The 57,671-nt window shown below is 65.9% G+C and carries 42 protein-coding genes and 1 tRNA gene (1 of these 43 running past the window's edge); 29 read left to right on the forward strand and 14 right to left on the reverse strand.

Annotated features, from left to right (window positions below; all coding sequences use genetic code 11):
* Positions 1 to 651: 651 nt before the first annotated feature.
* The 13 genes from GWK18_RS01310 to GWK18_RS01370 all read left to right on the forward strand — a co-directional run bounded on the left by GWK18_RS01310 (position 652) and on the right by GWK18_RS01370 (position 24,247).
* On the forward strand, positions 652 to 909 hold the full coding sequence (locus GWK18_RS01310; RefSeq protein WP_123824766.1) for a type B 50S ribosomal protein L31: 258 nt from the start codon (positions 652 to 654) through the stop codon (positions 907 to 909).
* A gap of 167 nt (positions 910 to 1,076) precedes the next feature.
* Positions 1,077 to 2,954 (forward strand): hypothetical protein, encoded by a 1,878-nt coding sequence (locus GWK18_RS01315; RefSeq protein ID WP_123824765.1) that lies wholly within the window; start codon positions 1,077 to 1,079, stop codon positions 2,952 to 2,954.
* An 80-nt stretch (positions 2,955 to 3,034) separates the two neighbouring features.
* Positions 3,035 to 4,117, forward strand: a complete 1,083-nt coding sequence (locus tag GWK18_RS01320; RefSeq protein ID WP_233568704.1) for an LCP family protein — start codon at positions 3,035 to 3,037, stop codon at positions 4,115 to 4,117.
* A 55-nt stretch (positions 4,118 to 4,172) separates the two neighbouring features.
* Complete coding sequence (locus GWK18_RS01325) at positions 4,173 to 5,444, forward strand: glycosyltransferase family 4 protein (protein ID WP_123824764.1); 1,272 nt, start codon at positions 4,173 to 4,175, stop codon at positions 5,442 to 5,444.
* Positions 5,441 to 7,318 (forward strand): glycosyltransferase family 4 protein, encoded by a 1,878-nt coding sequence (locus GWK18_RS01330; protein WP_123824763.1) that lies wholly within the window; start codon positions 5,441 to 5,443, stop codon positions 7,316 to 7,318. The genes GWK18_RS01325 and GWK18_RS01330 overlap by 4 nt, the downstream gene beginning before the upstream one ends.
* Complete coding sequence (locus tag GWK18_RS01335) at positions 7,299 to 8,294, forward strand: ABC transporter permease (RefSeq protein WP_348535795.1); 996 nt, start codon at positions 7,299 to 7,301, stop codon at positions 8,292 to 8,294. The genes GWK18_RS01330 and GWK18_RS01335 overlap by 20 nt, the downstream gene beginning before the upstream one ends.
* Entirely contained in the window at positions 8,281 to 9,249 is a 969-nt protein-coding gene (locus GWK18_RS01340; protein ID WP_245192700.1) for an ABC transporter ATP-binding protein, read from the forward strand. The genes GWK18_RS01335 and GWK18_RS01340 overlap by 14 nt, the downstream gene beginning before the upstream one ends.
* The gene (locus tag GWK18_RS01345) at positions 9,246 to 11,225 is read left to right on the forward strand and encodes a glycosyltransferase (protein ID WP_348535796.1); all 1,980 of its coding nucleotides are present in this window, start codon (positions 9,246 to 9,248) and stop codon (positions 11,223 to 11,225) included. Before GWK18_RS01340 ends, GWK18_RS01345 begins: the two co-directional genes overlap by 4 nt.
* Positions 11,226 to 11,350: 125 nt before the next feature.
* Complete coding sequence (wecC, locus tag GWK18_RS01350; protein WP_123824762.1) at positions 11,351 to 12,613, forward strand: UDP-N-acetyl-D-mannosamine dehydrogenase; 1,263 nt, start codon at positions 11,351 to 11,353, stop codon at positions 12,611 to 12,613.
* A 94-nt stretch (positions 12,614 to 12,707) separates the two neighbouring features.
* The gene (locus GWK18_RS01355; RefSeq protein WP_166832693.1) at positions 12,708 to 14,960 is read left to right on the forward strand and encodes a glycosyltransferase; all 2,253 of its coding nucleotides are present in this window, start codon (positions 12,708 to 12,710) and stop codon (positions 14,958 to 14,960) included.
* Positions 14,961 to 14,967: 7 nt separating this feature from the next.
* Positions 14,968 to 20,424 carry a heparinase II/III family protein gene (locus GWK18_RS01360; protein ID WP_166832695.1) on the forward strand — a complete coding sequence of 1,819 codons (5,457 nt, stop codon included), beginning with the start codon at positions 14,968 to 14,970 and terminating at the stop codon, positions 20,422 to 20,424.
* Positions 20,424 to 21,314, forward strand: a complete 891-nt coding sequence (locus GWK18_RS01365) for a hypothetical protein (protein WP_166832697.1) — start codon at positions 20,424 to 20,426, stop codon at positions 21,312 to 21,314. The genes GWK18_RS01360 and GWK18_RS01365 overlap by 1 nt, the downstream gene beginning before the upstream one ends.
* Before the next feature lie 50 nt (positions 21,315 to 21,364).
* On the forward strand, positions 21,365 to 24,247 hold the full coding sequence (locus GWK18_RS01370; RefSeq protein WP_166832699.1) for a heparinase II/III family protein: 2,883 nt from the start codon (positions 21,365 to 21,367) through the stop codon (positions 24,245 to 24,247).
* A 78-nt stretch (positions 24,248 to 24,325) separates the two neighbouring features.
* Here the strand turns inward: GWK18_RS01370 and GWK18_RS01375 are convergent, their stop codons facing one another.
* The 4 genes from GWK18_RS01375 to GWK18_RS01390 form a co-directional block, all read right to left on the reverse strand.
* Positions 24,326 to 25,156, reverse strand: coding sequence for a hypothetical protein (locus tag GWK18_RS01375; RefSeq protein WP_166832701.1), 831 nt, complete (start codon positions 25,154 to 25,156; stop codon positions 24,326 to 24,328).
* 1 nt (position 25,157) lies between these two features.
* The gene (locus GWK18_RS01380) at positions 25,158 to 27,239 is read right to left on the reverse strand and encodes a hypothetical protein (protein WP_166832703.1); all 2,082 of its coding nucleotides are present in this window, start codon (positions 27,237 to 27,239) and stop codon (positions 25,158 to 25,160) included.
* Between the two features lie 9 nt (positions 27,240 to 27,248).
* On the reverse strand, positions 27,249 to 28,406 hold the full coding sequence (wecB, locus tag GWK18_RS01385; protein WP_123824755.1) for a UDP-N-acetylglucosamine 2-epimerase (non-hydrolyzing): 1,158 nt from the start codon (positions 28,404 to 28,406) through the stop codon (positions 27,249 to 27,251).
* Positions 28,407 to 28,505: 99 nt separating this feature from the next.
* Positions 28,506 to 29,192, reverse strand: a complete 687-nt coding sequence (locus GWK18_RS01390) for a response regulator transcription factor (protein WP_166832706.1) — start codon at positions 29,190 to 29,192, stop codon at positions 28,506 to 28,508.
* 184 nt (positions 29,193 to 29,376) lie between these two features.
* Between GWK18_RS01390 and GWK18_RS01395 the strand changes: the two genes are divergently transcribed.
* From GWK18_RS01395 to GWK18_RS01405, 3 genes are all read left to right on the forward strand, one after another.
* Positions 29,377 to 29,583 (forward strand): hypothetical protein, encoded by a 207-nt coding sequence (locus GWK18_RS01395; protein ID WP_166832708.1) that lies wholly within the window; start codon positions 29,377 to 29,379, stop codon positions 29,581 to 29,583.
* A gap of 106 nt (positions 29,584 to 29,689) precedes the next feature.
* Complete coding sequence (locus GWK18_RS13370) at positions 29,690 to 30,904, forward strand: histidine kinase (protein ID WP_166832710.1); 1,215 nt, start codon at positions 29,690 to 29,692, stop codon at positions 30,902 to 30,904.
* A gap of 109 nt (positions 30,905 to 31,013) precedes the next feature.
* Positions 31,014 to 31,685 (forward strand): hypothetical protein, encoded by a 672-nt coding sequence (locus GWK18_RS01405; RefSeq protein ID WP_166832712.1) that lies wholly within the window; start codon positions 31,014 to 31,016, stop codon positions 31,683 to 31,685.
* On the opposite strand, the gene GWK18_RS01410 is transcribed toward GWK18_RS01405, so the two are convergent.
* The 5 genes from GWK18_RS01410 to glgC all read right to left on the reverse strand — a co-directional run bounded on the left by GWK18_RS01410 (position 31,682) and on the right by glgC (position 39,810).
* A complete protein-coding gene (locus GWK18_RS01410; RefSeq protein ID WP_166832714.1) occupies positions 31,682 to 32,461 on the reverse strand; it encodes a hypothetical protein in 780 nt (259 codons plus the stop codon). The two genes, GWK18_RS01405 and GWK18_RS01410, sit on opposite strands and share 4 nt — an antisense overlap.
* Before the next feature lie 184 nt (positions 32,462 to 32,645).
* Entirely contained in the window at positions 32,646 to 34,298 is a 1,653-nt protein-coding gene (locus GWK18_RS01415; RefSeq protein ID WP_348535797.1) for an AarF/ABC1/UbiB kinase family protein, read from the reverse strand.
* Between the two features lie 84 nt (positions 34,299 to 34,382).
* On the reverse strand, positions 34,383 to 35,624 hold the full coding sequence (locus GWK18_RS01420) for a hypothetical protein (RefSeq protein ID WP_209280890.1): 1,242 nt from the start codon (positions 35,622 to 35,624) through the stop codon (positions 34,383 to 34,385).
* Positions 35,625 to 35,778: 154 nt separating this feature from the next.
* Positions 35,779 to 38,460: an aminopeptidase N gene (pepN, locus tag GWK18_RS01425; protein WP_166832717.1), complete on the reverse strand. Its 2,682-nt coding sequence runs from the start codon at positions 38,458 to 38,460 to the stop codon at positions 35,779 to 35,781.
* Between the two features lie 111 nt (positions 38,461 to 38,571).
* Positions 38,572 to 39,810, reverse strand: a complete 1,239-nt coding sequence (gene glgC / locus GWK18_RS01430) for a glucose-1-phosphate adenylyltransferase (RefSeq protein ID WP_123824747.1) — start codon at positions 39,808 to 39,810, stop codon at positions 38,572 to 38,574.
* A 216-nt stretch (positions 39,811 to 40,026) separates the two neighbouring features.
* On the opposite strand from glgC, the gene glgA reads away from it, so the two are divergent.
* Both glgA and GWK18_RS01440 read left to right on the forward strand, forming a co-directional pair.
* Positions 40,027 to 41,223, forward strand: coding sequence for a glycogen synthase (glgA, locus tag GWK18_RS01435; RefSeq protein ID WP_166832719.1), 1,197 nt, complete (start codon positions 40,027 to 40,029; stop codon positions 41,221 to 41,223).
* Positions 41,224 to 41,374: 151 nt separating this feature from the next.
* A tRNA-Leu gene (locus GWK18_RS01440) sits at positions 41,375 to 41,460 on the forward strand.
* Between the two features lie 141 nt (positions 41,461 to 41,601).
* Here the strand turns inward: GWK18_RS01440 and GWK18_RS01445 are convergent.
* A complete protein-coding gene (locus GWK18_RS01445; protein ID WP_166832721.1) occupies positions 41,602 to 42,708 on the reverse strand; it encodes a hypothetical protein in 1,107 nt (368 codons plus the stop codon).
* 114 nt (positions 42,709 to 42,822) lie between these two features.
* Between GWK18_RS01445 and GWK18_RS01450 the strand changes: the two genes are divergently transcribed.
* The gene (locus GWK18_RS01450) at positions 42,823 to 43,290 is read left to right on the forward strand and encodes a DUF3237 domain-containing protein (RefSeq protein WP_166832723.1); all 468 of its coding nucleotides are present in this window, start codon (positions 42,823 to 42,825) and stop codon (positions 43,288 to 43,290) included.
* Between the two features lie 49 nt (positions 43,291 to 43,339).
* Here the strand turns inward: GWK18_RS01450 and GWK18_RS01455 are convergent, their stop codons facing one another.
* Entirely contained in the window at positions 43,340 to 44,548 is a 1,209-nt protein-coding gene (locus GWK18_RS01455; protein WP_348535798.1) for an MFS transporter, read from the reverse strand.
* Between the two features lie 178 nt (positions 44,549 to 44,726).
* Here GWK18_RS01455 and arc point away from each other — a divergent pair, with 178 nt between their 5' ends.
* The 4 genes from arc to pafA are packed head-to-tail and all read left to right on the forward strand — an operon-like array spanning position 44,727 to position 49,803.
* Complete coding sequence (arc, locus tag GWK18_RS01460) at positions 44,727 to 46,487, forward strand: proteasome ATPase (protein ID WP_166832727.1); 1,761 nt, start codon at positions 44,727 to 44,729, stop codon at positions 46,485 to 46,487.
* Complete coding sequence (gene dop, locus GWK18_RS01465) at positions 46,484 to 48,130, forward strand: depupylase/deamidase Dop (RefSeq protein ID WP_123824741.1); 1,647 nt, start codon at positions 46,484 to 46,486, stop codon at positions 48,128 to 48,130. Before arc ends, dop begins: the two co-directional genes overlap by 4 nt.
* 2 nt (positions 48,131 to 48,132) lie before the next feature.
* On the forward strand, positions 48,133 to 48,345 hold the full coding sequence (locus tag GWK18_RS01470; RefSeq protein WP_123824740.1) for a ubiquitin-like protein Pup: 213 nt from the start codon (positions 48,133 to 48,135) through the stop codon (positions 48,343 to 48,345).
* Positions 48,346 to 48,348: 3 nt separating this feature from the next.
* Positions 48,349 to 49,803, forward strand: coding sequence for a Pup--protein ligase (gene pafA, locus GWK18_RS01475; RefSeq protein ID WP_166832729.1), 1,455 nt, complete (start codon positions 48,349 to 48,351; stop codon positions 49,801 to 49,803).
* A gap of 121 nt (positions 49,804 to 49,924) precedes the next feature.
* Here the strand turns inward: pafA and GWK18_RS01480 are convergent, their stop codons facing one another.
* A complete protein-coding gene (locus GWK18_RS01480) occupies positions 49,925 to 50,221 on the reverse strand; it encodes a hypothetical protein (protein ID WP_123824738.1) in 297 nt (98 codons plus the stop codon).
* A 206-nt stretch (positions 50,222 to 50,427) separates the two neighbouring features.
* Between GWK18_RS01480 and GWK18_RS01485 the strand changes: the two genes are divergently transcribed.
* Positions 50,428 to 51,741 (forward strand): M20/M25/M40 family metallo-hydrolase, encoded by a 1,314-nt coding sequence (locus GWK18_RS01485; RefSeq protein WP_166832731.1) that lies wholly within the window; start codon positions 50,428 to 50,430, stop codon positions 51,739 to 51,741.
* A 13-nt stretch (positions 51,742 to 51,754) separates the two neighbouring features.
* Here the strand turns inward: GWK18_RS01485 and GWK18_RS01490 are convergent, their stop codons facing one another.
* A complete protein-coding gene (locus tag GWK18_RS01490; protein WP_166832733.1) occupies positions 51,755 to 51,988 on the reverse strand; it encodes a DUF5703 family protein in 234 nt (77 codons plus the stop codon).
* A 51-nt stretch (positions 51,989 to 52,039) separates the two neighbouring features.
* Here GWK18_RS01490 and GWK18_RS01495 point away from each other — a divergent pair, with 51 nt between their 5' ends.
* Genes GWK18_RS01495 through mshC form a run of 3 tightly spaced genes read left to right on the forward strand, consistent with a single transcriptional unit; the run spans position 52,040 to position 54,711 of the window.
* Complete coding sequence (locus tag GWK18_RS01495) at positions 52,040 to 52,396, forward strand: hypothetical protein (protein ID WP_166832735.1); 357 nt, start codon at positions 52,040 to 52,042, stop codon at positions 52,394 to 52,396.
* 57 nt (positions 52,397 to 52,453) lie between these two features.
* Positions 52,454 to 53,308, forward strand: coding sequence for an undecaprenyl-diphosphate phosphatase (locus GWK18_RS01500; protein ID WP_123824734.1), 855 nt, complete (start codon positions 52,454 to 52,456; stop codon positions 53,306 to 53,308).
* Between the two features lie 59 nt (positions 53,309 to 53,367).
* Positions 53,368 to 54,711, forward strand: a complete 1,344-nt coding sequence (gene mshC / locus GWK18_RS01505) for a cysteine--1-D-myo-inosityl 2-amino-2-deoxy-alpha-D-glucopyranoside ligase (protein WP_166832737.1) — start codon at positions 53,368 to 53,370, stop codon at positions 54,709 to 54,711.
* A 93-nt stretch (positions 54,712 to 54,804) separates the two neighbouring features.
* On the opposite strand, the gene GWK18_RS01510 is transcribed toward mshC, so the two are convergent.
* Entirely contained in the window at positions 54,805 to 55,722 is a 918-nt protein-coding gene (locus tag GWK18_RS01510; protein WP_123824732.1) for a PAC2 family protein, read from the reverse strand.
* Between the two features lie 71 nt (positions 55,723 to 55,793).
* Between GWK18_RS01510 and GWK18_RS01515 the strand changes: the two genes are divergently transcribed.
* Positions 55,794 to 56,651 (forward strand): HAD family phosphatase, encoded by an 858-nt coding sequence (locus tag GWK18_RS01515; RefSeq protein ID WP_166832739.1) that lies wholly within the window; start codon positions 55,794 to 55,796, stop codon positions 56,649 to 56,651.
* Positions 56,648 to 57,671, forward strand: partial view of a site-2 protease family protein gene (locus GWK18_RS13375; RefSeq protein WP_123824730.1) — the 5' portion only. 182 nt of this gene lie beyond the right edge of the window; only the first 1,024 of its 1,206 coding nucleotides appear in the window; its start codon is at positions 56,648 to 56,650; its stop codon lies beyond the right edge, outside the window. The genes GWK18_RS01515 and GWK18_RS13375 overlap by 4 nt, the downstream gene beginning before the upstream one ends.

Genomic DNA, 57,671 nt, shown 5'->3' on the forward strand with positions numbered 1-57,671 from the left:
CCGGGGGGCCCCCCGGGGGGCGGCGGGGGGGGGGGCCGTGGGCGCCGGGCCCCCCCCCGGCCGGGGCGGCGGGGGGGGCCTGGTCCTCGGTTCCGGTTCCGTCCGGGGACGTGGGCCCCGGTTCCGATTGCTCGGTGGCTCCGGCCGCAGTGGTCCCCGCAGCCGGGGCCAGAAGGAGGGTCAGCACCATGGCGAGGGCTGACGTGGCCAGAGGGGCCTTTGGTCGGCGACGGTTCGAGGGCGGCGGGGCAGAGCGCATGGAGGTATGTCCTTCAAGGGGAGCGAGGGAACAGCGAACGCTCACCACGACGTCGGTGCAACGTCGTCGCTGGTCAGGCAAGGAGGAGCCGGGGGGAGCCGAACCAGCGCGCGGGTGAGACGCACCACTTCACTCTACGAAACCGGTGGTCGCCGTGGGTAACGTCACGGAAACTCGACGAGACGCGCCCGTCCGCAAACCGTCCTCCCGGGACATGGCGGAACGCCCTGCTGTACGATGGTGCGCTGGTGTCCCGCTCCTGCGCACTCGCCGATGCCCACTCGATGGGCATCGGATTCGAAGCTCCGCAGTGACCGACCCGGACACCCGCAACCCAGCGTCATCGTGCCTGGCAAAATCCAGTCACCCAAGAGCCAAGGATTCACACGCTCATGAAGAACGACATCCACCCGGATTACCACCCGGTCCTGTTCCGCGATCTCGCCTCCGGCAAGACCTTCCTGACCCGCTCGACCGCCACCTCGGAGAAGACCGAGACGTGGGAGGACGGCAACGAGTACCCCGTCATCGAGGTGGAAATCTCCTCCGAGTCGCACCCGTTCTACACCGGCAAGCAGCGGATCATGGACTCCGCCGGCCGCGTCGAGCGCTTCAACGCTCGCTTCAAGAACTTCGGCAAGTCCAACTGATCGCAGCCCGGGGCGCTTCAGCTCCGACCGGTCGGACGGCTCAATCCGTCCGGACCTGATCTCGACGGCGGTTGTCCCGTGTACGCACGGTGACGACCGCCGTCGTTCGTCCACCCAGCCTGACCGACAGGGGCGCCACCAGCAGCCCCACCGATACACTGAGCGCGATGCGCCCCCCACACCACGTTCCCTCCCGGCCCAGGTCTGTGCCCAAGACCGCGCTCGGCACGACGCTGGCCACACTGTTGATTCTGACCGGCTGTGGCCCCGACTCCACCGAGGATCCCCAGAGCCAGGGTTCGCCCTCCACGTCAGCTTCCTCCACCGCCGCGCCGAACCCCGAGTCCACCGACCCCTGGCCGTTAGAAGCCCCGCCGGAAGACCCACTGGGCTGGATCGCCGAGCAACGCAACCGCGGGGAAGGAGCAACCCCCACGGCTACCGCGCCCCGTTCCTCTTCCGGGGGCGTGACGGTCGAGGTCTCCGACAAGGACACGGGCGAGGACTACGAACAGGCCGGCGCTGGCCTGTCCCTCGAGTCCACCGAACTGGCCGACGAACGGATCAGCAAGGACAATCCCGATCTGGTCAGGATCCTGTCCTCCATGGATCAGCCCACCCTGCGATTCGGCGGGAATGCCGTCGACCGCCGGTTCTTCTTCACCGATGCGGGGGAGACGCCACCGGATGACTGGCCCTTGCGTCCGGACGAGGAGATCACCACGGTCACCCCGGAGGACCTGGAGCGTGTGGCGGGCCTCGCCGAAGTCACCGACGCCTCGGTGATCATCGGCGTCAACCTGGCCGACGAGGACCCCGAGCGCGCCGCCTCCGTGGCCGCGCACGCCGAGGAAGCCTTCGGCGACCGACTGACCGGGATCATGATCGGCAACGAGCCCAACGGCTACTACCTGGGTGCGGACAACGATCGCAACATCAAGGACGCCTCCTGGGACGAAGAGAAGTTCATCGGGGTGTGGGAGGACTACGTCAAGGCCATCAGGAAGGAAGTCCCTGACGCGAACATCGTCGGCCCCGGGACCTACGACATGGACTGGTGGCGCGCGGTGATCGGTGCCGAGGTCGACAACTCCACCCTGGCGGTTCACCAGTACCCGCTCTCCGAGTGCGACGGTCTGGGCGATCCTGTGTACCGGGCCAACAGCGCCCCCACTCTCCAGAACACCGTGTCCGCCGAAACCCGTCAGCGCGTGGACATCCTCCTGGGTCGAGCGGTCAGGCTGGCTGACGAGGCCGACATGAACACCTGGGTCATGGAGACCTCTGTCTCCGCGTGCGCCGGCAGCAACGACATCACGACCACCCAGGCCGCCGCCCTCTACAGCGCCGACTACGTGATGCGCGCCCAGGAATTGGGCGTGGACCGGATCGGCTTCCACTCCTCGGTGGAACCGTGCAACGGCGGCGCCCCCATGTCGGTGCTCTGCTCCTCCGGAACGCTACAGAAGCCGGGGGAGGCCTTCGTGCCCCGGACAAACGGCCTGGCTCTGGCACTGGTCGGCGGCCTCCCTGCGGGGCAGTTCCAGGAGACGCAGATCGCGGTCGGAAAGGGTAAGCCCACCGAGGGTTCGAAGGGCGAGGAGGTGACCGCTTACGCCATTGAGCAGGAGGACGGCACCACGTCCGTCGTCGTCGTGGATTTCCGTGATCCCGCCACGGCCGAGGAGCTGCCCGTGACCGTTAAGTTGCCCAAGGGCATCAGCGCGGCGAACGTGAGCACCCTGAGCGGCGACGACTGGACCGAGAACTACCCGGCCACCACCCTTTTCGACGGGGGCGAGCCGTCACATCCGGTCACATCCACGAATGCGCCCACAACGGTCGACGGCGACGGGGTGGCCATGGACGTCCGTGGTGCGGTGACCCCCGTGGAGCCCGGACGCCCTTCCGTTGACGGATACGGACTACCCCTGCTGCCCCCGCGATTGCAGCCGCAGGTCCCCGGGGTGGAACCTGGTGACACGGATGTGACGACGACGACCGCCCCCGGGTCCGTGTCCGTGATCACGGCCGAAGCCCTATGATGGGACAATCTTGCGCTGAGTAGTTCGTTGTCCGCCGAGCGGCCGACAACATGCCATTCCCGTGACCAAAGGACGTGCCAGTGGCCCGTGACATCCAAGACGACCTGTTCGGTGACGCCTCCGAGAATTCCTCCGGGGGATCGTCCGAGGCGGGGGACGGTGCACGTCCCAAGCGACGCGGTCGCAAGGTGCTCCTGGGTTTTCTGATCTTCTTCCTGGTCGTCCTGGTCGGCGTGGTCACCGCGGTCTTCCTGTACGTCAACAACCTCAGCCGCAGCTTCGATGACAATGTCACCGCCTTGCCCTCCGCTTCGGCTTTTCCCGAGGGTGACCGGCCGGCGGACTCGGACGGCACCACCATCCTCCTGCTCGGCTCCGACCAACGGCCCGAGGGCGGCGGTGAGCAAGGCCGTGCGGGTGAGCGCGCCGACTCCATCATGCTGTTGCACATCCCACCGGACGGCGGTGAGGTCTACGTCATGTCCATCATGCGTGACACCTGGGTGGACATTCCCGGGGTGGGTGAGTCCAAGATCAACTCCGCGTTCCAGAACGGCGGGATGCCGCTCATGGTCGAAACCGTCGAAGGGCTGTTCGGCACGCGCGTGGACGAAGTCATGTCGGTGGACTTCGAGGGCTTCGAGGGTCTGACCGACGCTCTGGGTGGCGTGACCGTGGACGTGCCGCAGACGTTCAGCACGGATGACGGCACCACCTTCACCCAGGGCCCCATGGATATGGACGGCGAGGAAGCGCTCAAGTTCGTGCGTGAGCGCCACGCCTTCACGGACAGCGACTACACGCGCGTGGAGAACCAGCGGGCCTACATCCGCGCGCTGCTGGACCGCTTCCTGGATTCCTCGACGTTGACCAACCCCAGCCGTATCCAGGACACCGTGGACGAGATCTCTCCGTACCTCACGGTTTCCGAAGGACTCGATTCCGGCTACATCCGCGGTCTGGTCCCGGAGATGGTCGGCACCAGCAGCTCCGACATCCACATGTTCACCGTCCACACCAACGGCGTCGGGACCTCGGACGACGGCCAGTCGGTCGTCCTGCCCGATTACGACGCCATGAAGGAGATCGGGGACGCCATGGACGACGGCACCCTGGACGAGTACTACGAACAGAACAAGGACAACGACGGGAGCGGCCTGTAAGGCTGCCGCGCGGTCCTCCGGGGCCGACGCGGGAGCCCCAGGACCATCTGCCCCCATGAACGTCCTCCTCCTCACCCACTCCTACTGGCCCGAGCATTCCCCTCCGCAGCGGCGCTGGCAGGCACTCACCCGCCATCTTCGGAATCGCGGGTGGGCACTCACCGTCGTCGCCCCCGTCGCGCATTACAGCTTCGGGCCCGATTACTCGCCGACGACGCGCGGCCGGGTGCTGCGTCGCCAGACTGGCCCGTTGGGTGAACGGATTCTCCGCGTTCCCTTCATCACGGGCCGTGACGACCGGCTCTCCAAACTCTTGGACCAGCTCTTCACCGCAGCGGGAAGCTGCGTGCGTGCCTTGACCTGCCCCAGGCCCGACGTCGTGGTGATCACCGCACCCTCGCTTCCCCTGATGGCAGCCGCCTGGGCCGCTGCCAAATTGCGCCGGGTACCGCTGGTCGTGGAAATGCGTGACGCCTGGCCGAACCTGGTCACGGATTCCGGGGTGGCGCTGGGCCTGGCCCAGTCGGTGATCAACTGGGCCGTGGAGTTCGTCCAGAATCACGCCGACCTGGTCGTGACCGTCACGGAGGGCTTTGCCGAAACCTTGCGGGAGCGTGGGGTCACGTCGGTTGCGACCGTGCGCAACGGCGTGATGCTCTCCCGTACCCCCGCTTTACCCCCCGTCCCGCTCCGGTCCCGCCTGGAGGTGCTCTACCTCGGCAACCACGGTGAGAGCCAGCGACTCGAACGACTCATCGACGCCGCCCGCCTGGTCGGAGAGGACATGCGACTGACCATGGTCGGTCAGGGGTCGCAGAAGGCGATCCTCAAGGCCTACGCACAATCGCGGGGAGTGGATGTGCGTTTCCTCGATCCCGTGTTTCGGGACGAGGTCTTCGCTCATTACGAGGCAGCAGACTCGCTGGTGATCTCGCTACGGGATGACTGGCGCTCCTTCGAGGCGACCATTCCGTCCAAGACGTACGAGGTCATGGCGGTCGGCCGCCACATCACAGGTGTGGTCAAGGGAGAGGCCGCCCGTATCCTCGAAGCGGCCGGCACGGGTCACATCGTCGGCGGGACAGCCGAGGAGATCGCCCAGCTCTGGCGTCGTCTGGCTGAGGACCGTGGGCTGTTGGCGGTTGATGACGCCGGCCGACGGTGGGTGAGTGCCCATGCCGATTACAAAGATCTGGCCGATCAGTACGACGACCTGTTGACCGACCTGCTCGGCGCCACGCCCGGCGACCACGATCTGCAGCCCGCCAACGAGGGCCGGAAGCCGAATGAGCAGAACCCCGACGAGCACCGCGAGTCCGCTTCATGACACTCTCCGCCGAGCCTGTCGGCAAGATCCACTGGGGCCGACACCTCCGCTTGGTCCTTTCGACCGCTTTGGAGCATGTCGGCACGGATCCCGTGGTCTTCGGTCTGCAGGTGTCCCGTCGGCTCCCGTCCTCCTTGTCCTACCGCCTGGCTCGGCCACTGGCCGCCGCGCACCCGTGGGCACCGGGAATGGGTGGCCTCGGTCTGCACATCAGAGGTCGTGACGACGAACTCGAGGAGCTCTTCGACCGGGCTGTGCGCGAACCCGCGGTGCTACGGCGCGACCACCAACGGCGTCGTCGGCTGGCAGAAGTCGCCCAGGCCGTGGACGCCGTGGACCACGCTTTCAGGCTCACCGCGGAACTTCCCGGGGGACTGCGCCGGTCGGCAGGAACGTTGGCGCGTCGGGACTGGTACCTGGGCGACATGGGGTCCGCGGTCGAGAATCTCCAACGTGGGTGGCTCTCCGGACGAGCCACTCGCGCCGAGAAACGACAACTTCTGCGCCTGGTGGACGAACGCGCGCAGTTCCACGGCACAGCCCCTGACCTCCGCAGTTTCCTGGGCTCGGACGAGAATCAGTTGGCCGGCACGTACCAGCCACAACCGCAGACCGTGCTGCACGTGCTGACCAATTCCGTCCCGCACACCTCCAGCGGGTACGCCCTACGATCCCACGCGTTGCTTTCCGCTCAAGCGCGCGCCGGATGGGACGTACATGCGATGACCCGCCCGGGTTACCCGGTACAGGTGGGTCGGATCCAGGCTCGCGACCAGGACGTGATCGACGGTGTCACGTACCACCGGATCAACCCCGGTCGGTTGCCGGAGACCGCCACCGGGCGGCTGGACCTGTTCGCTCGGGAGCTCATGGTCCGTTGCCTGCTCACGCGCCCGGCTGTCCTGCACACCACAACGCATTTCGTCAATGCCATGGTGGTCGGCGAGGTCGCACGGGTGCTCGGCATCCCGTGGGTCTATGAAGTCCGCGGGCAACTGGCCGACACCTGGGCCTCCCGGCGTCCGGCGGCCGCGGAGGCCTCCGAACGGTACCTGAGCTTCACCGGTCGTGAGGCGCAGGTGCTGCGCCAGGCGGACGACGTCGCCGCCCTGGGTGGTGCCATGGCCGAACGCATCGAGGAGATCACCCATGGCGCCGTGCGCGTCGGTGACGTCCGACTGGCGCCCAATGCCGTGGGTCCCGAATACGAGGCGGAGCCCGAGCCGGTGGCCGATGTGCGACGTCGCCTGAGCACCGACCGCTGGTCCGTTCCGGACGCGGGATTCCTGGTCGGAACAGTGACCAGCGTGGTCGACTACGAGGGACTGGATGACCTGATCCGCGCCACCGCGCGATGGCCCGAGGGCATCACAACGGTGATCGTGGGGGAGGGCACGGCCCGTCCGGGCCTCCAGGAACTGGCCCGTCAACTCGGCGTTGCCGACCGGGTGGTCTTCACCGGCCGAGTGACCAAGGCCGAAGCCAAGGACTGGCAGCGTGCCCTGGACGTGTTCGTCGTGCCTCGACGCGACCGAGCAGTCACCAGGGCCGTCACCCCGCTCAAGATCGTGGAAGCCGGAGCCAGCGCGATTCCCGTGGTCGCCTCCCGACTGCCGGCCATCCAGGAGACGGTCCGTCACGGTGTCACGGGGCTGCTGGTGCCCCCGGAGAACCCGGCCGAGCTGGCCGACGCGGTCCTGCAATTGTGGGCGGATCGGGGGCTGGCGCATAGACTCGGTCGGGCTGGTCGGGATGCGGTGCTCCGCGATCGGACCTGGTCGGCCGTGGCTGCGGGCACCATCGGACGGTACGACCAACTGACATCGGCAGCATCTCGCGAACGAGGAGGACACCGTGAGCACCCAACAGGATGACGCTTCCTCCGCGTACGCCGGTGAGACGCGACGTTCCCGGCCCACCAAGGCCAAGACCAAGTTCACCGCTCCGGACGCACCGCCCTGGGAGGGCCTGACCCAGGCGGTCGCCCACAGCTCCAACCAGCGGGTCAGTTTTGACACCTCCCGCCTCGTGGCCGTCGGTGCCCGCCCGCCCCTGCTCGAGTACCTGGTGAGCCTGTGGGGATCACGCCACTTCGTGCTCTACGACGCGCGAGTGCGACTGGCCGTGAGCCAGGACCACACCCTGCTGGGGAAGATGTGGCTGGTCCTCAACCCGATTCTGTTCGGCTTGACGTTCTACCTCATCTTCGGCCTGCTGCTGCAGACCAGCCGCGGGATCGAGAACTTCACCGGCTATGTGGTCATCGGCTTCATGATGTTCTTCTACACGACACGCTCGTTCGTGACGGGAGCTCGTTCGATCGCCACGGGACAGAGCCTGATCCGGGGATTCTCCTTCCCGCGGGCAGCACTTCCCCTGGCCATCACGGTGCGTCAGGCCCTGAGCCAGGTGTACGTCCTGATTGCCATGGTGCTTCTGGTCCTGGCGATTCCGCCGAGCGAACCCGTGGGCCTGCACTGGTTGTTGATCATTCCCATCTTCATTCTTCAATCAGTGTTCAACTGGGGCTTGGGAATGCTTTTCGCTCCGTTGGTCCACAAGATTCCCGACGTCGGAAACATCCTCTCGGTGGTCACCCGGCTGTGGATGTACGGTTCCGGGCTGTTCTACGACCCTTCACGGTTCACGAACAACCCGACCATCCTGGCCCTGTTCCACCTCAACCCGCTGTACCAAATTCTCCAGATGACCCGCGACATCCTGCTGTACGACGTCGTTCCGTCTCTCGGCCAGTGGGCACTGCTGGTGGTGTGGGGCGGAGGCGTCTGGCTGATCGGGCTGATCGTGTTTTGGACCAACGAAGAAAGCTATGCCAATGAGCGCCGCTGAACCGCTCCCGCTCGACCCTCTGCAGGGGACGGGCGAGGTGCCCGACGTCACCGAGACGGCGGCGCTGCCCGTCGTCGCGGAGAACGGCACGCAGCAGATGCCGGCGATCACCGACGTCCGACCGGCCGTGGTCATCGACGACGTCACCATGGTCTACACGGTCACCAGCACGGGTTCCGACGCGGAGGACCAGGTCAGTGGGCCCCGTAGGGTGCTCCGCAAGGCCTTGGGTCGACCGCCCATCGTGAACAACCAGGCACTCACGGACGTGCGCCTGCTGATCGAACAGGGCGAGTTCGTCGGCTTCATCGGCAGGAACGGTTCGGGCAAGTCGACGCTGATGAACATCGTCGCCGGGCAGATGAACGCAACCCGCGGCCGCGTGTGGGCCGTGGACCGCCCGGCCAAGCTCGGCGTCAACGTGGCCCTGGTCCCGGCACTGTCCGGTGACCGCAACATCCGCCTGGGCTGCCTGGCCCAGGGCATGAATCCGCGGCAGGTGGACGAGGTCTTCGACGACTTGGTGGAGATCGCGGCCCTGGGCAAGGCTCTGCACTGGCCGATGAAGGCCTACTCCTCCGGCATGGCGGCCCGTCTGCGTTTCGCCGTGGCCACCGCCACCAACCCGCACGTGCTGATCCTGGACGAAGCGCTCAGCACGGGTGACGCCCAGTTCCAAGCCCGGGGCCAGGCGCGAATGCACGAGATCCGTGAGAACGCCGGCTGCGTCCTCTTCGTCTCCCACTCGATGAGCGAAATCCGCCAACTCTGCACCCGGGTCGTCTGGCTCGACGACGGCGAGGTGGTCATGGACGGCGACACCGACGAAGTCGTGGACCGCTACGACGAGTACATGAAGATGCTGGCCGCCGGGAACCTGCTGAGCGCCCGCTCCTACCGCGACGAACGCGCCGCCGAGTACCAGCCGCTGACCTGGGTGGGGGCGCACCGGTGACCCTGGAACCGGTCGATTCCTCATCCTCCCCGAACACGCCGGGCAGACCCGCTGCCGGGCTCGGCGGCAAGGCCCAGGGGCTGACTCAGGGCGCTCGCACCGCCATGTGGCACCTGCGCGAAGGCGGCGTGCAACAGTTACGCAAGCACTTGCGCCGTCGTCGTCTTCCGAACACCACGGCCCAGGCCACCGCCTCCGGCGGCACCGGGCTCAGCTTCCCGGAGGCACCGCTTCCGGAAGCGTGGCGGCGACCCTATGAGGACGTCGTCGTGGCCACCATCCTGGACGGGTTCTCCGCGCAGGCCTTCGGGTACGAATGGCAGCAGGTGCCGTTGACCCGCACGGGCTGGCGCACTCAGCTGGAGGAAACCCAACCGGACCTACTGTTTGTGGAGTCGGCCTGGCACGGCAACAACGACCAGTGGCAGTACCAGCTCACCGGCGCCAGTGGGGTCAAGGAACCGTTCAAGGAACTGGTGGCCGAGTTCCGGCGCCGTGGAATCCCCACGGTGTTCTGGAACAAGGAAGATCCGCCGCACTACGAGGACTTCCTGGAATGTGCCAGTCTCTTCGACCACGTGTTCACCTCCGACGTCAACCTGATCCCCGCCTACCGGGAGGCCCTTGGCCACGACCGGGTGGCCGTACTCCCGTTCGCCGCGCAGCCGGCCATCCACTCACCGGCCCGCCCGGCGCACGGGTTCCACGAGCGGGACGTTGCCTTCGGCGGCATGTACTTCGCCCACAAGTACCCTGAACGCCGCGAGCAGATGGACCTGCTGCTGGGTGGGGCCGACGACGTCTCCTTCCGCATGAACCGCGGGCTGGAGATCTTCTCCCGCTACCTCGGCGACGACGAGAGGTACCAGTTCCCCCCGCCCCTGGACCGTCGGGTCGTGGGTTCCCTGAACTACCGCCAGATGCTGACGGCCTATCAGGCGTACAAGGTGTTCCTGAACGTGAACTCCGTGGTGGATTCGCCGTCGATGTGCGCGCGTCGGATCTTCGAGATCATCTCCCGCGGGACTCCCGTGGTGTCCACCCCCTCCGCAGCCGTGGGGGAGTACTTCCCCCAGGAGGAACTCCCCGTGGTGACCGACCGGTCCTCCGCGGCAGACGTCATCCGGACCCTCGTCCGCAGTCCCGAGTTGGCCGCGCGGACCGTTCGGCTGGGGCAGAGGCGGATCTGGGCGCACCACACCTACACGCATCGCGCCGCCGAGGTGCTGAGCGCGGCGCTGGGAACCCGACCCGACGGCAAGCCCTGGCTGCCGTCCGACCCCACGGTTTCCGCGGTCCTGTGCACCAACCGTCCCAAGAACCTCCCTGTTGCGCTGCAGACCATCGGCGCGCAGATCGGCGTTGATCTTGAACTCGTGGTGGTCTGCCACGGATTCGGTGCGGACACCGGCGCCGGCGAGCAGTCGCTGACGGACATGGCCACGGCCTACGGGATCGAGAAGCTCAGGATCGTCGACGCCCCGGAAGACTGGACGCTGGGGGAGTGCTTCAACGCGGGAGTGGCCGCCGCCACCGGCGAGGTCATAACGAAGATGGACGACGACGACTGGTACGGACCGAACTACCTCCGCGACCAGTTGGCCATGCTCCGGGTCACGGGTGCAGACGTCGTGGGCAAACAGGCGAGCTTCATGTACGTCGAGTCTTACAACGTGACGTTGCTGCGATTTGCCGAGCGGGAGCACCGGTGGACGGATTTCGTCCTGGGACCCACGCTGATGGCCCGCCGCGAAGTCTTCGAACAACACCCGTTCGAATCCAGAACGACGGGCGAGGACAGCGCTTTCCTGGACTCCGTGGCCAATTCCGGGCTCCGGATCTATGCAACCGATCGATTCAATTTCCGCCAGTTCCGCGGAGGGCACGGTCACACCTGGAATGTTACGGACCAACACGTCGTCTCAACCGGGGTGGTCGTTTCCATGGGGGATTGGCAGGAGCACGTGAGATTATGACGACAAAGCGTTCTGCATTCATTGCTATTGCTTTCTGCCTTCAATAGCTTCCCCGGCAACCCGCCCGTGATCTCGGCCGCCGGTCAAGATCAGTCATGAACGTCTACCCCTAAGGAAAACCTTCCATGGCGCAGAATCTCCAGACAGTCGTTTTCGTCGGCCTCGGTTACATCGGCCTTCCCACGGCCGTGACCCTGGCCAACAGTGGCGTGCAGGTCCGCGGCGTCGACGTGAATCAATCCGTCGTGGACCGTGTGTCTCGCGGTGAGGTCACCATCGTGGAGCCGGGTTTGGAGGAGGAACTCAAGAAGGCCGTCGATTCCGGGAGCCTCACCGCGCACACGGACATGCAGTCGGGGGACGCCTACGTGATCGCGGTTCCCACTCCGTTCAAGGAGAACTACGAGGGCGACACCTCCTTCATCGAGGCCGCAGCCGCCAACATCGCTCCGTTGCTGCAGGGCGATGAACTCGTGATCCTGGAGTCGACCTCGCCTCCGCTGACCACCCGGAAGCTCGCCGAGGTGCTCACCAGCGCCCGCCCCGATCTCACGGTCGATCCGGAGGAAGCGGCGCAGGGCGACAAGAAGCTCATCCACCTGGCCTACTGCCCGGAGCGCATCCTTCCGGGGCGCGCGATGGAGGAACTGATCACCAACGACCGCATCATCGGCGGCATGACCCCGGAAGCCGCCAAGCGCGGACGGGCGGTGTACGAGACGTTCTGCAAGGGCGAGCTCCTGGAGACCGACGACGTCACGGCCGAGATGGCCAAACTCACGGAGAACTCCTTCCGCGATGTCAACATCGCCTTCGCCAACGAGCTCTCCCTGATTTCGGACAAGCTCGGGATCGACGTCTGGGAGCTCATAGAGCTAGCCAACCACCACCCCCGGGTGAACATCCTGCAGCCGGGCCCCGGCGTGGGTGGCCACTGCATCGCCGTCGACCCGTGGTTCATCGTCTCCTCCGACCGCGAGAACTCGAACCTCATCCGGACCGCCCGTGAAGTCAACGACGGCAAGCCCCACTGGGTGATCAACAAAGTCAGGGACGCTGTGTCCCACAAGGCTTCGCCCGTGGTCGCGGCCCTCGGACTCGCGTTCAAGGCCAACATCGACGACCTGCGCGAGTCTCCGGCACTGGACATCACCAAGGAGCTTGCCGGCTCCACGCCCGATGCCACCGTGCTCGCCGTCGAGCCCAATGTCCAGGCCCTCCCGAAGGCACTCGAGGGACTGGCCAACGTCGAGTTCGCGGAATACCGCGACGCAATCGAACGCGCCGACGTCGTGCTGTTGCTCGTGGACCACGACGAGTTCAAGGATCTTCCCGCGACGGCCCTGGCAGGCAAGGCCGTCGTCGACACGAAGGGCCTCTGGCGCTGAGCCCGTGGGGTGCGGGCACCAAGCCCGCACCCCACCGCCTTTCTTTGCCCCTCCGTACCACCCCCTCCCCGCCGGTTAGGACAAGGACCCCACCATGGCACCCCCCATGTACGACGACGCACGACGTCGACTCTGGCACCTGCGTCGGACCACGGCTCAGTGGTTGACCCCCTCCGGACTCGAGGTGCAGGCTACTTCCGCCCCCGACGCCGACGCGAGCCTGGCGGCCGAGACGCTCGCCGAACGGGTGGCCGCAGAGCTCGAGGCCGACCGTGAACGGGAGGCCGAACGCGCGGCTAGTGTGCGGGCACAAGCCCTCGGACGTTCCGCGGAGGCCCGTGACGGTGGAAACTCTGCCGAGGCGGTCGACCATCTCCGTCGGTTGCTGTTGGATCAGCCGCACGATTCGACGGCCTGGCAACTGTACGCACTCCGGCTCATGGAGTCGCGCAACTACGGGGCAGCCTTCGAAGCCCTCAAGAACGCGTTGGCGGAGGACCCGGCCAACCTGGACGCCCTGGAGTTGTTGGTCGACGCCGGCACCGGCGACAAGGAACGTATGCCGGCCGTTCTCGAGGCGTATGACGCACTGGTGGCAGCACTTGAGCAGCGTCCGGACCAGCACCGGCGTTCACTGGACTTCGTCATCCCGTCGTCATTGGACGCGGCCTTGCCGATCCTTGCCGAAAGCCCCGACCGCATCACCCGCGCCGTCGTGGAACAGGCCCTTGAGCCGGAGGCCGCCTGGGACTATCCCAAGCCCGCGTGGTTGTCGGAGGACGAGTACGTCCTTGCCAAGCTGCTGTTCAGTCTGCAACGAGGGCGGCGGACCCGGGCCATCGAACTCATGCACCAGTTGCCGGACCGGGCCGTGTCCCGTTGGTCCCTACGTCTGGCGATCCGTCGTGATCTGAGGGACAACCGGTTGCCAGGTGCCCGGCGGTTGCTGGCGGAGTACCGTCGTCTGGAGCCGGAGGACGGTTGGGCACGGCAGCACGACGAACGGTTGCGGAAGAACTCGACCCCGTCCAACTATCAGCTGGCCAAGCAAGGTTTTCCGTTCCCGCATCGTCGGGACCGCAGTGCATACGACGCGGTGGGGGATCGGATCTTCTACCTGCTGCACAACTCCTTGCCGTATCACTCCGCCGGCTACAGCACCCGAACGCACGGTCTCCTGACCGGACTGCGGGACCAGGGCTGGGACGTTCGCGGCGTGACCCGACTCGGGTATCCGTACGACATGCCGAAGATGGCCGAACTCGGTCCCATCCCGGAGACCGACGTGGTGGACGGTGTCCCGTACCACCGGCTCAGCACCACCGAGGGGATCGAGAGGAAGAGCCCCATCACCTCCTACGTGGAGCGCTATTCCCGTGCTCTGGAGCGGACGGCTCGCTCCGAGCGCCCCGCGATCCTGCACGCGGCCTCCAACCACTGGAACGGACTGGCCGCCGTGGCCACCGCCAATCGCCTGGGGATTCCGTCCATTTACGAAGTGCGCGGGCTCTGGGAAGTCACCCGAGGATCACGCGATCCCGAGTGGGCACAGGGTGGCATGTACAAGTTCATGGCCCGTATGGAGGCCGACGCCGCAGCCGAGGCCACCCACGTCCTGGCCATCACCCAGGCGCTCAAGGACGAACTCATCACCCGCGGGGTGGACGGCGACAAGATCACGGTGGTGCCCAACGCCGTCAACGGAGACCGGTTCCAGCCTCAGGACCGCGACTCCGGTCTGGAGGCTGAGCTGGGTCTGCAGGGCAAGACAGTGATCGGCTACGTGGGATCGGTTCTGGACTACGAGGGACTCGGTCTGCTGATCGACGCCGCGGAGATCCTGGGCCGAAACCGCGACGACTTCGCCGTGCTGATCGTGGGCGACGGTGCGGAGTTGGAGAAGTTCCAGGCGATCGTGCAGGAGCGAGGGCTCGAGGCACTGGTGCGCTTCACCGGCCGGGTACCGCACGAGGACGTCGAACGGTACTACTCACTGGTGGACATCGCCCCGTTCCCGCGACTTCCTCTACCGGTCTGCGAGATGGTCTCGCCACTCAAGCCCTTCGAGGCCCTGGCCATGCAAAAGGCGGTGGTTGCCTCAGATGTGGCCGCACTGGCCGAAATCGTCACCCCCGATCTCAACGGTCTGCTACACCGCAAGGGCGACACCGACGACCTGGTGCGGGTACTGGAGCAGCTGCTGAATGACCCGCAGCAACGCCAGGATCTCGCCGAACGCGGCCGCACCTGGGTGGTTGAAAACCGCCAATGGTCCGGCGTGGCAGGCATCGTGTCCGATATCTACGATCAGCTCGGGGGTCGACGCGCGTCGACCCCTGCGGGATAGGTTCTCCATGACAGACACCGACAGCGGCACGATCCAGGATCTGCTACAGCGCTACGACGTCAACGAGGACGTCTGCACGCGGCAGTGCGTGGGAGCCGGGTTCGAACGCCGGGACAACAACGACGATCGGGCTGCCAAGGTCATGTCCGGCTCCTTGCAGCTGGCCCCGCACGCTGTGTGGAAGACCGATGGCTACGACGACTGGTCGGCCGACCCCTTCGGCTCACACAACTGGCAGTTCCAGTTCCACGCTCTGCGCTGGCTCTCACCCGTACGCCATTCCGCGACAGACGGTTCGGAGGAGGCCCGCCAGTTCTGGCTTGCCACGGTGCGGTCCTGGATCGAGCACAACCATCCCGATGCGCCGGCCTCCCAGTTCTCTTGGGTGGACATGGCAGACGGCCTGCGGGCCCAGGAACTGGTGTTTGGCTGGCCGCTGGCCAAGACCGACGAGGAACGGGGCGTGCTCCTCGGTGCGCTCGAGACCCACGGCGAATGGCTGGCCGACGAGGAGCACCAGTCCCGCGCCAATCACGCCCTGCACCAGAACATTGGACTGTTCGTGCTCTCGAGCTTTCTGCGACATGACAAGTGGCGCGACCTGAGCATCGGTCGATCGGCCCGTCTCTTCGAGGTGTCTTTCGACGAGAACGGTGCCAACGACGAAGGCTCGATCGACTACCACCGGATGAACATCTCGTGGTGGCAGAAGACGTGGGACCGTGTCGCCCAGGAAGGGGGAAGGGTTCCTGAGTCCGTTGCCGCCCAACTCGCTCAGGCCGCTACGTTCCTGGCGCACGCCACGAGACCCGATGGAACGATGGTGCCGATCGGGGACACTCACCTCCGTGAGGTCACGGATATGGGGTTCCCGGAACTCGAATACGTGGCCAGCCAGGGAACTGCAGGCATGCCACCGGCCGCTACTGCCGTTGCCGCCTCAAATGGCTACGTCATGGGACGCTCGGGCTGGGGTGAGCAGGACGGATCCTTCGCAGAACACAGTCACTACAGCCTTCGGTTCGGCAGGGCCTATTCGGCCCACCACCACGAGGACAGGGGCGGTCTGACCTTCTTCGCCAACGGCTTCGACTGGATCACCGATCCCGGGTCGTACATGTACGAGCCCAAGGACCCGTTCCGCCGGTATCTCCGTTCCCGGGCAGGCCACAACCTCGTCGTGATCGACGGCAAGGACTACGACCGCGAAGGGCACGTGACCCTGCAATCGGTGGACTTCACGGACACCGTGCACGACATGACCGTGGTGGACTCGAACTACGACGGCGTGCAACTTACCCGCCGGATCGTCTATCTGCCGCCTCTGGACCTCATGGTGGTCACGGATGTCTTCGACAGCACTGACGAGGTGGTGGCCAGACAGCTCTGGCACACGGACTCAGGGGTCAAACCACGCTATCGAGACCAAGCGTTGGAACTGCAGACCGCTGACGGCCGCCGGTTCACGGTCAACTGGCTGGCCGGTGGTGCCCGTCCCAAGGTGTCCTATGCGGAGGACGGCCGACCCGAGAATTGGGTCTCGCGCCGCTGGGGCAAGAAGAACAAGGCCGCAGGCTTCCACGTGGAGCAGAAGGCCCGCCGGGGCTTCTTCACCACGGTGCTCGGTGAGTCGACCCAGGATCCTTGGTCGGTGGTTTCGAGCCGGGTGAAGGCCGATACCGCCTGGCTCAGGGTCCAGCGGGCCGGTCAGATCTGGGGCATCACCATCGACCAGGACGGTGTGACCGTCGAACAGGACCCTGTCTACAAGGGGGTTGAAGTGCCCGAAATCAAATCCGACTTCGAGGCGGCGGTGCTACGGACACGGCTGGACGCACTCGAGCAGAGACTCGCGCTCGTGAGCGCCCGTCAGGCCGAGGCCACCGCTGTCGAGAACAGGGGTGTCGAAGACGTCGAGCAGAAACTGGCGTCGACCTCCAAGAAGGTCAAGCAACTGGCCAAGGTCCACCAGGACGATCTGGAACGTGAACTCAAGCTGGTCGCCGCCATCCTGCCGCTGTTGCCGCCCGATGTCCCACGTCGCACGATCCTCGGGGGAGCAGACTTCGCCCAGTACCTGCCGTACATCCAGGATCCGCTGTACGTCTACGAGCAGTGGCGCCACAAGACCGACGCGATCCCGCTGACGCTCACCCAGCGACGTCGCCTGGCCAAGGACCTCTACTCACGCGGTTACTGGCTCCGCAGCCTGGAAGTGCTCAACAGCGTTCTCACGGTGGCGGGCAGCGACAAGGACCGCCGGACCATCGAGATCCGAGCCTCGGAAATCGCCATGATGCGCGGTGAGATCACTCTGAGCTGTGAGCCCCCGGAATCTTTCGAGCCTGTGGCCGGTCGTGTGCTGCACGTCGTCGGAAAGGCCATTCCGGAGACTCAAACCGGCTACACCCTACGCACGCACTACCTTGCCCAAGCGCAGGTGCAGAAGGGTTACGACGTCCACGCCTTCCGGCAGGCCGGGGGTGTCCCCGAGGCCGTCGAAGAACCCGAAGTGCTTCTGGACGGGGTGACCTATCACCTACCCGAAGGGCAACCGCGCGGAACCCTGCCGTGGGACGAATGGTTGGAACTGAACGTCCGAGAATTGGCCGAGTTGGTGGCGCGCGTGCGCCCAAGCGTGCTGCACTGCCATTCGGATTTCGTGAACCACATGATCGCCCACCCGGTGGCCCAGGCCTTCGGACTCCCTGTGGTCTACGAGAGCCGCGGGTTCTGGGAAGAATCGTGGCTCTCCCGCATCGAGACCAAGTCGGGCCGCGACCTGACTCGCGACTACGACCGCTACGGTCTGCCCGAGGCCTACACGCTGCGCCGCGCGCGGGAGGATGCTGCTCGGGCGCTTTCGGACCGGGTGACCACGCTCGCCGAGGTCATGAAGGACCACATCGTCGAGCGCGGTGAGGAAGCCGCCAAAGTCTCCGTGACCCCCAACGGCGTCCAGCCGGACGAGTTCCCGGTTATCGAACCGGACCTGACACTCAAGGCCGAACTGGGGATTCCGCCGGAGGCCCCGGTGATCGGGTACATCACGTCCGTCGTCGAGTACGAGGGCATTGACACGCTGCTCACTGCATTCCGAACCGTCCTACAAAAACAACCGGAGACATGGTTACTGCTCGTCGGAGACGGACCGGTGCGGTCTTCACTGGAGCACCTGGCCAAGAACCTGGGCGTCGCGGATCGTGTGATCTTCACGGGACGGGTCCCGCACGAGAGCGTTCTCGACTACTACAGCTTGATCGACCTCTTCGTGGTGCCACGCAAGGACCGGACCGTGTGCCGCCTGGTCACACCCCTCAAACCCTTCGAAGCCTTTTCCACGGGCCGGGCCGTTGTGGTCTCCGACGTCGATGCCCTACGGGAAATCGCCGACCAGAGCGGAGCTGCCGCAACTTTCACTGCAGGTGACCCGGCCGACCTGGCGCAGGTGCTCAACGAACTGCTGAATGATCCTGAAAGGCGCCTGGCCATGTCGGTCAAGGGGGCGGAGTGGGTACGCCAAGCACGGTCCTGGGCGGCCATTGCAGACCTCTACGACGCTCCGTACGAGAACGTCGGGTTTCTGCCGTTCAGGCCCGCCGATGATCCACTCTCCGAGCCATATGATGCGCTTGCGCTGCGCAATGATCTGCGCAATCTCAGCCGTCATGAGGCACTTCGGTATCTCACCGTCCATACGGGCCAGCCGCAGTACGACCCCGTCCGGACCGCCGACGAGATCATTGCGGACGGCTGGTCCAATCACGGATTCCCGGCCATTGCCATCCCGGAAGACTTCGACTGGCTCCAGGTCGAGGAACTTGACCGGACGTTGCAGATGTACCTGCACAGCTGGGAGTTCCTCACACCAGTCCTTGAAGCCTGGGAAGAGACTGGCAGCGCACACTATCTCGAGTGGGCGGTTCAACGGGCTTTGCAATGGGCAACGTACTTCCCGGTCATCGATCCATCCACCATGGCGTGGTACGACATGGCCTTGGCGTACCGATCCGTGGTTTTGCAGGGGCTGATCCGCGCCGTGGCAGGGTCCTCTGCGGTCTCCGATTCCGACTTCAACACATTGGTGGAGTCGACACTGCGTCAGCGCGATGCCCATTGGCGTCCCGATTCCTTCAACCCCCGGAACAATCACGGGTACTACTCGGCCGTCAGCCAGGTGGTCCTGTCCCGGGCATTTCCGCAACTTCCGGGAATGAAAGCCCTCAAGGCTCAGGGCGATTCCCGACTTCGCATCATGACGGCCACACAGTTCCTGTCCGACGGCGGCCACGCCGAGCATTCCCCGGAGTACCACCGGATGCTCTTGAACTCCTTCGAGGGCGCCATAAGCCTCGGTGCCGTACAGGATCCCGAGGTTGCGAGCCGCATTGGGAAGGCCGCCGACGCTCTCGGCTGGATGATCCTGCCGCAAGGCCAGTTGCTTCAGTTGGGGGACTCTGCCCAAGGCCGTCTGGACGCCACCGACACGTCCTCGTCGGCAACAACGGACTGGGTCCTGTCCAAGGGTGCCCGCGGTGTCGCCCCGACCGACGACGCCTTGGTCCTCCCGGAGACGGGCTATGCGATCGTGCGTCGGCTCAATGCCGATGAGCAGGAGGGGAGAAATGCGAGCTACCTGGCTGTCACGGCGGGATTCCACTCCCGGACGCATAAGCACTGTGACGATCAAAGCCTGGTGTGGTTCGAAGACGGCCAGGAAATTCTGGTGGACGGGGGCCGATACCGCTATGGCGATCTGCTGCCGCAGGACTCGCCCTTGCGCAGCAACGGCTTCTATTACTCAGATCCCATTCGCCAGTACATGGAATCCTGCGCTGCCCATTCAACCGTGAGTGTCGACTCGAGGCTCCATGACCGCCGTCGTGCGCCGTACGGATCCGGGCTGGTCTCCTTCGATCGTCTTGACGACGGCGGATACCGGATCGTGACTGCGGTGCCCCACGACGGATGGGAATCTGAACGAACCGTCACGTACCATCCGGGCCGTCGGCTCGTCATCGAGGACCACGTCGTGACACAGGACGATGAGCGCCACACGCTGCATTCCTGGTTCTTGCTCGACGGCGGCCTCGAGATCACGGACGAGCAGGGGATGCAAGGCGAGGACGCGCAAGGGAAGGCTCTCGGAATCAGGTCCATGAAGTGGGGTGGACCATTGCACCTCAAGCGCATATCTGGTCTTGACGAAGAACTCACCGTCCGCACCAACCGCATAGGCGACACCTGGGAAGAGGTGGAAGGGGTCCGATCCCGCGAGGACCGAAGAACTGAACCGGCATGGTCCGTCCGTTGGACGGGTGAGTTCCAAGGGGAGGCACGTACTCGCACCGAGTTCGTCTTCGAAAGCGAGGAAGGCCACCAGAATCCTGCGCAAGTTTCATACGACCAGAACCCTTCCTTGACGGACGACACGCGGCCCGACCTTGGAAGCAGTGACGTCTGATGGTTGCCCTGGACCCGCACCACGAACCCGATGTGATCTACGGCAGCCTGGAGGAATTCCTTGCCCGGGATGATCGACAGTCCAGGGTGATCCGAATCAACCTGCAGCCCGTTCCGCTCGACTTCCGCTACATCGCACGCGGTAGCGAGAACCTCACGGTGTTCTTCACTGCGGCGGTACCCAAGGATTCTTTGGCACCAAGGTTCACCGGGTTCGGTATCAGTCGAACCTTGAACACGAACGGCCTGCACTTCTCCGACCCGTCGACGGCGTTGGCGCCGGAAGTCTTTCTTGCCTGGTACACGGGAAGCGTGCGACAACCGTTGGCCGAGGTGCTGCCCCGCATCATCGCCCACTACCAAAGCGCCGCACCGCGTGCCCGCACGGTCTTGTACGGCGGGTCCGCACGGGCCTTCGCGAACCTGGTCAACGGACACCGTCTCCCCGGAAGCATCGCGGTTGTTTCCAACCCGCAGACCGATCTGCGGAACTACAACACCGGATTGGTCCGCCGCTGGTTGAAAATCTGCTGGAAAACCTCAGGTGTGGACATCCCAGCGGACCTGGCGCGCGTCCAGCCCTGCACCGACCTCGTGTCCCTCTATGCGCAAGGGTCGCCCAACCGAGTGGTGTACATGCAGAACGCCGGCGACGCCGACCACGTTGCACCGCACTTCGTACCTTTCATCGAAGCCACCCGCGAGAATCCAGATGTGCGATTCATGCTGGGCGACTGGGGAGATGGCCACAAGGCCCCACCCAAGGAACTCATCGTGCACACTCTGGACATGGCCTTGACCGAGTCCTGGGACTCACCGGCCTGGAGCGAAGCCGGATTTCGGACCGCGCATGAGTATCGTCGTCCGTTCCAGGACCTTGAGCGCGGATAACCGACCCCGCCACCGGTCAATGACCGGGCGGGCAATGAAAGGTGTGACAGTTGGCATTGGACATCGCTGCGATTTCGCAGCAGATCACGGCTCCGGCCAGGAAGAACCAATTCTCCAGTGCCCTGCTGCGTGGCGAACTGACTCTCAGGCCCCACCCGACCTGGTCAATGCCGAAGCACCTGACATGGACCGAAGACCCGTTCAACGACAAGAACTGGATCCATCAGTTGCACATGCTGCGCTGGATGGCGCCCCTTGCCCAAGCGGGACGGGCCGGCGACGTCCCCGCTGCCGAGCTGTGGCTCCGCCATGCGACCGACTGGGCACGGAACAATCCGCCTGGAAGGTCCAAATGCATAGCGGCTTGGGCCAACATGGTCGACGGGATCCGCGCCACGCATCTCGTCCTCGGCGTGCCCATGATCAGTGAGCTGTTTCCGGACTCCCTCCCCGTTCTGGAGAAGACGATCACCGAACACGGAGCCTGGATCGCCGACCCCAGGCATCTGGGCCATTCCAATCATGCCCTGCACCAACACGAAGGTCTGCTCCTGTGCGGCATCGCCCTGGGCCGACACGACTGGACAGAGTTGGCGGTCGAGCGGATCGGGCAACTCTTACGAGAACAATGGGATGCAGAAGGCATCAACGCAGAAGGTGCCATCGCATACCACCGCAACAACTACATCTGGTGGCAGCGGCTGCTCGCTCGGCTGGAGTTGGCCGGGCTGGATTACCCGGCGGGTGCCGAATCCCTGGAGGCCACGCCAGTGGCCCTTGCACATGCGACACGTCCCGACGGCTTGTTCGTCCCGATCGGGGACACCGATGGTGGTTCGGCCGACGGTGTGGACCACCCAGCATGTCGCTATGTGACATCTCAGGGCAGCGAGGGAGAACCACCCCAGGAATTGTTCAAGCTCTACCGCGACGGGTATGCCTTCGGCCGCAGTGGGTGGGGGGAGTTTGAACGGGACATGGCAGAGGAGACGTTCTTCTCGATGCCGTTCGGACGCTTCAAGGTCCATGGCCACCCGGACGGCGGATCCCTGACATTCGCCGCCGGGGGAGTCAACTGGATCACGGATCCAGGGAAGTACTCCTACACGCACGAGGACCCGATCCGGAAGTACGTCATCGCGCACTCCAGTCACAGCCTGGTGTATCTCCCGGACGAGCACCGTGACCGGAACGCAGACGTGGCGCTCCTGGCCCATCAAGAGGCCGACAGCCACTGGGACATCACGGTCGCTGACCAGGGCTACGCAGACGTAGACCTGACGCGCAGAGTCTTGTTCTCCACCAGTGGGGAGTACCTCGTTGTGGTGGACACTGTGCGCGCTGATCGTGACGTCGTCGCAGTTCAGCGCTGGCAACTGGGTGCGGGCGTGGAGGCCGAGTCCACAAAGAATGTCGTGGCGTTGAGCAGCGGGGAGAAATCCGCCGCGCTCTATGCCTCTGGGACCAAGGCCGACACGTCCATCATTCGCAACACGGCACCGTGGCTACCGGAAGGTCGTATTGCAACCGCCTGGAAGCAGAGTGTGCCCGCGCCAGTTGTCGAGATGACCAAGCACGGAAAGTCCTTCCGATTCGTCACCGTCCTTTCAGCGGGTCAGAAGACGGCACCGAAGTTCTCTACTGTCAAAGGTCTACCGGCGGGAGTCCTCGGGCTGACCGTGGACAACGGATTCTCCGCGGAAACCATGGTGATTCGTGACCGCGACGTCCGTGTTCTCTCGGGCGCGGCCTCGACGGAGGACGCCGCGGCTGCGCTGGATCTAGCCCCTGCTCCAGCTTCTGCCGTTCCGGGCCGTCCCGCGTCAGCCGGACACGCCACTGGCCCCGCACGCCAGCTCACTCGTGAGGAACACGCCAGCGTGCTCGAGAGACTCGCACGGGCACGTGCGGACGCGGCCCACCTCGACTCCGCTGAGCGACAGGCCTTCGCAGACGAACTCGAATCCGAACTCCGGCCCGAGCTACCGGGCGGTGACTTCGACCTCGGCCTTGAAGCTTGCCTGAGTGATCTTCGGCAGGCCAGGAGCGGGCGGTCTGCCGCGATGGTTGCGAATCGGGCCCCGTTGATCAACTGGGCTCAGGACGAGACGTGGCGCCCCACCTACTACGACCTTCCGATCAAGACTCACCTCGGGGGTTGGAATCACACCACAACTTTGAATCAGGCCGGTCTCCACACCGTGGAATTCGGACCGCTGGTCCTTCCGGCACTTGTGGAACCGTACCCGGGGAACACATTGACGGTCCTTTTCCACGGAGCCATAAACCGAACCAAGTCCAGATTGCCACTCTTTCAAAGAGTTGCCCTCCAACGGAGCCTGGCCATGGGCCCGATTCTTGGTTTCAGCGACGCAACGCTCGATCTCGACGCTCAAATGCGACTCGGCTGGTATCTGGGGGCCGGATTCTGGGACCTCACGACCGCGATGGTTGACGTGATCCGTGGGGCCGCCGCGATGTGGGGAACGGAGCACGTAGTCCTTCAGGGCAATTCCGGTGGGGGGTTCGCTGCTATGCAAGTGGCCGCTCAGATGCCCGAAGCGCACGCGGTCGTCTTCAACCCACAAACTGACATTCGACGCTACTCTGCTGCGCATGCGCGGCGGGCCTTTGAAGCAGCCTTCGGAGACCGGTCAGACCCAACGCGTGACGACGAGCTCGCGCGCGTGAGCGTGGCCCACCGGTGCCGGACGACCGGCACGTTGGGACAGTCCCTGACCTACGTGAGCAACTCCGGAGACCGAATCCACGTGGCCAACCATGAACTCCCACTCCTTGAGGCCCTGGAAGACATGGGCGTTGGCACGACAGTCAACCGGGTGGACTTGTACCTAGGAGACGGACACAAGCCCGTCGACAACGACAAGTACGCAGAGATCATGACCTCCGTGTATCAGCAACTCACGTCTTGAAAGGTTGGTCCTGTCAGTTCGCCTGGAGCCCTTCGAATTCAGATCTCCGGAATCACTTACGGGGCCACGTCGTCGGATTCACCCGTTCAGCAATTCGAGGGTCTTCTCCCGCGACAAGGGATTGTGACCGGACTCCTCATCAAAATACGTGTGCAATGTCGAGTTGCCGGCCACCAACGGGCTTTTCTTCAGGAACTCCACCCAAATGGGCATTTGAATGTCCCGGTCGTACTGGCTCGCCACGTTCACCCAATAGTCGATCTGGAGCGGAACACGCCCGCGGGACAAATGGCGCAGGACATTCGTCCGATAGGGCCACCTTTTCCGTACGTCAGCGGCCAGATGCCCCGGAAACCACCGCGTCAGGACATCACGGACCTGGTGGGGGTACCACCGCGTCCAGTCGAACTGGGCGTTGTTCACGATTGCTCGGGCTCGGACGTCGTAGGCCAGGCAAGCCAAAGCGCCAAATCCACCGGCCGAAGACCCGAAGTAGGTCCGCTGCTCCGGCTGCGGGGCGCCGAGGGACTTGGCCAGCAAGAGGATGACCTTGGTGGTCAGGTGCGCAGGCCACACAGGGGGACCGGCCTGCAACCAGTTGAGCGAGATGGCTTCCGGTCCCACCGTACCGGGGTCACACACGAAGATCTGGCTGGCCTGGATGTCCGGCCACCAGGAAGAACGCTGGAAGATCGGCCGACCCTCGGAACGTTCCAGGTCGACCGCACCGTTGTGCAGGATCACGAGTCGAGGACTGTCCCGGCGCACGACGAGCAGGGGAAGTATTGACTCGGGTAAGGCGACATCCACCCTGACAGGCTCGTCCAAGGGGAAAGACTCGGCCGTCAGCGCTGCAACGTCGTCGAGCGCGACGGTTAGCGCGGATTCAACGGCCTTCAACCAGTTCATGTCAACCCATTTTATCGGTGGTTGGCATGGGAACCGTACCGAGCCCCTCGTCGTCCCTCAGCGAGTCGACATCGGGCAGGCAAGGTGCCGTGCCTGTGGGTGTTCCACCGCCGATACCTCCAGGGTCGAAGCGCAGGTGGGACAGTTGGATCCGGGTAGCGTTCTGCCAAGACAGCCTGTCCCGAGCTTTGTGAACCGTTATGCACAACCGGATCCGTTGGCCGCATCGAACATCGTGTACCGCGATGGGAATTCGCCCGACGCGGTACGCCCCGGGGAGGGTCAGCACCACGCGGTCATCGACCGTCACGCTGTAGGAGAAGGAGCGGTCCTTGCCGTCCCCGGACCAGGTCTTGTGCATGTCGAAGAAGAGGTCCCCGTTCTCCGTGCAAACATGCACGGTGCGGTGCACCTGGGTTCCGGCAATGAAGTTTTCCAAGGGGACGTACGCGGACCAGGATTTCATGTCCTCCGGCACCGCCACGGCATGCTCTCGCCCGGAGGGGTCACGGACGATCAACGGGTGATCCATGGGCCACGGCTCCTCCGTGACTGCCGCGCTGGGGACCACCGACGCCGCAGGACGGGCCGGTCCAGGGTGCTCGGTTGCCAAACTGCCGGCGGACAAGCGGGTGTCCCGCGCCACTTCGTAGAGGTTCCTGGTGTCACTCATGCCGAAGAAGTTCAGCACGGGGACAGTGGAATTGATCAGTTCCCCGAACGCGTACGACTCCGCGCGTTGCCGTCGGCTGAACGCCAACAAAGGCTCCAAGATTGCACGTGCACCGATCGGCACGTGCGTGTCGAACGCCAGATCGATTTCGTTGTAGACCTCGCTGGCCCAGCGACCGTTGCGGTATTCCCAGTGCGTCAGGTCGCTGGGAAGATACCCGTGCAGGTCAGAGGAGAGGAGATAGGTCTCCAAGGACCGGTCGAAGTGATCTGCAAGGCTCTCCTTCGGAATCTGGACGCCGGTCGCTGTCGCGCGTTTGACCAACCTCGACCTGACCGCGGCCACAACATCCGTGTCTTCGGGAGCAGCCCATTTGTGCTGCGCTATCTCGAAGGCATTGCCGCGCACGACCAGCAGGTCCGGTTCCGAAAAGTTGGTCAGGTAGTGCGGCAAGAGCCAGCGGCCGTGCACGCCGAGGCTGTTACGGTCGCAGGCCAGAGATTCTTCCGGAGTCAGCGGACGAACACTCTTGTCGGCACGGTAGATGACCCGATGATCCAATCCCAGTAGATCCACCAAGGGCCGGACCAATCGGACATCACCGTTGAGGGCATGGTCCTCGCCGTCATCTGCCGCAGGACTACCCCCGTAGGTGAAGCAGGGGATCGCCGACATCCAGGGCAGGGACAGCGCAAGGACACACCGGGAATCGGCACCTCCACTCAGCGCAAAGCGCAGGGGCGTCACCCCTCGCGCCACGAGTTCCATCTGACGTTGCCACAGCTGCTGCACCCGTACCAGGCGGTCTTCCTCGGAGCGGGCAATCCATGGGTTCGGTCGGAAGGGCCAATGGCGCTCAACCTGGCCGGACAGGACCTCGATCCGGTGGTTGGGAGGTAATGCTTTTCCACCCGTGAATGGGGAAAGATCCCAGGTGTGCGAGGCCTTTACCACTCCGGATGGTTTCAGACCGAAAGTGGATGCCAGGAGATGAGCATGAGAAGCTGCTCCGCCGCCTCCCGCCATGTAGTACACGGAACGGGACCCAACTGCATCGTGATAGATCCATAGTCCGGTCCGACTCACCACCAGGATCAGATGGCGGCCCGCCATCAGGTCCAAGCACTCGAGGAACGCCGATTCCGAATCGTTCAAGGCGTCGGCCAAACGAGCGGCTGCGTCTTTTGTGCGGCTCAGGTTCTCGTCGGTGTCCTCACCGAGGTAATACGCTCGCCCGTGGACCAGCACGATGGTGCCGTCCTCAGCTTCGGCTCGCTGAAGCGGGCGTCTGGAGTCGTAGTGCAGCTCGAACCCACGGCTCAAGGGCAGTCTTCGAAAGCTGGGCGGCAGGTTTTTCGCCAGACCGGACGGCGCCAGACAGAACCCGTACGCGTAGGTCTTCGGATGCACGACTACCCCTTATCCACTGACCCCCGGGTTGAAGTCCTCCAACCGGTCGCCCAGGTCGAACATCTTCTCGATGGCTGCAATGGTACGCGCCGCCGCTTTGCCGTCGCCGTAGGGATTCACCGCATTGGCCATGGCGTCGTAGATCGCATGGTTGTGCAGGAGCGTGTCGACCTCCTCGACGATCCGCTCCTCGTCCGTTCCGATGAGCTTGACCGTTCCGGCGGTCACGGCCTCCGGACGTTCCGTGTTCTCGCGCATGACCAATACGGGCTTCCCCAGCGACGGCGCCTCCTCCTGCACCCCACCGGAGTCCGTGAGGACCACGTCGGCCACGGACAGCATGCGGGTGAACTCGCCGTAGGCCAGGGGTTCGGTGACGTGAACGTTGGGCTTGCCTTCAATGGCGGGAAGCACGGCTTCGCGAACGACCGGGTTCCGGTGGGCCGGCAGGACGATGGTCAGGTCCGGTTCGGCGTCGGCGATCCGCGCCAACGCCCGCCCCACGCCGCGCATGGCCTCTCCTTGGTTCTCACGACGGTGCGTGGTCACCAGGAGCGTCTTGCCCGACCGCTGGGCGATCTCCTCGAGCTGCGGATCGGTGAAAGGCAACGCTTTTGCCACCGTGTGATGCAGGGCGTCGATCACGGTGTTGCCCGTGACCACGACGTCGTCGCCGTTGATCGACTCCGCCTGGAGGTTTCGCTTGGAGATGTCCGTGGGCGCCAGGTGCAGGCTGGTGATCTGCGAGGTGATCCTCCGGTTGGCTTCCTCGGGGAACGGGGAGAACAGATCGAAGGACCTCAACCCGGCCTCGGCGTGAATGACCGGGATACCCCGGTAGAAGGCGGCGATCGCGCCGGCCGTCGACGTCGTCGTGTCACCCTGAACGATCACCGCATCTGGTGCCGATTCCTCGAAGATCGCGTCGAGTCCTTCGACGGTCCGGGTGAGCACACCGTTGAGCGTCTGCCGTGGCTGGATGATGTTGAGGTCGTGATCGGGCGTGATGTCGAAGATCTCGTTGACCTGATCCAGCATTTCGCGGTGCTGCCCTGTCACGGTCACCACGCAATCGAACGAACTCGACTCCTGCAGGGCCTTCACGATCGGGGCCATTTTGATGGCTTCCGGTCGAGTTCCGTAGATGGGCATGATCGTCAAGGTCATGGAGATCTCTTTCCTCCGCTGAATTCAGCAAATCGGTCGAGAGACGGGGCTGTCATGGAGCACAAGCAACCCTACATGCCGCAGACTGCCGCGGGTTCGTCACAATTCGACCATGCCGGCCCTGTGGGCAGAAATAACCAACTGCAACCGGTCACGGACGCCAAACTTGTTGACCAGATGCGTTACGTGTAATTTCACGGACTTTTCCGTGATGCCCAAAGTTTCCGCGATCTCCTTGTTCCGGCAACCTGTGGCCAACTGCCGCAGGACTTCCGCCTCCCGTGCAGTCAGGGTGACGGCGGGCGGCAGTTCGTCGCGTTTGTCGGAGTCCCTCAGGTGCCCCACAACGGCGTCCAACGCGGTGGGGGAGAGCTCCGTACGACCGGAAACAGCACGTCGTACCGTCGTGAGAATTCGCTCCGGGGGATCGGACTTGAGGACGTACCCCAGGGCGCCGGCGCGCAGAGCCGGCACGACGGCGTCGGCGGTCGTGAACGTGGTGATCATGACCACCCGGGTCCTGGGCAACACCCGCAGAAGTTCCGCCGTGGCCTCCACACCGTCCACACGGGGCATCTGGATGTCCATCAGGACGATGTCCGGGCGGAGGCTCTCGGCCATCTGCACCGCTCCGCGTCCATCCGAAGCGGTTCCCACGACCTCCATGTCATCGGCACTACCGACGTAGACCGACAGCGTTTCCCTGACCACCGCCTCGTCATCGGCGATCAGGACCCGGTACTGAGTCCTGGATGCCCGGGTCTGCCGCTCCAGATGTGCGTCCATGTTCACGCCCTCACCGACGGGTTTCGAGATATTTGCCTGCCCGTGACACAAACGCAGGTCAAGCGGGTGTTTTTGGCCGTCACCAGAATATCCTTAGGGCGTGCGCACAGGATGCTGACCAGTAGGAACAGTCCCTGCGAGACCCGCACGCGAGTCAAGTCTCCCACTCGAGCAGGAGTTACCGATGTCCATTCTCACCCGTTCCCGAAAGGCCGCAGCCGCGGCCGCAGTTGCTGGATCCTTGTTCATCAGCGGCGGCCTGGCCACCGCTGCCATCGCACCGTCCATCGGTGCCACCCCGTCCCCTACAACCTCCTCGTCCGTGGTGGAGGCCGAGCCGGGGGTCTTTGTGAGCCTCCTGTGCCAGGCTTTCGGCCGCTGCAGCAGGTGACGTGAGGACAGTATCTGCCTCAACGGGTCCGTTGGCCGTAATTCATCGCCGTTGGCCTGAATTACGCGTCACGGACCCGTTGCCGGTCCCAGGCTTCCTACGCATCGTGGCCAGTGTTCTGGTCGGGATCCTCGGCCTCTTCGACCTGATGCGGTTGACCAGCGATCTGCAGTTCTTTTCCATGACCGGCGGCACCCCGTGGCTCGAACTGCTCGCAATCGTGGCAGGGTCCTACATTCCCCTGATCGCCACGCTCATCGGCCCACGGTTGGGGACGGCAACCATGACGTTCGCCTATGCCATGGCGCTGGTCACACAATCAACCTTCACGGTGATTGTCCCGGGCGTGGCCTGTACCCTGATTCTTTGCATGTGGCTCCGGTGGGGCGTCGGCACCACTGTCGTTGCCACTCAGTGGCTGGCTGCACTGGGTCTGGGAATGTTCGTCCGGGACCCGAACACGTGGGCCGAGGCCCTTGCTTTGTCGGTTTTAGTCGGCTTCGCGGCTCTCCTGGGTTTCACCATCCGCTTCTTCAGGTGCCGGACCCTCCTGTCCGCGCGCACCATCGCCCGCTTGGAGCATGAGGCCGCCATGGTCCGCACGGCCGAGCGCCAGGACCTTGCCCGCGAGCTTCACGACCTCGTGGCCCATGACGTGACGGCCACGGCCCTGCGTGCCAACGCCGGACTGCTCTCCGAGGACCCTGAACTCCAGCGCACGGCCCTGCGAGACATCGCCACCGGTGCCAGCGGAACCATCGCGGACCTGCGGCGCCTGGTGAGCATCCTGCGGGAAGAACCCGTGGGCATCTCCGCCACACGGGTTTCCGCGAACGACGACGGCGCCCAAGGCCCACGCTCCGGTGGCCTGGCCCCACCCACTCCCAACATGTCCTCCGTGCTCACCAGCAGTGTCCAATCCCTCAAGGACTCCGGCTTCGAAGACATCGAGGTGCGGGAGGGCACGGGGTGGGAGCGCGTCGCGACCTCCGTGCGCTCCGCATGTCAGCGAGTGGTCCAGGAAGCGTGCGCGAACATCATCCGGCACGGATCCACGTCCGGGCCGGTGCGGATCCGCGTGGAGATCACGGGGGAATCCGGAACGGATGCCCGAGCGGAAGTCGAAGTGTCCAATGCCCTCGCCCGCACCCGTCGTCGTGAGAAGACCACACCGGATGCCGTGCTGAGCACCGGAGGATTCGGGCTTCTCGGCCTCCGTGAACGTGTGTCGGTCTTCGGCGGGGAGCTGATGAGTGGTCCGATAGACGGACGGTGGATCGTCCGGGCACGTCTGCCTCTTCAGGTGATCGACCTCCGATGATCGCAGGGGCAGGCACCTGCGCCGTCATACTGAGGTCACCTTGCGACCGTGCGCCGGACCGCCACGAGACCGCACAACCATCGATCCGTACAAGCCCAATGGTCACCTCATGAAGCTCAGTCAGTCCGTCGGTTACTCAACGATCCAGCTCAAGATCCAGGATGCCACCGGCCACAATATGATGGTCAACCGGGACGTGTTGCGTCGTACGTACAGCTCCCTCAAGGCTCTCGTGGGTCACTTCTACGAGTCCTCGGTCTCCGCCGACGGTGCGCGTCCTCCCTTTGCGATCTCGTTCATCGAGTCCCAGAACGGCTCCGTCGTGTTCACGATCGAACCTCCCGACCTGCGCCGCGCGCGACACATATTGCCGACACTGGGACTGCTCTCCAGGTTCCCCGCCAGGCCGGCGAAAGCCGCATGGCCCGTGGCTGCCGGAACGGCCCTGCGCGACGCGGTACTCCTGGCCCACGCGGCATCGTTTGTGATCGAGAGCAAGTCGCCCCGCAGTGTTCCCACGTCCACGCCCGGACTGAGCGATCTGTTGAGTTCGCTTGGGCCGCAGCGTCTTCGCTTGCCCAATGCAGTTGCCGAAGCCTTGGGCGACCCCTACATCCAACAGGTACTGCGGGAGTTGTTCGTGGCCGTGCGAGAGGAGGGCGTGGCGTCGATCGTCATCGGCCTGGAGCCCAACGCACCCGAACGCAGGGTCGAATTCGTGGTGCCGGCCGCCGACGACGTGATCCGGTTCGTCGAGGGCGGCCCCCTGACATCGGCCTAGTTCGGCCGCCCCATCCCCGCAATGCCCGTGCCGAAGGCCTGGCGCCGCGTGGTGCGAGTCAGCATCTCCCGCAGGGGGACGTCGTCCATCTCGATCATGGCATCGATGCTGTGGAAGTCTGCGGCCGCCAGAATGTGATGGAACCCTTCAGGCAGATCCACGACGGTCTCCATTCGCCTCGCTGGGTCCGACGGGTCATTCACGAGCACGAGTGAGCGCAACCCGGGGTCATACAACGTGGCCAGCAAGGCCCTATGGATCGCGGCTGCCTCCGGCGTCCCGTCGAACAAGTTCGAGATGAACCCGGGGACCCGGACGGTACGGCGGTCGTCGATCACCATGGTGGAAAAGCCGTCCGCATCGGGCTCCGAACTGATGCGGACCTTGGTTGCCACCAGGATCAACGGGAGGATCTGCACGGTCACGGACACCAATTCAGCACCCCACCGGACCCACCGGGCCATCTGGTCGCGTTTGGCTGCAGGCACGGGTGCGATCGCCCGGGTCAACGGGGGGCGGGGGTCCATGAGGTCCATGTCGATCATGTAGGTGCCCGGGGTCGTCGAACGGTAACTGATCCGGAGTTCGGGCAGATGGTCTTCGAGTCCGTCCTCCTTGGCAAGACGGACCAAACTGCGGTTCATCAACCCCAGCATTCCGTGGCGGGTCCTTTCCAGGACGGCGTCCTCCGGGGTGACGGGCCCGTCGGCCCCTTCAAACCGCACCTCGGCGTCGACACGGGCGAGCAGGGCTTCACCGCGCCGTAGTTGACTCATACGGCTCTCCTCGTCGGCCGGCGGGCAGTGCACGGCCGAGTCGCTTGAATAACGGACTGCGTGCCGTTGGGGCGGCAGGCAGCTACGCAGTGAGTTTACGGTCGTCACGGGAGAGATGTATTCATTAGACTGCAAATAATCGGTGTGTGACCCGCTCGAGATTGGCTTGCCGGGGCCTGTCGGCTCAGCTGGTTCGACGACGACGCGCACGCAGTCCTGCGACCAGTCGACGGGTGCGCGGAGCCGCCGTCGAAACCGCGAGGTAGCCGGAGAGCACCCCGACGGTGCCGGTTCCACCGACGAGCAGGGGAATGCGGAGCCCGCTGAATCGGTCCGGGTCGGAGGCGACCACGTGGGACATCCCGTTGACGGTGGCAGCGATCACGGCACCCGCAATGAGTTGATGTCCGATCTTCTCGGTCTGGTCGAGCAGCGGCTGCAGTTCGTCACCGCGCAGGTGGACGTCGAACCCTCCGTGTTCGAGCACCGTGAGCACTCGGCGCATCACGTCCGGCGCCTCGGCCCCCATCTGGACCGCGTCCTGTATCAAGTCACGGACACGGCCCATCAAGGCGTCCGGGGACAGGCGCTTGAGCACGAACCGTTGGGCGTACGGCTGCATGACCGCAACGAGGTCGAAATCAGGGTCCAGGCCTGTCCCGATGGCTTCGGCCGTCAGAACCATGCGCAGGAAAAGTGCGGATTGCCGGGGGAGCCGGAGGCGGTGGCGGCGCAGGGTGGCCACCAGGTCCGTCATGAGGGCACCGATCCGTACTTCCTGGAGCGGCCGGTTGGCGTATCGCCGCAGCATCGCTTCGATGTCCCGCTCGAGCTTGGCGCGGTCCAGTTGTTCCCCGGAAGTCTCCGTCAGGGCCAACAAGCCGCTTGCAGCCCGGCGGACATTGCCCTGGACCACACCCATCATCAGGGTGACCAGTGAGTCACGGAACTCCTCGGACAGCGTTCCCACCATGCCGAAGTCGATCATGGCGATCGAACCGTCCGGTTGGACGAACAGGTTGCCCGGGTGCGGATCGGCGTGGAAGAACCCGTCCTCGAAGATCATCTTGCACAACGCGTCCGTGGCGGTGACGGCCACCTCGTGGCGGTCGAGTCCGGCGTCGTCGAGCGCTGCGATGTCGCTGATCTTGAGCCCGGTCATGCGCTCGGTGGTCAGGATGCGCGTGGACGTCGCCTCCCAGAACACCTCCGGGACGATCACGGAGGGGTGGGCACCGAAGATCTCCCGCATGCGCTCCGTGTTGCGGGCCTCCGTGAGGTAGTCCATCTCGTCACGCATGGAGGCCGCGAACTCGTCGACCAGCCCGATGAGGTCCTGGTACTGGACTCCCGGCCAGTACCTGGTGAGCAGGACGGCGAGCTCACGCAGGATCTCCAGATCCCGGTTCACCTCGTCGACGATGTTCGGCCGCCGGATCTTGACCACGACCTCGGCGCCGCGGAAGGTCGCCAGGTGCGCCTGACCGATCGAACCCGTCGCCAACGGCACCGGATCGATGTGCTGCAGGATCTCCTCGGCCGCTGATTCGGGTTCCTCGCCCAGCATCTCGCGAATCACGTCCGGCGGGATGGGAGGGGAGGAGTCCTGCAGGAGCGCCAGTTCTGCGGCGTACGCCGGCGGGAGCAGGTCGGGACGGGTGGAGGCCAACTGCCCCAACTTGACGAACGTCGGGCCGAGTTCCTCCAGAGCCAACCGCAGGTGCTCCGGCTGAGGCTGGATCTTCTGAGGATCGATCAGACGAACCTTGCCCAGGTACGAACGCCACTCGGGCTTGAGCCCACCCAGCGCGAACCCGAAGCCGTGCTTCGAGAGCACTTCGAGGATCTGAAGAAGTCGTTCTCGCCTGGAGATCATCCGTCTCTGTCAGTCATCCGTGTCAGCCCTGTCTGTCGGTCGGGGTCAGGAATCGTCGCGCTCGGCGGGGATCTCCGCCGGAGTGGAGGTGGTGTTCCCCGGTGTGGAGACCTTGGTCGTGGGGGACTTGAGGGGCCCGAACAAAGAGCGCAGGTACGCCGCCATCCCGCCCGTGGCGGCGGCCACGATCAGCGCCAGGGCGGACACCAGCGGCTCACGCCCCAGGAAAAGCACGGCCGCCAGCACCAACAGCACGGTGGCTGCCAGAAGCACCCACACCGTTGCCCGGCTGCGTCGGGTCCAGGTCGCGTCCGATGCCGCCCACGCACTTGACCCGGCCGTGGACGTCGACCCCGTGTGGGTGTTGCCGGTCGACCGGGCGGGGGCCACGGGATGCCCGGAGGCAGCCATGCCCTTGCGCCACTTCCGGGAGTTCTTCCCGCGCTCGGCGTCGGTCGGCACGTAGGCATTGGGAATCTCGTAGTCATCCGCTTCGGGCACCAACTCGTCGCCCACCCGCGGCAGCTCTTCGAACCAGGTCGCGTCGATCGCCTCGGGGCGAGCCGCCTGAACGGTCAGCGACACCTCGTAAGCCGATCCGCGGATGGTGCCCCAGGCCGCTGTCAGCAGGTTGTGTTCGAAGGCATGGCGGATGACCGGAATGAACTGTTCCGAGAGCTGAGTGGAGAAGCGCCCGACCACCTGACGTTCGTGCAGCACCTCCACGATGTCCACGTGTTCACCGTGGGCGGTCCGGACCTGGTTGACCTCAAGGGTCAGGAACAGGCGGGCTTCTCCCGACTTGGGCAGAATCGCGTGGAGGTAGGCGGCGTGGTCCTGTTCGTCGAGCACCTTGATCGAAGGGCCCTGGGGGAGCACGGTCGAGCGCTGCGGGGGTGAGTTGACGGGAAACAGCAGGTCCGGAGGGGACAGCTGGACACGGGCCGACGCATCGACTTCCGGAGTACCGTCCGCATCCACCAGCGAGGCCTTGATGATCACGGGCGCCGTCGCGGCGTAACCGGATGCCACCACCCGAGTCACGGCCGGCCAGTACCGGGCGGCGTCGTCCTTGGCGAGGTGCCCCACCTGGTTGTCGTCCACCCGCACGGAAATGGTTTGCGGGTCGAACGGATTGTCGGGTTCGGGGACCAGGGTTGCGGTTCCGGCAAAAGTCTCCACCATCCCGTACGGCAACGAACCGAACACGCGCAGGATCTCCGCGTCGTAGAAGTTCTCCGTCACGATCTCCAGAGAACCGCGGTCGTTCAGGGCATAGGTGGTCATGGTCTCCCTTAGGCCTGAGAGATGGGGAAGCGTGGCCCGCTGGCCAGCCACGGGACGTTGGTGTCCGGACGAGTCTGGACGCAGAACAGTCTTTCACGGATTACATGCATTTCCGCGGATTGTGGCCGCGGTGGGCCGGGTGGGCGACGGCCCGTTACGCGGGCCTTGCGCGCGCCTGGATGGTGAGTCGACGTCGGCGTTCGTCCGCTTGCTCTCGGACCACACGCAGGAGCGCTGCTGGTGCGTCCGAGTGGGTGGTGAGCCATTCCTCCGTGGCTTGCAGAACGGCATCGTTCTCGACGCCCGCGGCAGGGTCCGGTGCGGTCCGGGGATACAGGCCCGCGACCACTCGGGTGGCCATGCCGATCGACCGACTCGCCCACTGCTCCTGGATGACTTCGAAGTACCGAGCGCGGAAGGGAGCCAGAAGGTCGTCGTCGCCCAGCTGGAATCCCGCCGCGGTGGCGCTGAGCAGGTCGTTGGTGAGGTCCGGGCCCAGGACACGGTCCCATGCCTCCTGTTTGGCTTCGGCCGTGGGCCTGGCCGCTTCCGCGCGGGCCCGCCCGATCTGCGCGGGCCTGGAACTGTCGCGATCCGCCTCCGAGCGGATCCAGGTGTCATCGGCGTGGCCCGAGGCCACCAGCCCCGTGAGCAGACGCCAACGGAGTGTGGGCCCGAGCCGCAGACCCGGAAGTGCCACGGAGCCGGCCAGCAGATCACCGGCCCAGGCGGAGAAGGTCCGGTCATGAGCAAGGAGGTGCCCGAACACGCGGGCCAGAGCGCTCTGCCGGTCAGATCCGGGCGGGGCGGACTCCAGCTGGGTGACGACGGCTCGCGTCAGGTCGGTGCTGTGACGGGCCCGACGGGTCACAGGGAGATGGTCGTCCAGGACTTCCAGTGCACGGTCCAGGACGGTCTCGAAGACCACCGATTCCTCTTCCTGGAAGATGTGCTGCAGGACAGCGGTGAGGAAGTCTCCGGGGTCCACCTCCCCGGAGCGCACGGCCGACCACAGCTGTGCCCAGGCCACGGAGCGCGCCATGGGATCCGGGAGGTGTCCCAGGTGCTCCATCAAGTGCTCTGCCTGCCCGGCATCCAGCCGGTACTCGGCGTAGTCCAGGTCGTCGTCGTTGACCAGGACCAGGCCGTGCGCGCCGGTCAACGCCGGGACCGGCAGCGGGTCGCCCGGCTGGTGACCCGCCGGTATCTCCACCAGGACCCGCCGGGTGCGCGCCCAGGCAGTCGCCAAGGACGCGACGGCATCGCTCGCTGAATCCGAGGGCGTGGAAATGCGATCGGTGCCGTAGAGGCCGATGGCCAGCTGGTGTGGTCGGGCGGAGGCCGGGTCCTGCGGGGTCCCGCGAGGCACCAGCACGACCGATTCGATCGGAGAGTCCAAACCTGTGTCCCCTCGGGTGACCGTGACGTCGACCCGGGTGGCGCCCGTGGTGCCCAGCCAGTGCCGGGCCCAGGCCCGTGTGTCCTGATGGGAGGCCTCTTCGAGCGCGGCCAGGAAGTCGGACAGATCGGCTGATCCCCAGGCATGCCGTCGGAAGTACACCCGACAAGCCGCGAAGAACGCGTCCTGACCCACGAAGGCCACCAGCTGCTTGAGCGCTGCGGCACCCTTGGCGTAGGTGATGCCGTCGAAGTTCTGCCGTGCGGCTGCCACGTCCGGAATGTCTGCGAGGATCGGGTGAGTCGTGCTCAGCGCGTCCTGCCGGTAGGCCCAGGCCTTGCGGCGCACCGCGAATCCCGCCCAGGCGCTCGTGAACTCCGTGGCCTCGGCCGAGGCGTATGCCCCCATGTACTCCGCGAAGGACTCCTTGAGCCACAGGTCCTCCCACCAGCGGATGGTCACCAGATCTCCGAAGTACATGTGCGCCATCTCGTGCAGGACCGTGTTGGCCCGGGCCGCGCGCTGTTGGTGGGTGGGGCCGTCGGGGAACAGGTAGTCCTCGGTGAAGGTGACCAACCCGGGGTTCTCCATGGCACCCAGGTTGTACTCGGGGACGAATGCCTGTTCGTAGGAGTCGAACGGGAAGTCGAGGTCGAACAGGCCGGTGTAGAAGTCCAGTCCTTGCCTGGTCAGCTCGAACAGTTCCTCGGCCGGAAGGTGCGGCGCCATGCTGGCCCGGCACCACAGGGTCAACGGCAGCCGCTGATCGCGTCCAGGCACCGAAGATTCCCACGTGCCCGTGACCCGGTGGTAGGGCCCGGCCAGGACAGTGGTCAGGTAGCTCGGGATGGCGGCCGTGGCGGAGAACTCGTGACGCGCCGCTGCCGCGTGACCCGACGCGGCCGGAAGGGGACTGATGCGTACATCTGCCGCGTTGGACGAAACCGACCACCCGGCCGGGGCGTCGACCGTGAACCGCCAGGGGGCACGCAGATCGGGCTGGTCGAAGCAGGGGACCACACGACGCGCGTCGGTCGGCTCGTACTGCGTGTAGAGGTAGGTGGCATCGTCCTCCGGGTCCACGTACCGATGCATTCCCTCACCGGACCGCGAGTACCGGCCGCGACCACGGACGGTCACGGTGTTCGTCGGTTGAAGACCCGAGAGCTCGATCCGCCCCTCCGACACGCACTGTTCCAGGTCGGCCCCGGTCCGCGGCTGGCCGTTGACCTCCAGGGAGTCCACCTCGCCGATGAAGTCCAGGAACGTGGCCTCCACTCCGTTGGCGACTTCGAACTCCCATCGAGCGGTCACCGGGAAGGTCGACATGTCGGGGTCGGAGGCGCCCGTGAGGTCCAGTTGGACGTCGGCACCCAGCAGGGTCAGGTCACGGGAGCGACGGGCTGCGTCAACGCGGGTCAGGTCGTAGTGAGGCACGCGCACAGTCTACGAACGACCAGCGACGACGACGGAAGGGCCCCTCCACCGCCGTGGACCGGGCCCTTCCGCGTTGCACACCGCCGCCCCATAGTGCGTGGGGTCGCGTGCCTACTCGAACTTGTAGTTCTTGGGGATCACCGTGATGCCGGAGTCGGTCACGTGGAGACCACGGGCACGGTCCTCTTCGGCGCTGACGCCCACCCGGACTCCGGGCGGAACCACGACGTTCTTGTCCACGATGCAGCGTTCCACGACGGCGTCCTCCTCCACCCGCACACCCTGCAGGAGCACGGACTTGTCCACCCGGGCGTGGTTGCCCACGAAGACGTTGGGGGAGAGCACCGACTCCTGGACCCGGCTGCCCGCCACGATCACACCGGGGGACAGGATCGAGTCCGTTGCCACGCCACCCTCCTGGTACGGGCCGCGGACCAGCTTGGCGGGCGGTGCGGTGACCTGGTGGGTGTAGAGCGGCCAGGCCTCGTTGTAGAGGTTGAACACGGGCATGGGGCGCAACAGGTCCATGTGGGAGTCGTAGTACGAATCCAAGGTGCCGACGTCGCGCCAGTACTGGCGGTCACGATCGGTGGACCCGGGCACGTCGTTGTTCGTGAAGTCGTAGACCACGGCTTCACCGCGGTCGGCGAAGTACGGCATGATGTCGCCGCCCATGTCGTGGTCGGTGTCCTCGCGGGCCTCGTCCTGACGCAGCGCCTCGACCAGGGCGTCGGTGGAGAACACGTAGTTGCCCATGGACGCCAGGAACTGGGTCGGGTCATCCTCCAGGGGACGGGTCGAGTCCGGCTTCTCCACGAACTGGGTGATCTTGGTGGGGTCGTTCGGGTCCGTTTCGATCACGCCGAAAGACTTGACCAGCTCGAGCGGCTGGCGAACACCGGCCACCGTCGCCTTGGCGCCGGAGGCGATGTGGAAGTCGACCATCTGGGAAAAGTCCATGCGGTAGACGTGATCGGCGCCCACGACCACCACGATGTCCGGACGGGCGTCGTCGATCAGGTTCATCGACTGGAAGATCGCGTTGGCCGACCCCAGGAACCAGTCCTTGCCGTGGCGCTGCTGCGCGGGCACCGAGGCGATGTAGTTGCCCAGCAGCGTCGACAACCGCCAGGTTTCGGACAGGTGCCGGTCCAGGGAGTGGGACTTGTACTGGGTCAGGACCACGATCTGCAGGTACCTGGAGTTCACCAGGTTCGAGAGTGCAAAGTCGATCAACCGGTAGGTGCCACCGAAAGGGACGGCGGGCTTGGCACGGTCCTCGGTCAGGGGCATCAGGCGCTTGCCTTCGCCACCGGCCAGAACAATTGCCAGCACCTTTTCGCGTGCCATGTTCAACCTCTCCAGACGTCGTCGTCGTGAATCCGGGCGGGGGCCCGATGCCGTCGGCGGCCGATTCATCGGATCGCCACGATACAGAGTCCACTCAACCGTGAATCGGGCCGTTCTGGGAAGTTGGCGCGGTCAGATTTCGGCAAGCGTCGCAAAGGTTTCAGAAATGAGCGGCCAGAGTGGGTGCCAGAGAGCCCGGACTGTAGTCTCGATCACGTGCGTATCGACATCGTGTCCAAGGAGTTCCCACCGGCGATCTACGGGGGTGCCGGCGTTCACGTCGCCGAGCTCTCGCGTGTCCTGGCGCCGCTGGTCGAGCTGAATGTCCGCTGCTTCGGGGAACCCCGTGAACCGGATTTCCACGGAGCCCATGTCCAGGCCTACCAGGTCCCCGGAGACCTTCGCGGTCAGAACGCGACGATCGAGACCTTGGGCACGGACCTGGGCATGGTGGGCGACATCGGGGGAGCGGACCTGGTGCATTCGCACACGTGGTACGCCAACATGGCGGGTCACCTGGCTTCCCTCATGCACGGCATCCCACACGTGATCTCCGCCCATTCCCTTGAACCGTTGCGGCCGTGGAAGGCCGAGCAGCTAGGTGGCGGGTACGCCATCTCCTCGTTCGTGGAGAAGACCGCCTACCTCAACGCCGCTGCGGTCATCGCAGTCTCGGACGGAATGCGCAACGACATCCTGCGCTGCTACCCGGAGATCGACCCTGCCAAGGTCCAGGTCGTGCACAACGGCATCGACGTCGCGCAGTGGAATCGGGACGAAGGTACCGACGTCCTGGAAGCCCACGGCATTGACCCCGCCAAGCCGTCCGTGGTCTTCGTGGGCCGCGTGACCCGGCAGAAGGGTGTGCCGTTCCTGCTGCGTGCCGCACTGCAGCTGCCGCCGGAGGTCCAACTCGTGCTGTGCGCCGGTGCGGCAGACACCCCCGAGCTGGCCGCCGAGGTCAACGGTCTGATCGACGAACTCAAGGCCACCCGTGACGGCGTGGTCCTCATCGAGCAGATGCTCCCGCGCCGGGAGGTCATCCAGATCCTGTCCCACGCCACGGCCTTCGCCTGCCCCTCGATCTACGAACCCCTCGGGATCGTCAACCTGGAGGCCATGGCGTGCGGGGCCGCCGTCGTGGCCACCGCCACCGGTGGCATCCCGGAGGTCGTGGTCGACGGCGAGACGGGCCGGTTGGTGGAGATCGAGCAGGTCGACGACGGATCCGGCACCCCGCTGGATCCCGACAAGTTCGTCAACGACTTCGCCGCCGCCCTGACCGAGGTGATTTCCGACCCGGAGCGCGCGCGCCGCATGGGTGAAGCGGGCAGACAGCGGGCCGAGGAACACTTCTCCTGGGAGTCCATCGCCGAACGCACCCTTGAGGTGTATCGCTCGGTCCTTCCCTGACCGTCCTGACCGCGGGGGAACGGGCACCGGCACTGCCGCTCGGCCCACCCTCGCGGTGAACACCTGGACGGCCGGTCTGTGCTAAAGTCGTCGTCGTTGCTCGGCGGCTGACGCGGTTATTTGATGCCCGTGAAGGTCCGTCCGGTCACCTGCGCGGGTGGCGGAATAGGCAGACGCGCTAGCTTGAGGTGCTAGTCCTCGTATTAGAGGGTGGGGGTTCAAGTCCCCCTCCGCGCACACTTGTGATGTCTCACGACATGTGAAACCCCCGAACCCTCATGGGTTCGGGGGTTTTGTCATGCGCGGCAGGGTTGTCGACCACTCGGCTCAGCCGGACTACGCATCCGGCACCGACCACACCGCTTGGCGTCGATCGGGTCAGGCTTCCTGCGGGTCGTCGTCGGTCGCGTAGCGGCGCTGTCTCTCACGCTGCCCGTGGGTGAGCTTCTTCAGATCCGTCCGACTGTCGAAGCTGGACCCCAGGCCACCGGCCACGACCCCCATGGCCGCACTGAGCCACGCGATGTCCAGGTAGTTGGTCAGCTGCACGTCCGAACTGGCCAACAGCGTCGACATGAATCCCGGATCGATGATGATCAGGCCGCCGGCGAAGATCATCACCACCAACGCCAGGTAGAGCGCGACCACGCAGACCAGCAAGGTCAGCACGGTGGAGAAGTTGTACAGCACCACCACGCGGGTCAGCCGTTCGTGGACCGGTTTGTCCCACAGGCCGTTGCTGACGATCAACCACGTGATCATGACGGCGACCGCCACGGCGCCGATGGACAGCAGACGTGCCGTGGACAGGTACTCGGCCATCTGCCAGATCGAGCTGTAGAAGATTCCGAAGGCACCCGTGGCGGCTGCGGCCGCGAGCGCGCTCGACAGCCGGGGAGCGGTCCGCCAGGGGTCGTTGGCCACGGTCATGCCCATGACGGTCCGCGCGGAGCCCAGGAGCCGGTCTGCGCGCAGTGCGAGGTGGCCTCCGGAATCCTGCCGCCAGCGGGTCCACCGCAAGCCGACTTTGCGACCGGGACCGAGTCCGGCCGCCGCCGTCGACCCGTCCTTCGGATGGTCGAGTGGCATGAGCCGGGTGAGGCAGTCCAGCAGGACCGTCAGAATCCGACTCTTGGTGGCCACCGCCCCCAAAGTGGGGCAGGAGATCACCCCGACGTTGTACTCGGGAAAGACTTCTGCCACCAGCGGGTCTTCGCCCGAATGCCGTGGGATCTCAGTCAGCAGGAGCACGGCGTCCACGGCGTCGTACTCGTCGGCAAGGCGCCCGGCAGCCGTGACGTCCAACGTGTTGTCGGGACGCAGTCGGATGGTCTCGGTCCTGGTGATCACGTGGACGTCGCAGTGGTACAGGATGCCCAGACGGGATTCCAAGCGACCCTGGAGTCTCTCGAGTCTGCGGGTGGGGAGCCCAGGATCGCTGATGACCAGGACGGTGCGAGGCCCGGCGCCGACATTCTGACTCATACCGCTAAAGCTACTTAGTGTTTCTGAGTGCGCCGTGCCGGACGGCCCTAGATCCCCTGTGCCGTTCGGAACACCGCACGGCCGATCCCTGAGTGGCAGTGGTAGAACCGGTACATGAGTACGCCACAGGCACCCGCACTGTCCTTCCTGACCACGCTGTCCGTGTCCGTCGGCATGCCGCTCGAGGTGGGCCCCACGGCGGAGGGGTACCGGAGGGTCATCCCCATCACCGGGGGCACGGCCACCGGTCCGGAGTTGAACGGCGTCATCGACCCGGTGGGGGCTGATTTCCAGCTCCTGATCGACGAGACCACCACCCACCTCGAGGCCAAGTACGTCTTGAAGTCCGACGCCGGTGAGCGGATCTACATCACGAACTGGGGCATCCGTACCGGCAGAGCCGAGGACATCGCCCGTTTGGTTCGTGGCGAGGCCGTGGATCCCGAACGGATCTACTTCCGCTGCACGCCGCGTCTGGAATCCCCGGGACCACGCTGGGGATGGCTGGCGGAACGAATCCTGGTCGGCACCGGACGTCGACTCCAGGACCGCGTGGAGATCGACGTCTTCGTTCTCGAGTGATCCCCAGAGGTGCGATGTCGTAGCTCCCGGCGGGATGCCTCAGTGACGTTCAGCCGCGCCGTTGGAGCAGCATGACGCTGACCGCGCACAGCAGGCCGGCCACGACGACGCCCGCCGACCACACCACCACGGACCCCCATCCGAACGCACTCCACAGGTGCGTGGACAGGGTCCCGGACAGGCTGGATCCGGCGTAGTAGAACACCAAGTAGGCACTCGAGGCCTTGGCCGCGCTCAGACCCAGCCGGTGCGCGCGGTCCACGACCCACCCGCTCAGAATCGCGTGGGTGCCCATGAACGCGAACGTCAACATACCCAGTCCGATCAGCACCCCGGCCACGGACACGGGGGTGGTCACCCCTACGGCGGCCCCCATGGCCACCAGACCCAGGACCACGACGAGCGCCCGCCCCACCCGGTCCGCGACCCCTCGGAACACCGCCGGGGCGAGAATGCCGACGGGATAGGCCAGGTACACCACGGCGGATTCGCTGCCCATCGAGAACGGGGGCGCTTCCAGGCGCAGAGACACCGCGTTGTAGGCCCCCACGAACACTGCCATCGCGGCAAAGCCCAGGGCGCACAGCAACGCCACCTGCGTGTTCCGGAGCACCCCGAAGGTCCCGAACAGCACGTCGTGCAGACGAATGTCCGTGCCACCCGGTCGGTCCAGGGGGAGCGCGCAGGCCACCACTGCGCCGATCACCACGGACAGGACGCCGAGCACGTACGCGGAAACCTGCCACCCTCCCAGCTCGGACAGTGGCCCTGGCGCCAGCCGTCCCAGTGCGCCTCCCATGGCCGTGCCCGCGATGTAGAGCGCATTGGCCTTGGGGTGGGCGGCGTTGTCCAGCTTCTCGCGCAGGTAGGCGAGTGCCATGGCAGGAAGGCCGGCCAGCGCCAGGCCTGAGACGGCGCGGAAGGTCAGGAAGACCTCCCAGGTGGGCGCCATGGCGCAGGCGATGGTGAACACACCGGAGACCGTCAAGGATCCGGCCATGACCCAGACCCTGCCGATCACGTCTCCCAAGGGTCCGGCCAGCAGCAGCCCAACCATCATCGCCACCGTCGCCGCGGACAGCGCCGCCCCCGTTACCCCCTCGGGCACCTCGAAGGACCTGGCGAACTGGGGAAGCAACGGCTGGACGAAGTAGATCAGGGCGAAGTTGGCCAACCCCCCGAGCGCCAACACCGACAGAATGCGGCGGTACTGAGCGGAACCGGCGGCAAAGCCCCCGGCAGGCACTCGCGTCGTCACCCTTCTCTGGCTCCTTTCGGCTGCTTCCACCGGCCATTGTGCACACCCGGCGCACGTCGTCGCCCCGACCCTGCGCGGGTCCCGCGAGCGCCTCAGAGGTGACATCACCCACCGCGGGCATACAGTGGGAGGGTACGCGAGTGCCCCACGCCGGGCGGGATCAGGATTGACGACGACGATGACCGACACCACATCCAGCGGCCAGAACACACCTTCAGGGGCAGGGACGAACCCCGGGCCCGCACAGGGATCGGACCACTTCACGCAGCAGTTGGCGACCGCCCATCGCCAGGTGGCCATCGTGCGCGACGAGAAGCGCAACCTGGACCGGCAGCTCTCCTCCGCCGGGCAGCAGAACCAGAAGCTGCGCACCGCACTCGAAGGAGCCCGCGACCAGATCACCCGGCTCAAGAAGGCCCTGGAGCACGACCTCGAGCTCCCGTTGTCGGTCGCCACGCTCATTCGCACGATCCCCGCCGGGGACTCTGCCGGGACCAAGGACCTCAGTGCAGACGTCGTGGTCTCCGGCCGCAACGTCCGCTGCCCCGTCTCCCCGTTGGTTCCACAGGGCGCCCTGGAACCGGGGCGCCAGATCCTGGTGGACGAACGCTCCGTCGTCGTCTCCGTCCTGGGCTACGAACCCACCGGAGAACTGGCCACGGTGCGCGAGGTCGTCGACGCCGCCCGCGTGGTCACCGTGGGGCGCTCGGACGAAGAACGCGTGCTGCGCCTGTCCGGGGCCCTGCGCAAGAACCCGCCGCAGCCGGGCCAGACGGTCACCATCGACCACCGCAACGGGTTCGCCCTGGAAATCGTGAACCGGACGGGCATGGAGGAACTCGTCCTCGAGGAAGTCCCCAACGTCCGGTACCAGGACATCGGCGGACTCGGGGAGGAGATCGAGCAGATCCAGGACGCCGTCGAACTCCCGTTCGTCCACCCCGAGCTGTACCGCCAGCACAAGCTGGCCCCGCCCAAGGGCATCCTGCTGTACGGCCCTCCCGGCAACGGCAAGACCATGATCGCCAAGGCCGTGGCGCGCTCGCTGGCCGAACGTGCCGCGGAGAAGTCGGGGCGTGACCAGGCCAAGGGGTACTTCCTCAACATCAAGGGCCCCGAACTGCTCGACAAGTTCGTGGGGGAGACGGAACGCCAGATCCGCCAGATCTTCACCCGCGCCCGCGAGCAGGCCGCCGCCGGCATTCCGGTCGTGGTCTTCTTCGACGAGATGGATTCCCTGTTCCGTACCCGCGGCTCGGGACTCTCCTCCGACGTGGAGACCACGATCGTCCCGCAGCTGCTCACGGAGATCGACGGAGTGGAGAAGCTCGACAACGTGATCATCGTGGGGGCGACCAACCGCGAGGACATGATCGACCCCGCCGTGCTGCGCCCGGGTCGTCTGGACGTCAAGATCCGCATCGACCGCCCGGATGCCGAGGGCGCCCGCCAGATCTTCGCCCTCTACCTCACCCCCGACCTGCCTCTGCACCAGGAGGAGATCATCAGTGCCGGGTCGCGTGAAGCCGCGATCGAGGCCCTGATCGACGACGGGGTCGAGGCGATGTACGCGCAGACCGACGCCACGCGCTTCCTGGAGATCACGTACAAGGACGGCAAGCGCGAAACCTTGTGGTTCTCGGACTTCGTCTCCGGTGCGGTGATCCGCAACATCGTGGACCGCGCCAAGAAACAGGCCATCAAGGACCTCCTGACCAAGCAGGTCCGCGGTATCACCCGGCAGCACGTGCGCAACGCCGTCGCCCAGGAGTTCATGGAGCAGCAGGACCTCCCGGACACCTCGGACCCGGACGACTGGGCACGCATTTCGGGGCGCCGGGGCGACACCATTGCGGACCTGCGCATCGTCATGCACCGCGGCCCCCGTCCCGACGACGCCCTCGCGACCTCCGCCACGGACGATCGGAGCGATTCGTGAGCGTCCGCCGGGTCATGGGCGCCGAAACGGAGTTCGGCGTCCTCGAACCCAACAACCCGAAGGCCAACGCCACGGTCCTGTCCACCCGCGTGGTCACCGCCTACGCCGCACTGGTGCGACGAGAGCTGGGAGCCACGGGGGACTCCGTCCCGGACTTCGACTACAGCTCGGAAGCACCGCTGCAGGACGCCCGCGGCTTCACCATGGACCGTGCCCAGGCCCATCCCACCCAGCTGACGGACTCCGCTCCGGTGCTGACCAGTGAGGAGATTGCGGCCGAGGCGCTGGCGGAGCAGGGGCTGTGGGAGGACTACGCGGCCCGGATCGTGATGAACACGGTGCTGCCCAACGGCGCACGGTTGTACGTGGACCACTCCCACCCGGAGTACTCCTCACCCGAGGTCATGACGCCCCGGGACGCCGTGCTCTACGACCTGGCCGGTGACGCCGTGGCAGCCACCGTGGTGAAGACCCTCCAGGACTCCGTGGAGAACACCGGCCTGGCACCGATCCATCTCTACAAGAACAACACGGACGGGAAGTCGGCCTCCTACGGTTCCCACGAGAACTACCTCATCCCACGGGAGACCAACCTGGACCGGCTGAACTCGGCCCTGCTGCCGTTCTTCGCCTCCCGCCAGGTCGTGTGCGGCGCGGGTCGCGTGGGCATCGGGCAGGACGGCAGGACACCGGGGTTCCAGATCAGTCAGCGGGCCGACTTCTTCGAGCGGCTGGTCGGGCTCGAGACCACGGTGCGACGCCCCATCGTCAACACCCGCGACGAGCCACACGCCGATGAGTCCCGGTACCGTCGCCTACACGTGATCGTCGGCGACGCCAACCTTTCGCACGTGTCCGAATTGCTCAAGTTCGGCACGACGTCGCTGGTCCTGCGGCTCGTGGAGAACAAGGCGGTTCCCGCGATCGAGCTCTACGACCCCGTGGCCGCCATGCACACCATCAGCCACGATCCGAGCCTGCAGGCCACCGTGCCGCTCAAGGACGGAGGATCCCTCACCGGCGTGCAGATCCAGCGGCTGTTCCTGGAAGCATCCGAGGAACTCGAAGGGCCGTCTCCGGACCAGGACACGGCCGAGATTCTCCAGCTGTGGCGAGAGGTCCTGGACGCCCTCGAGACCGATCCCGGTTCTCTGGCCGACCGACTGGACTGGGTGGCCAAGCTCCAGGTCCTGGAGTCCTACCGGCAACGGGGCAACCTCGGCTGGACCGCACCCCAGCTCGCGGCGATCGACCTGCAGTACCACGACGTCAACCCCGACAAGGGTCTCTACCACCGGCTGGCCGCCGCCGGACGCATCCGGACCTTGTTCTCCGCGGACCAGATCGCCGCCGCGGCCTGGGCACCGCCACCGGACACCCGGGCGGACTTCCGTGGACGGCTGGTGGCCGCGTTCCCCGACGACGTGATCGCCGCCGGATGGGACACCGCGGCGGTTCAGTTCCCGGGCGTACGCCGGGGAGCCCGCATGATCTGGCCCGAACCCACCGCGCTCACGCGGGAGGAGACCCGGGACTGGTGGGCGGCCGACTCCGTGGAGGACTTCATCCGCCGCTTCGAACACGTTCATCCCGAATGGGTGGTTGCCTCCGGCGCCGCCACAGACGACACATCAGGAGATTGACCATGGCCCAGGAACGCATTTCCTCCTCCGGATCCAAGCGGGAAGAGGACGCCCCGCTTCCCGATTCCGCCCCCACTCCCGCGCCGAGCGGCCCGTCCGCTGCGGCCCAGGCGCAGGCCACCCAGGCTGACGACCTGTTGGCCGACATCGACGCCGTCCTGGAGGCCAACGCCGAGGAGTTCGTCAAGGGCTTCGTGCAGAAGGGCGGCCAGTAACCCATGGATCGCAGGATCATGGGTCTAGAGACCGAGTTCGGGATCGTTCACCGCGTTCCCGACGGCACCCCCATGACCCCGGACGACACCGCGCGTCTGCTCTTTCGCCCCATCGTCGAGTGGGGACGGTCCTCCAACGTGTTCCTCCCCAACGGGGCCCGGCTCTACCTGGACGTCGGCTCACACCCCGAGTACGCGACGGCGGAGTGTGCCTCGATCGACGACGCCGTGGCCCACGACCGCGCCGGTGAGCTGATCGTGGACGACATGCGCCGGAAGCTCGAAGCGAAGCTCGCGGCGGAGCGCACCGGGGGATCGGTCTACCTGTTCAAGAACAACGTGGATTCGGCGGGCAACTCCTTTGGTTCCCACGAGAACTACATGATCGCCCGGACCACCCGGTTCGCACGGCTGATCGCCCACCTCATCCCGTTCCTGGTCACCCGCCAGCTCATCGCGGGCGCCGGACGGGTCCATCCCACGGGCCCCGTGGCCTTCGGTCAGCGCAGCTTCACGCAGAACGCGGGGGAGCCGTCCTATTCGTTCTCCCAGCGCGCCGATCACATCTGGGAGGACTCGTCGTCGTCGACCACCCGTGCCCGTCCGCTGATCAACACACGCGACGAACCGCACGCGGACTCGGAACGCTTCCGACGCCTGCACGTGATCGTGGGCGATTCCACGATGTCCACGACAACGACCGCCCTGCGGCTGGGCGCCACGGATCTCATGCTGCGCATGGTCGAAGCCGGCAACGCCATGAACGACCGCACGCTTGTGGACCCTGCACTGGCCCTGCGGCAGATCTCCCACGATCTGACGGGCACCACTCCGATCGAGCTATCCGACGGTTCCAAACGCTCCGCGCTGGACCTGCAGCGGGAGTACCTGGAGACGGTGCAGCGGTTCGTGCAGGCCAACGGCGCACATCATGACCGCGTGGAGTGGGTCCTGGATCTCTGGGAACGCACCCTGACCGCCGTCGAGTCCCAGGACCTGACTGCGATCGACACGGAGATCGACTGGGCGATCAAGAAGAAGCTGTTGGATTCTTGGGTGGCCCGCAACGGCGCGGACTATTCCGCGCCGCGGGTGGCCCAGATGGACCTGGCCTATCACGACATCGCACCGGGCCGCGGACTGTTCCGCATCCTGGAGGAGCGGGGGATGGCCGCCAGGCTTCCCGGCACCGACGGGTCGGAGGCCGAGCAGGCCACCGATCAACCGCCCGAGACCCGGGCCAAGATCCGTGGCGCACTGGTGCGAGCGGCCATCGAGGCGGGAAAGCATTCGACGATCGACTGGGTCAACGTGAAGATCAACGGGCCCACCCAGCAGATCGTCAGGCTGCGTGACCCGTTCCTCACCCAGGACGACGGGGCGGATGCCATGTTGGCCGATCTCCAGGCCGTGGCCGCGTCACGTCAGGAGGAGCCCCCGGCGCCGCCCATCATCTGATGGTTCTCTCCACCCGAGGTCCGATGATCTGTGGTCCGATGATCTGAGGTCCGATGATCTGTGGGGAAAGTTCGGGGGGCCCGTCCGCGGACGGGCCCCCGAACATGTTGGGTGTCGGGGTTCAGGCGGCGAGCCCGTGCACGGAGGATCCGTACCCGAGGTCGCGGCACACGGTGAATGCGGCGTCCAGGGCTTCCCGGTAACTGGGGTGGCACTGTCGGGTGACCAGGGCGCCGTCGGCGTCGTGCACGGTCATGCTCCAGCGGGGACGACGGCGCAGGCCCGCGAACCAACCCGTGGTGATCTCCACGGTGGGCAACGCGTCAGTGGTGTCCACAGCGACGGTGCCACGGCGATGCGGCACCTGCCCGGTCTGTGCGTACTGACCCGGGTCGGGGGATTCAAGGCGGTCGTTCACGGTTTCTCCTGGGGGCCAGGCGGGGCTGGCTTGTTACCGGGGTCCGTGCTCTCATCTGCGTCGATGCGAGGCACGCTCGTGTCAGCATAACGGTTTTATCCCCCATAGTGCCTACAGTTACGTGCTATGTCCCCAAGATGGGGTTCGGGCCGACCGCGTTAGCATGGCCGGACCCGTGACCCGACATCCGCGACGAGGAGCAGCGCATGAGCACCGAGGCAAACCCCACCGCCCACGACGAGGCCGTGGAGATCGCCCGAAACCTCATTCGCATCGACACCTCCAACTACGGCAGCGGGGATTCCAAGGGCGAGCGCCGCGCCGCGGAGTACGCCGCGGGGCTACTGGAAGAGGTCGGGCTGGAGACCACGCTCCTGGAATCCGCTCCCGGGCGCGCCAACGTCTTCGCTCGGATCCCGGGCACTGATCCGAGCGCGAACGGGCTCCTGGTCCACGGCCATCTCGACGTCGTCCCGGCCATGGCGGAGGACTGGTCCGTGGACCCGTTCGCCGCCGAGCTCAAGGACGGCATGATCTGGGGCCGCGGGGCCGTGGACATGAAGGACATGGACGCGATGATGCTGTCCACGGTCCGGCACATGCAACGCACCGGTCAGCGGCCCCGCCGCGACATCGTGATCGGGTTCTTCGCCGACGAGGAAGCGGGGATGGAGTACGGGTCCAAGTGGGTCGTCGAGAACCATCCCGAACTCTTCGACGGCGTGACGGACGCGATCAGTGAAGTGGGCGGGTACTCCGCATCGATCGGCGGGCGCCGCGCGTACCTGCTGCAGACCGCGGAGAAGGGCCTCATGTGGCTGCGGCTGCACGCCGAGGGGACCGCCGGCCACGGGTCCCAGGTCAACACCGACAACCCCGTCACCACGTTGTCCCGCGCCATGGCCAACATCGGCGAGCACCAGTGGCCGATCGAACTCACCAAGACCACGCGTCAGTTCCTCGACGCGGTCACGGAGCTGACCGGGGTGGAATTCGATCCGCAGAACCCGCAGCGGCTCTTGAAGGAACTCGGCTCCGTGGCGCGGTTCGTCGGGGCGACGCTGCAGAACACGGCCAACCCGACCATGCTCACGGGCGGGTACAAGACCAACGTGATCCCCGGTTCGGCCGAGGCCGGGCTGGACGTCCGGTACCTGCCGGAGCAACGCGAGCTGGTCCTGAGCAAGCTGCAGGAGTTGGCGGGGGAGAAGGTCCGTATCGAATTCGAGTCCGACCAGATCGGCCTGGAGGTCCCGTTCTCCGGGACGGTCGTGGACGCCATGGTCGACGCCTTGGAGGTTCACGACCCGGAGGCCGTCGTCCTGCCCTACATGCTGTCGGCCGGGACTGACAACAAGTCACTGGACCCTCTGGGAATCACGGGTTACGGGTTCGTCCCGTTGCGTCTGCCGGAGGAACTCGACTTCCCGGCCATGTTCCACGGTGTCGACGAGCGCGTCCCCGTGGACTCCTTGGAGTTCGGTGCGGACGTCCTCCACACCTTGCTGACGAACTACTGACGGGACCGCGCGCTCACAACGTCCGCTGAACGCGCATCACGCGCCGGCGCATCCAGTACTTGCGGGTCCCTCCGTAGAGGTGGACGGAACGCGTGAGTTCCCACTTCCCGTACTCCGCGTGCTCGGCCAACCGGGCACGCGCGTCGGACACGCGTTCGCCGACGGCCACGGTCAGAACCAGGTATTCGAAGCGCTGGTCCGCGTCCACGCTGATCCGGGCGGTGCTCTGGGCGATTTGCTCTCTCATCTCACTCCCTGGTTCTGTCCATTCTGACCGCGGACGGGTAACGTCAGGACCATGAGCACCGATCCGCGCGTCGCACTGCAGTCCCTCGTCTCCGCCCTTGAAGAGCACCTCGCTGCACTCTCCAACCGTCGCAGCGACCAGGACCCCGCCGTCGACAGCGCCTACGTGGCGATTGCCGACGCCTTCGACGTCTATGAAGAGGCACTGTACGACAACTTCGACGAGGTCACGCCGCTCACGGTGTTCGCCGAGGACGATGAGGACTCCGCTTTCGAGGACCTCGACGAGGACGACGACGACACCTCGCTGTTGGACGAGGACGACTACGACGACCTGGACGACCAGGACTCCGAGGATTCGGACGACGACTCGGATGATTCTCGGGGCAACTTGTCGGCCCAACTGTGAGGCACCACGCAGGACGTGCACGGCCGTCGCTCTGACTTCGTGCTCTAAGGTGGCCGGGTGGACTGGCTATCAACAATCATTCTTGGCCTGGTGCAAGGTCTGACGGAGTTCCTTCCGGTTTCTTCGTCTGCCCACCTGCGCATCGTCGGTGAATTCCTACCCGGAAGCGGCGACCCCGGCGCGGCGTTCACCGCGATCACGCAGCTGGGTACGGAGACCGCCGTGGTGATCTACTTCTGGCGCGACATCGTGCGGATCATCAAGCACTGGGCCCTGTCCCTGGTCGGCAAGGTGGACCGCTCGGATCCGGACGCCCGCATGGGCTGGTTGATCATCGTCGGTTCACTGCCGATCTCCGTGCTGGGCCTCCTGCTCGAGGACTGGATCGACACGTCGTTCCGCAGCCTCTGGGTCACGGCCACCATGTTGATCGTCTTCGGTGTCTTCCTGGGCATCGCGGACAAGGTCGGCAAGCAGGTCCGGACGCTGGAAAACCTGTCCGTGAAGCACGGTCTGATCTACGGTTTTGCCCAGGCGCTGGCCCTGATCCCGGGCGTCTCCCGCTCCGGCGGCACCATCACCGCGGGACTGCTCATGGGCTACAAGCGTGAGGACGCCGCCCGTTACGCCTTCCTGCTGGCCATTCCCGCCGTGTTCGCCTCCGGGCTCTACAAGCTCGCCTCCGAGATCACCGACCCCTCGCCGGCGGCGTACTCGATGCCTCAGACGCTGGTGGCCACGGTCGTCGCGTTCGTCATCGCCTACGTGATCATCGGCTGGTTCATGGGCTACATCTCCAGTCGGTCCTACGCCCTGTTCGTCTGGTACCGGATCGGGCTGGGTATCGTGCTGTTCGTCCTGCTGGGCTTCGGCGTGATCTCCGCCGTGCCCGCGGCCGTCGGCGCAGCCTGACGTCGTCCCTCTCCATCCCCCCGCAGCCAGTAGAGCTTCCCGTTCGATCCGAGGTGCCCATGCAGTCCTGGTCCGCACGCCCTGCCCCCGAACTTCCGGGCCGTGCCCCCGTTCCCACAGTTTTCGACACGCGCACCCAGCGGGTCGAGCAGTTGCCCCGGCAGGAGCGCGCGAGTCTTTACGTCTGCGGCATCACCCCGTACGACGCCACGCACATGGGACACGCGGCCACCTACGTCGCGTTCGACGTCCTCCACCGCGCCTGGTTGGACGCCGACATGCCGGTCGACTACGTGCAGAACGTGACCGACGTTGACGACCCCCTCCTCGAGCGGGCCGAACGTGACGGGATCGACTGGAGGGACCTCGCCGCCGACCAGATCCAGCTGTTCCGCACCGACATGACGGCCTTGAACGTGCTTCCGCCGGCGCACTACGTGGGGGCCACGGAGTCCGTCGAGTGGATCGTGCCCGCCGTCGAAGACCTTCTGGCCCGTGGGCTTGCATATCGTGTTCCGGGCGCGGCGGGGGAGCCGGACGGTGACGTCTACTTCGACGTCGCCGCCGCGAGCGCCCTGACGGAGGACCAGAACACCCCTGACACCCCGCTCTCGGAGCTGGCCGCACCGTGCGGTCCCGACGACGGCGGAACCGGTGCCTGCCCCGGGTCGTGGCACCTGGGCCAGATTTCGAACCTGAGCCGGGAAGACATGCTTCCCCTGTTCGCCGAACGCGGGGGCGACCCGCAGCGGGACGGCAAGCGGGACCCCCTGGACCCCCTGTTGTGGCGAGTCGAACGACCCGGGGAACCGTCATGGGACGGTGGCGACCTCGGCCGGGGGCGCCCGGGCTGGCACATCGAGTGCTCGTTGATCTCGCTGCGCCACCTTCCCGCTCCGTTCACGGTGCAGGGCGGCGGGTCCGACCTGGTCTTCCCGCATCACGAGATGGGGGCCGGACACAGCTGGTCCATCTCCGGGCACCCCATGGCGCGCAGCTTCATGCACACCGGCATGGTGGGCCTGGACGGGGAGAAGATGTCCAAGTCGCTGGGTAATCTGGTGCTGGTCTCCAAGCTACGCGCGCAGGGTGAGGACCCCAACGCGATCCGCCTGGCCATCATGTCCCAGCACTACCGCACCGACTGGTTCTGGACGGACGAACTCTTGGAGACGGCGCGCAAGCGTCTGGCACTGTGGCGGCAGGCCGCCGATCTGGCGCCCGCCAGGTCCTTCGACGTCGCGCTGGAGAAGCTGCGGACCGCGCTGGCCACCGACCTGGACACCCCCGCCGCGCTCGCGGCAGTCGACGAATGGGCGCAGGCAGCCATCGCCGGTGCCCCCGGCCACGGCGACGCGCTGGCACGGGCGGCGGTCGAAGCTCGTCTGGGCATCACGCTCTGATCCCCACCCGGACCCCTCGCTCGCGGAAGGCCCTGCCCTGGAAAGCGCGGTCCTGAAAGCCGCCCGGCACCCCTCTTTGGTGCCGGGCGGTTCTCAATCCTGCTCGCGACGTCGCAGGAAGCGTTCGAACTCCTGCGCGATGGCGTCGCCACTGGCTTCCGGGAGGTCCGTCGTGTCCTTGGCCTCCTCGAGTTTGGCGACGTACGCCGCAATCTCGGGGTCGTCCTCGGCCAGTTCGTTGACACCGCGCTCCCAGGCCTCGGCGTCCTCCTCGAGCTCCTCGAGCGGGAAGCTGAGGGTCAGCAGGTCTTCGAGGCGCCGCATGAGAGCCAACTGGGCCTTGGGGGAGGGGGGCTGCGCCACGTAGTGCGGAACGGCGGCCCACAGACTCACGGTCGGAATGCCGGACACGGCCGCCAGGTGGGACAGCACACCCACGATGCCGCTGGGGCCCTCGTACTCCGAACCGGTCACGTCCAGTTCGTCCTGCAGCTCCTCCGTGTCCGAAGTGATCGACACGGGAATGGGCCGGGTGTGGGGGACATCGGCGAGCAGGGCACCGACCATGACGATGAAGTCCACGTCCATCCGCGCCGCCTGCTCCAGAATCTCTGCGCAGAACCCGCGCCACCGGTAGGACGGCTCCCACCCGTGCAGCAGGACCAGGTCGAGATTCGTGCCCTCCACGGAGGCTGCCGAGAGCTTGGTGCTGGGCCACACGAGCTTGGGTTCACCCGTGGCCGAGCGGGTCATCTGCGGGCGGGAGTACTGATAGTCGTAGTACTCGTCCGGAGAGACCTCGAAGATTTCCCGCGCCGAGTAGTTCTCCCGCAGGAACTTGACGGTGTCCGTGGCGGCGTCCCCGGCGTCGTTCCAGCCTTCGAAAGCGGCCACGAGGACGCGCACCCGTTCCGAGGAACCCCCCTCGCGGACGACGCCGAACGGCCCGGGCTGGGGTCCGCCGCCGGGGTCCGAGGCGGACGGTGTGTTGTTCTGATCGGATCCACTCACCTTTCTCACTCTACGCGGACCCGGCCGGGAGCACTGCCCGGGGCCGGGTCCGCACGGATAGGATCCCTGCCATGGCTACCTCCGGCCCCGAGCAGGGCACCCCCGGACCCACCGCTTCCTCGGTCGAGATCGGTTCCTCCGTCGGCACATCCTTGCCCGACGCCCTGCTGTGCGACATGGACGGGACCCTGGTGGACACCGAAGGACACTGGTTCACGGCGGAGGCTGCGCTCATGGTGGACCACGGGGTGCCGTGGTCCACGGAGGACTCCATGCACATGCTGGGCTTCGCCCTGCCGGAAACGGCCGCCTACATGCGCGGCAAGGGTTTGCAGCTCACCGCGGAGCAGGTCGGCGCGGAGCTCGAATCCCGCGTCCTGGAGGCCATTGCAGCCGACCTCCCGGTACGGCCCGGTGCCCTGGAGCTGTTGGTCGAAGCCCGGTCCGCAGGAGTTCCGCTGGCTCTGGTCACCAACAGCAGCTCCGCGCTGGCCGGTGCCGTGAGCACGCGGCTGACCGCACTGGCCCAGGGCCACGGCATTTCGGAACCGTTGTTCGACGTGACCGTCACGGGCGACCTGGGACTGCCTGCAAAGCCGGATCCGGCCCCCTACGTCTTCGCAGCTCGGCGGCTGGCGGCCCTGTACTCCGAAAAGGGACGGCCGGGAGCCACCGTCCACAACATGATCGCGATCGAGGACTCCCTGACCGGATTGCGGTCGGCCCGGGCCGCCGGCGCCGTCGTGGTGGGGGTGCCCAACATGGCGCCCCTGTCGCCCGAAGCGGTGTCGGTCGCGCACGTCACTCCGGAATCGCTGGCCGGTGTCACGCTGTCCACCCTGAGCCGGTGGATCGGGGAGGTCCGGCACACCGACGCTCACCCGAAACCATCGGATCAGCTCGGTGACGATGGAGCACGGCACCGGTGACCCCTGCGGGCCCCCTACCCCGGGAGGACGATCCAGCCGCCCCCCGGACGGGTTCTCTGCGCCTCGGGCGCCTGGGCGGCTTCCCGGTCTTCCTGGACCGTTCCTGGTTCTTGATCGTGATCGTCGTGGTGCTCCTCTACACACCGGTCCTGCGACGCACCGTGCCGCAGATCGGTGCCTGGGCCTACGTGCTTGCCGGCGTCTTCTGCTTGCTGCTGGCGGTATCGGTCCTTCTGCACGAACTTGCCCACGCCTGGGCCGCGCGTGCCTTCGGTTGGCTGGTCTCCCACATTGTCCTGTCCCTGATGGGCGGCCACACGAGTTTCGGCACCACGCAGCAGTCCTGGGGCGCCTCCTTCGTGGTGTCGGTCCTGGGCCCGGTGGCCAACCTGGTGATCGGCTTCGGCGGATGGCTGGCACTTGGCCTGCTGCCCATGCAGGGCCTCTCAACCGTCGCCGAGGTCGGGATCGTCCTGATCGAGATGACCTCGTGGGCCAACCTGTTCGTCGGTGTGTTCAACCTGATCCCGGGCCTGCCCCTGGACGGTGGACGCGCCCTGGAGGCAGTGGCCTGGGGCCTCACGGGACGTCAACACGTGGGCACCACCGTCGCGGCCTGGGCCGGAAGGCTCATCGCGCTGGCGATTGTTGTCGCCGTGGCACTCACGGGCCTGTGGCAGTCGCTGCCCGTCGTCGTGCTCGCCGTGATGCTTGCGTGGATGCTGTTCTCCGGCGCTTCGGCTGGGCTGCGCCGGTCCCGCGCCGCCCAGGCCATGGAGGGGGTCCGGGCTGGCCAGCTCATGGAACCCGCCATCGCGGTGCCGGGCACGACGTCACTTGACAAGGTGGAGGCATTGCTGCGCGAATCCTTCGACAACCGTGCGGGGACCGCTGTGCCGCTGGGCCCGGTCGCCGTCGTTGCCCTGGACCATGCGGGCCTGCCCACGGGCGTTGCGACACCGGCGCAGGTCACGAGTGTGCCCCCCGCCGAACGCGCCGGAGCCGTCCTGTCCACGATCA

It is taken from the genome of Kocuria sp. JC486, from assembly GCF_011602805.1.
Classification (GTDB): domain Bacteria; phylum Actinomycetota; class Actinomycetes; order Actinomycetales; family Micrococcaceae; genus Kocuria; species Kocuria soli.

Bases quoted from the DNA above. Each gene is read 5' to 3' on its own strand.
- GWK18_RS01450 (WP_166832723.1), top strand. From the start codon at position 42,823: ATGAGTACGCCACAGGCACCCGCACTGTCCTTCCTGACCACGCTGTCC.
- GWK18_RS01355 (WP_166832693.1), top strand. From the start codon at position 12,708: ATGGCACCCCCCATGTACGACGACGCACGACGTCGACTCTGGCACCTG.
- GWK18_RS01490 (WP_166832733.1), bottom strand. From the start codon at position 51,988: ATGAGAGAGCAAATCGCCCAGAGCACCGCCCGGATCAGCGTGGACGCG.
- mshC (WP_166832737.1), top strand. From the start codon at position 53,368: ATGCAGTCCTGGTCCGCACGCCCTGCCCCCGAACTTCCGGGCCGTGCC.
- GWK18_RS01445 (WP_166832721.1), bottom strand. From the start codon at position 42,708: ATGAGTCAGAATGTCGGCGCCGGGCCTCGCACCGTCCTGGTCATCAGC.
- GWK18_RS01315 (WP_123824765.1), top strand. From the start codon at position 1,077: ATGCGCCCCCCACACCACGTTCCCTCCCGGCCCAGGTCTGTGCCCAAG.
- GWK18_RS01325 (WP_123824764.1), top strand. From the start codon at position 4,173: ATGAACGTCCTCCTCCTCACCCACTCCTACTGGCCCGAGCATTCCCCT.
- GWK18_RS01390 (WP_166832706.1), bottom strand. From the start codon at position 29,192: ATGGACGCACATCTGGAGCGGCAGACCCGGGCATCCAGGACTCAGTAC.
- GWK18_RS01365 (WP_166832697.1), top strand. From the start codon at position 20,424: ATGGTTGCCCTGGACCCGCACCACGAACCCGATGTGATCTACGGCAGC.
- GWK18_RS01340 (WP_245192700.1), top strand. From the start codon at position 8,281: ATGAGCGCCGCTGAACCGCTCCCGCTCGACCCTCTGCAGGGGACGGGC.
- GWK18_RS01330 (WP_123824763.1), top strand. From the start codon at position 5,441: ATGACACTCTCCGCCGAGCCTGTCGGCAAGATCCACTGGGGCCGACAC.
- GWK18_RS01420 (WP_209280890.1), bottom strand. From the start codon at position 35,624: ATGACCACCTATGCCCTGAACGACCGCGGTTCTCTGGAGATCGTGACG.
- wecC (WP_123824762.1), top strand. From the start codon at position 11,351: ATGGCGCAGAATCTCCAGACAGTCGTTTTCGTCGGCCTCGGTTACATC.
- GWK18_RS01405 (WP_166832712.1), top strand. From the start codon at position 31,014: ATGAAGCTCAGTCAGTCCGTCGGTTACTCAACGATCCAGCTCAAGATC.
- GWK18_RS01360 (WP_166832695.1), top strand. From the start codon at position 14,968: ATGACAGACACCGACAGCGGCACGATCCAGGATCTGCTACAGCGCTAC.
- GWK18_RS01495 (WP_166832735.1), top strand. From the start codon at position 52,040: ATGAGCACCGATCCGCGCGTCGCACTGCAGTCCCTCGTCTCCGCCCTT.
- pafA (WP_166832729.1), top strand. From the start codon at position 48,349: ATGGATCGCAGGATCATGGGTCTAGAGACCGAGTTCGGGATCGTTCAC.
- arc (WP_166832727.1), top strand. From the start codon at position 44,727: ATGACCGACACCACATCCAGCGGCCAGAACACACCTTCAGGGGCAGGG.
- GWK18_RS01410 (WP_166832714.1), bottom strand. From the start codon at position 32,461: ATGAGTCAACTACGGCGCGGTGAAGCCCTGCTCGCCCGTGTCGACGCC.
- GWK18_RS01485 (WP_166832731.1), top strand. From the start codon at position 50,428: ATGAGCACCGAGGCAAACCCCACCGCCCACGACGAGGCCGTGGAGATC.
- GWK18_RS01395 (WP_166832708.1), top strand. From the start codon at position 29,377: ATGTCCATTCTCACCCGTTCCCGAAAGGCCGCAGCCGCGGCCGCAGTT.
- GWK18_RS01375 (WP_166832701.1), bottom strand. From the start codon at position 25,156: ATGAACTGGTTGAAGGCCGTTGAATCCGCGCTAACCGTCGCGCTCGAC.
- GWK18_RS01470 (WP_123824740.1), top strand. From the start codon at position 48,133: ATGGCCCAGGAACGCATTTCCTCCTCCGGATCCAAGCGGGAAGAGGAC.
- GWK18_RS01310 (WP_123824766.1), top strand. From the start codon at position 652: ATGAAGAACGACATCCACCCGGATTACCACCCGGTCCTGTTCCGCGAT.
- wecB (WP_123824755.1), bottom strand. From the start codon at position 28,406: ATGACCTTGACGATCATGCCCATCTACGGAACTCGACCGGAAGCCATC.
- glgC (WP_123824747.1), bottom strand. From the start codon at position 39,810: ATGGCACGCGAAAAGGTGCTGGCAATTGTTCTGGCCGGTGGCGAAGGC.
- GWK18_RS01515 (WP_166832739.1), top strand. From the start codon at position 55,794: ATGGCTACCTCCGGCCCCGAGCAGGGCACCCCCGGACCCACCGCTTCC.